Origin of the sequence: Micromonospora sp. NPDC000207, from assembly GCF_040300925.1 — a bacterium.
Taxonomy (GTDB): domain Bacteria; phylum Actinomycetota; class Actinomycetes; order Mycobacteriales; family Micromonosporaceae; genus Micromonospora.
In genome coordinates this window covers 1-49,651 of the sequence record NZ_JBEPEQ010000035.1, presented here as the reverse complement: position 1 = coordinate 49,651, position 49,651 = coordinate 1, and the positions used below count along the sequence as shown (strand labels likewise).

Annotated in this window: 53 protein-coding genes and 4 tRNA genes; 55 read left to right on the top strand and 2 right to left on the bottom strand. The window is 68.7% G+C overall.

Annotated elements, in window-relative coordinates; genetic code table 11:
* The first annotated feature begins 30 nt into the window (after positions 1-30).
* The 7 genes from ABT336_RS11505 (at position 31) to ABT336_RS11475 (ending at position 8,268) form a co-directional block, all read left to right on the top strand.
* Complete coding sequence (locus ABT336_RS11505) at positions 31-549, top strand: NADH-quinone oxidoreductase subunit J family protein (protein ID WP_350896450.1); 519 nt, start codon at positions 31-33, stop codon at positions 547-549.
* Positions 546-935, top strand: coding sequence for an NADH-quinone oxidoreductase subunit NuoK (nuoK, locus tag ABT336_RS11500; RefSeq protein WP_350896447.1), 390 nt, complete (start codon positions 546-548; stop codon positions 933-935). The genes ABT336_RS11505 and nuoK overlap by 4 nt, the downstream gene beginning before the upstream one ends.
* Entirely contained in the window at positions 932-2,851 is a 1,920-nt protein-coding gene (locus ABT336_RS11495; protein ID WP_350896446.1) for an NADH-quinone oxidoreductase subunit 5 family protein, read from the top strand. Before nuoK ends, ABT336_RS11495 begins: the two co-directional genes overlap by 4 nt.
* The gene (locus ABT336_RS11490) at positions 2,848-4,383 is read left to right on the top strand and encodes a complex I subunit 4 family protein (protein WP_350896445.1); all 1,536 of its coding nucleotides are present in this window, start codon (positions 2,848-2,850) and stop codon (positions 4,381-4,383) included. Before ABT336_RS11495 ends, ABT336_RS11490 begins: the two co-directional genes overlap by 4 nt.
* Positions 4,380-5,873 (top strand): NADH-quinone oxidoreductase subunit N, encoded by a 1,494-nt coding sequence (locus ABT336_RS11485; protein WP_350896444.1) that lies wholly within the window; start codon positions 4,380-4,382, stop codon positions 5,871-5,873. The genes ABT336_RS11490 and ABT336_RS11485 overlap by 4 nt, the downstream gene beginning before the upstream one ends.
* 90 nt (positions 5,874-5,963) lie before the next feature.
* Entirely contained in the window at positions 5,964-6,839 is an 876-nt protein-coding gene (htpX, locus tag ABT336_RS11480) for a zinc metalloprotease HtpX (protein WP_350896443.1), read from the top strand.
* 154 nt (positions 6,840-6,993) lie between these two features.
* Positions 6,994-8,268, top strand: a complete 1,275-nt coding sequence (locus tag ABT336_RS11475; RefSeq protein ID WP_350896442.1) for an MFS transporter — start codon at positions 6,994-6,996, stop codon at positions 8,266-8,268.
* Positions 8,269-8,413: 145 nt separating this feature from the next.
* Here the strand turns inward: ABT336_RS11475 and ABT336_RS11470 are convergent, their stop codons facing one another.
* Complete coding sequence (locus tag ABT336_RS11470; RefSeq protein WP_350896441.1) at positions 8,414-8,908, bottom strand: YajQ family cyclic di-GMP-binding protein; 495 nt, start codon at positions 8,906-8,908, stop codon at positions 8,414-8,416.
* Between the two features lie 149 nt (positions 8,909-9,057).
* Between ABT336_RS11470 and ABT336_RS11465 the strand changes: the two genes are divergently transcribed.
* A tRNA-Tyr gene (locus ABT336_RS11465) sits at positions 9,058-9,141 on the top strand.
* 516 nt (positions 9,142-9,657) lie between these two features.
* The gene (locus ABT336_RS11460) at positions 9,658-10,797 is read left to right on the top strand and encodes a Fic family protein (protein WP_350896440.1); all 1,140 of its coding nucleotides are present in this window, start codon (positions 9,658-9,660) and stop codon (positions 10,795-10,797) included.
* 199 nt (positions 10,798-10,996) lie between these two features.
* Here ABT336_RS11460 and ABT336_RS11455 read toward each other — a convergent pair whose 3' ends face one another.
* On the bottom strand, positions 10,997-12,016 hold the full coding sequence (locus ABT336_RS11455) for a hypothetical protein (protein WP_350896439.1): 1,020 nt from the start codon (positions 12,014-12,016) through the stop codon (positions 10,997-10,999).
* A gap of 929 nt (positions 12,017-12,945) precedes the next feature.
* On the opposite strand from ABT336_RS11455, the gene ABT336_RS11450 reads away from it, so the two are divergent.
* The 46 genes from ABT336_RS11450 (at position 12,946) to map (ending at position 49,406) form a co-directional block, all read left to right on the top strand.
* Complete coding sequence (locus ABT336_RS11450; RefSeq protein ID WP_350896438.1) at positions 12,946-13,122, top strand: hypothetical protein; 177 nt, start codon at positions 12,946-12,948, stop codon at positions 13,120-13,122.
* A 58-nt stretch (positions 13,123-13,180) separates the two neighbouring features.
* Positions 13,181-15,709, top strand: a complete 2,529-nt coding sequence (locus tag ABT336_RS11445) for a putative bifunctional diguanylate cyclase/phosphodiesterase (RefSeq protein WP_350896437.1) — start codon at positions 13,181-13,183, stop codon at positions 15,707-15,709.
* 129 nt (positions 15,710-15,838) lie between these two features.
* Positions 15,839-15,911, top strand: a tRNA-Thr gene (locus ABT336_RS11440).
* Positions 15,912-15,938: 27 nt separating this feature from the next.
* A tRNA-Met gene (locus tag ABT336_RS11435) sits at positions 15,939-16,011 on the top strand.
* Between the two features lie 128 nt (positions 16,012-16,139).
* Entirely contained in the window at positions 16,140-16,307 is a 168-nt protein-coding gene (rpmG, locus tag ABT336_RS11430; RefSeq protein ID WP_203860687.1) for a 50S ribosomal protein L33, read from the top strand.
* 149 nt (positions 16,308-16,456) lie between these two features.
* The gene (locus ABT336_RS11425) at positions 16,457-16,903 is read left to right on the top strand and encodes an FAS1-like dehydratase domain-containing protein (RefSeq protein ID WP_350896436.1); all 447 of its coding nucleotides are present in this window, start codon (positions 16,457-16,459) and stop codon (positions 16,901-16,903) included.
* Position 16,904: 1 nt separating this feature from the next.
* The gene (locus ABT336_RS11420) at positions 16,905-17,297 is read left to right on the top strand and encodes a MaoC family dehydratase (RefSeq protein WP_350896435.1); all 393 of its coding nucleotides are present in this window, start codon (positions 16,905-16,907) and stop codon (positions 17,295-17,297) included.
* Between the two features lie 127 nt (positions 17,298-17,424).
* A tRNA-Trp gene (locus ABT336_RS11415) sits at positions 17,425-17,497 on the top strand.
* A gap of 212 nt (positions 17,498-17,709) precedes the next feature.
* Positions 17,710-18,120 carry a preprotein translocase subunit SecE gene (secE, locus tag ABT336_RS11410; protein ID WP_350896449.1) on the top strand — a complete coding sequence of 137 codons (411 nt, stop codon included), beginning with the start codon at positions 17,710-17,712 and terminating at the stop codon, positions 18,118-18,120.
* A gap of 39 nt (positions 18,121-18,159) precedes the next feature.
* Positions 18,160-18,882 carry a transcription termination/antitermination protein NusG gene (nusG, locus tag ABT336_RS11405; protein WP_350896434.1) on the top strand — a complete coding sequence of 241 codons (723 nt, stop codon included), beginning with the start codon at positions 18,160-18,162 and terminating at the stop codon, positions 18,880-18,882.
* Positions 18,883-19,080: 198 nt separating this feature from the next.
* On the top strand, positions 19,081-19,512 hold the full coding sequence (gene rplK / locus ABT336_RS11400) for a 50S ribosomal protein L11 (protein ID WP_350896433.1): 432 nt from the start codon (positions 19,081-19,083) through the stop codon (positions 19,510-19,512).
* Between the two features lie 77 nt (positions 19,513-19,589).
* Positions 19,590-20,306 (top strand): 50S ribosomal protein L1, encoded by a 717-nt coding sequence (rplA, locus tag ABT336_RS11395; protein ID WP_350896432.1) that lies wholly within the window; start codon positions 19,590-19,592, stop codon positions 20,304-20,306.
* Between the two features lie 509 nt (positions 20,307-20,815).
* Positions 20,816-21,361 (top strand): 50S ribosomal protein L10, encoded by a 546-nt coding sequence (rplJ, locus tag ABT336_RS11390; RefSeq protein WP_350896431.1) that lies wholly within the window; start codon positions 20,816-20,818, stop codon positions 21,359-21,361.
* Positions 21,362-21,415: 54 nt separating this feature from the next.
* Positions 21,416-21,802 carry a 50S ribosomal protein L7/L12 gene (rplL, locus tag ABT336_RS11385; protein ID WP_350896430.1) on the top strand — a complete coding sequence of 129 codons (387 nt, stop codon included), beginning with the start codon at positions 21,416-21,418 and terminating at the stop codon, positions 21,800-21,802.
* A 577-nt stretch (positions 21,803-22,379) separates the two neighbouring features.
* Positions 22,380-25,820, top strand: coding sequence for a DNA-directed RNA polymerase subunit beta (rpoB, locus tag ABT336_RS11380; protein WP_350896429.1), 3,441 nt, complete (start codon positions 22,380-22,382; stop codon positions 25,818-25,820).
* Positions 25,821-25,907: 87 nt separating this feature from the next.
* Complete coding sequence (locus tag ABT336_RS11375; RefSeq protein ID WP_350896428.1) at positions 25,908-29,795, top strand: DNA-directed RNA polymerase subunit beta'; 3,888 nt, start codon at positions 25,908-25,910, stop codon at positions 29,793-29,795.
* 139 nt (positions 29,796-29,934) lie between these two features.
* Entirely contained in the window at positions 29,935-30,303 is a 369-nt protein-coding gene (locus ABT336_RS11370) for a hypothetical protein (RefSeq protein WP_350896427.1), read from the top strand.
* Between the two features lie 447 nt (positions 30,304-30,750).
* Positions 30,751-31,122: a hypothetical protein gene (locus ABT336_RS11365; protein WP_350896426.1), complete on the top strand. Its 372-nt coding sequence runs from the start codon at positions 30,751-30,753 to the stop codon at positions 31,120-31,122.
* 629 nt (positions 31,123-31,751) lie between these two features.
* On the top strand, positions 31,752-32,126 hold the full coding sequence (rpsL, locus tag ABT336_RS11360; protein WP_007465318.1) for a 30S ribosomal protein S12: 375 nt from the start codon (positions 31,752-31,754) through the stop codon (positions 32,124-32,126).
* 1 nt (position 32,127) lies between these two features.
* Positions 32,128-32,598: a 30S ribosomal protein S7 gene (gene rpsG, locus ABT336_RS11355; RefSeq protein WP_350896425.1), complete on the top strand. Its 471-nt coding sequence runs from the start codon at positions 32,128-32,130 to the stop codon at positions 32,596-32,598.
* Positions 32,599-32,673: 75 nt separating this feature from the next.
* A complete protein-coding gene (fusA, locus tag ABT336_RS11350; protein ID WP_350896424.1) occupies positions 32,674-34,770 on the top strand; it encodes an elongation factor G in 2,097 nt (698 codons plus the stop codon).
* Between the two features lie 224 nt (positions 34,771-34,994).
* Positions 34,995-36,188: an elongation factor Tu gene (tuf, locus tag ABT336_RS11345; RefSeq protein ID WP_350896423.1), complete on the top strand. Its 1,194-nt coding sequence runs from the start codon at positions 34,995-34,997 to the stop codon at positions 36,186-36,188.
* Positions 36,189-36,538: 350 nt separating this feature from the next.
* Positions 36,539-36,847, top strand: coding sequence for a 30S ribosomal protein S10 (gene rpsJ / locus ABT336_RS11340; protein ID WP_007073037.1), 309 nt, complete (start codon positions 36,539-36,541; stop codon positions 36,845-36,847).
* 11 nt (positions 36,848-36,858) lie between these two features.
* Entirely contained in the window at positions 36,859-37,524 is a 666-nt protein-coding gene (gene rplC / locus ABT336_RS11335; RefSeq protein ID WP_350896422.1) for a 50S ribosomal protein L3, read from the top strand.
* On the top strand, positions 37,521-38,171 hold the full coding sequence (rplD, locus tag ABT336_RS11330) for a 50S ribosomal protein L4 (protein ID WP_350896421.1): 651 nt from the start codon (positions 37,521-37,523) through the stop codon (positions 38,169-38,171). The genes rplC and rplD overlap by 4 nt, the downstream gene beginning before the upstream one ends.
* Positions 38,168-38,470, top strand: a complete 303-nt coding sequence (gene rplW / locus ABT336_RS11325) for a 50S ribosomal protein L23 (RefSeq protein WP_350896420.1) — start codon at positions 38,168-38,170, stop codon at positions 38,468-38,470. Before rplD ends, rplW begins: the two co-directional genes overlap by 4 nt.
* A gap of 12 nt (positions 38,471-38,482) precedes the next feature.
* Positions 38,483-39,322 (top strand): 50S ribosomal protein L2, encoded by an 840-nt coding sequence (gene rplB, locus ABT336_RS11320; RefSeq protein WP_350896419.1) that lies wholly within the window; start codon positions 38,483-38,485, stop codon positions 39,320-39,322.
* Positions 39,323-39,334: 12 nt separating this feature from the next.
* On the top strand, positions 39,335-39,616 hold the full coding sequence (rpsS, locus tag ABT336_RS11315; protein WP_350896418.1) for a 30S ribosomal protein S19: 282 nt from the start codon (positions 39,335-39,337) through the stop codon (positions 39,614-39,616).
* Positions 39,617-39,656: 40 nt separating this feature from the next.
* Positions 39,657-40,115 carry a 50S ribosomal protein L22 gene (rplV, locus tag ABT336_RS11310; protein WP_350896417.1) on the top strand — a complete coding sequence of 153 codons (459 nt, stop codon included), beginning with the start codon at positions 39,657-39,659 and terminating at the stop codon, positions 40,113-40,115.
* The gene (rpsC, locus tag ABT336_RS11305) at positions 40,115-40,981 is read left to right on the top strand and encodes a 30S ribosomal protein S3 (protein ID WP_350896416.1); all 867 of its coding nucleotides are present in this window, start codon (positions 40,115-40,117) and stop codon (positions 40,979-40,981) included. The genes rplV and rpsC overlap by 1 nt, the downstream gene beginning before the upstream one ends.
* Positions 40,982-40,984: 3 nt before the next feature.
* The gene (gene rplP / locus ABT336_RS11300) at positions 40,985-41,410 is read left to right on the top strand and encodes a 50S ribosomal protein L16 (protein ID WP_350896415.1); all 426 of its coding nucleotides are present in this window, start codon (positions 40,985-40,987) and stop codon (positions 41,408-41,410) included.
* Positions 41,410-41,646 carry a 50S ribosomal protein L29 gene (gene rpmC, locus ABT336_RS11295; protein ID WP_350896414.1) on the top strand — a complete coding sequence of 79 codons (237 nt, stop codon included), beginning with the start codon at positions 41,410-41,412 and terminating at the stop codon, positions 41,644-41,646. The genes rplP and rpmC overlap by 1 nt, the downstream gene beginning before the upstream one ends.
* Positions 41,643-41,927, top strand: a complete 285-nt coding sequence (rpsQ, locus tag ABT336_RS11290) for a 30S ribosomal protein S17 (RefSeq protein WP_350896413.1) — start codon at positions 41,643-41,645, stop codon at positions 41,925-41,927. The genes rpmC and rpsQ overlap by 4 nt, the downstream gene beginning before the upstream one ends.
* Before the next feature lie 97 nt (positions 41,928-42,024).
* Positions 42,025-42,393: a 50S ribosomal protein L14 gene (gene rplN, locus ABT336_RS11285; RefSeq protein ID WP_007465279.1), complete on the top strand. Its 369-nt coding sequence runs from the start codon at positions 42,025-42,027 to the stop codon at positions 42,391-42,393.
* On the top strand, positions 42,390-42,710 hold the full coding sequence (gene rplX, locus ABT336_RS11280) for a 50S ribosomal protein L24 (RefSeq protein ID WP_350896412.1): 321 nt from the start codon (positions 42,390-42,392) through the stop codon (positions 42,708-42,710). Before rplN ends, rplX begins: the two co-directional genes overlap by 4 nt.
* Positions 42,710-43,279 (top strand): 50S ribosomal protein L5, encoded by a 570-nt coding sequence (gene rplE, locus ABT336_RS11275; RefSeq protein ID WP_350896411.1) that lies wholly within the window; start codon positions 42,710-42,712, stop codon positions 43,277-43,279. Before rplX ends, rplE begins: the two co-directional genes overlap by 1 nt.
* Position 43,280: 1 nt before the next feature.
* Entirely contained in the window at positions 43,281-43,466 is a 186-nt protein-coding gene (locus ABT336_RS11270; RefSeq protein WP_007073023.1) for a type Z 30S ribosomal protein S14, read from the top strand.
* Between the two features lie 115 nt (positions 43,467-43,581).
* Complete coding sequence (rpsH, locus tag ABT336_RS11265) at positions 43,582-43,989, top strand: 30S ribosomal protein S8 (RefSeq protein WP_350896410.1); 408 nt, start codon at positions 43,582-43,584, stop codon at positions 43,987-43,989.
* A 16-nt stretch (positions 43,990-44,005) separates the two neighbouring features.
* Positions 44,006-44,548 (top strand): 50S ribosomal protein L6, encoded by a 543-nt coding sequence (gene rplF / locus ABT336_RS11260; protein ID WP_350896409.1) that lies wholly within the window; start codon positions 44,006-44,008, stop codon positions 44,546-44,548.
* A complete protein-coding gene (gene rplR, locus ABT336_RS11255) occupies positions 44,545-44,934 on the top strand; it encodes a 50S ribosomal protein L18 (protein WP_502891156.1) in 390 nt (129 codons plus the stop codon). Before rplF ends, rplR begins: the two co-directional genes overlap by 4 nt.
* Positions 44,935-44,968: 34 nt before the next feature.
* Positions 44,969-45,583 (top strand): 30S ribosomal protein S5, encoded by a 615-nt coding sequence (gene rpsE / locus ABT336_RS11250; protein WP_067359624.1) that lies wholly within the window; start codon positions 44,969-44,971, stop codon positions 45,581-45,583.
* Positions 45,583-45,765 (top strand): 50S ribosomal protein L30, encoded by a 183-nt coding sequence (gene rpmD / locus ABT336_RS11245; protein ID WP_326551337.1) that lies wholly within the window; start codon positions 45,583-45,585, stop codon positions 45,763-45,765. Before rpsE ends, rpmD begins: the two co-directional genes overlap by 1 nt.
* Entirely contained in the window at positions 45,765-46,208 is a 444-nt protein-coding gene (gene rplO, locus ABT336_RS11240; RefSeq protein WP_350896408.1) for a 50S ribosomal protein L15, read from the top strand. Before rpmD ends, rplO begins: the two co-directional genes overlap by 1 nt.
* A 235-nt stretch (positions 46,209-46,443) precedes the next feature.
* Complete coding sequence (gene secY / locus ABT336_RS11235; protein WP_350896407.1) at positions 46,444-47,772, top strand: preprotein translocase subunit SecY; 1,329 nt, start codon at positions 46,444-46,446, stop codon at positions 47,770-47,772.
* Positions 47,773-48,426, top strand: a complete 654-nt coding sequence (locus ABT336_RS11230; protein WP_350896406.1) for an adenylate kinase — start codon at positions 47,773-47,775, stop codon at positions 48,424-48,426.
* Between the two features lie 128 nt (positions 48,427-48,554).
* On the top strand, positions 48,555-49,406 hold the full coding sequence (gene map, locus ABT336_RS11225; protein WP_350896405.1) for a type I methionyl aminopeptidase: 852 nt from the start codon (positions 48,555-48,557) through the stop codon (positions 49,404-49,406).
* The last annotated feature ends 245 nt before the right edge of the window (positions 49,407-49,651 follow it).

The window sequence follows — 49,651 nt, the reverse complement described above, 5'->3', positions numbered from 1 at the left end:
CGCCGGGAACCCGTCCGACGGGTCGGCCTCGTGACCGGGGTGGACCTGCTGTTGCTCGCGCTCGGCGCGGTGGCGGTCGGGTCCGGTGCGTTGGTGGTGGGCACCCGGCACCTGGTCCGGGCCGGGCTCTACCTGGTGGTCTGTCTCGGGGCGGTGGCCGGGATGTACCTGGTCCTCGCCGCCGAACTGGTGGCCTGGGTGCAGGTGCTGATCTACGTCGGCGCGGTGGTGGTCCTCCTCCTGTTCGCGGTGATGTTGACCCGGGCCCCGATCGGGGTCTCCACCGACCTGGACCGACCGGGGTGGCCGGCCGCCCTGATCGGTGGGGGCAGCGGTCTCGGTCTCGCGGTCCTGATGGTCGACGCGTTCCGTTGGTCCACAGTGGATCTTCCTGAGCCGGGCACCGCCGAACGCCTCGGTGAACAGATCTTCGCCCACTGGGTGCTGCCCTTCGAGGTGCTCTCGGTGCTCCTGCTCTCGGCGCTGATCGGGGCGATAGTCCTCTCCCGCCCCGAGATCGGTCGACAGGGATCGGAGCGGCGACGGTGAGACCCGTCATTCCGTACGTCGTCGCCGCCCTCCTGTTCGGCCTCGGCGTCTACGGGGTGTTGCGCCGCCGCAACGTGGTCCTGGTGTTGATGGCGGTGGAGTTGATGCTGAACGCGGTCACCCTGATCCTGATCACCGCCGACACCACGGCGAAGGCGGTGCTGCCGCACGGCGGTCAGGTCTTCGCGCTCTTCGTGATCGTGCTGGCCGCCGCCGAGATCGGTGTCGGGTTGGCCATCGTGCTCCAGCTCTACCGGATGCGCTCCACGGTCTCGGTGGACGACGTGCAGCTGACCGAGCCGTCGACAGCGAGTCCCGCGTCGGCCGGATCCGCCGGGCCGACGTCGGCCGGGTCGGTCGCCGTCGACCGGGAGGGGGACCGGTGAACGCCCTGCTCGGCGCGCTGCTGCCGGCCGTACCGCTGGTCGCCGGGCTTGTCGGTCTCCTCCTGCCCCCCGCCTCCCGGGAAGCGACCCCCGGACGGCTGTCGGCCCGCCGGGCGGCGGTGGCCCTCGGGGTGACCGGCGCGGCCGGTGCCCTGGCCGTCGCGGTGGCGCTCCTGGCCCGGGTCGACACACTCACCGAGGCGAGCACCACCTGGTTGGACCTGGCCGGGCTGCGGATCACCCTCGGGGTACGCCTCGACCCCGCCGCCGCCCTGGTAGCGGTGGCCGTCGCCGCCGTCGCCCTGCTCGTCCAGGTGTACTCGGTCGGCTACCTGCGACCGGAGCACCCCGACGACGACAGGTACCCGCCCTACGCCGCCCAGATCAGCCTCTTCACCGCCGCGATGCTGACAGTCGTCGTCGCCGGGGACCTGATCATGCTCCTGGTCGGTTGGGAGGTGATGGGCATCTGCTCGTACCTGCTCATCGCCCACGACCGGCGGCTGCCGCAGGCCCCGGCCGCCGCGACGAAGGCGTTCCTGGTCACCCGGGTCGGTGACGTCGGGTTCCTGCTCGGCATCGCCCTGCTCGGCGTCTCGGCGGGAAGTTCCCGGATCGCCGACGTGCTCGCCCACGACCACGCCCCGGGTCTGCTCACCGCCGCCTGCCTCCTCCTGCTCGCCGGGGTGGCAGGCAAGAGCGCCCAGTTCCCCCTGCACACCTGGCTGCCGGACGCGATGGCCGGTCCCACTCCGATCTCCGCGCTGATCCACGCCGCCACCATGGTCGCGGCCGGGGTCTACGCGGTGACCCGGCTGTTCGACCTCTTCGCCGCCACGTCGGTGGTGCCGGCGGTGCTCGGGGTGACGGCGTCGGTGACGCTCCTTCTCGGTGCGCTCGCCGCCACCGCCCAGGACGACCTGAAACGGGTCCTGGCCTGGTCCACGGTGTCCCAGATCGGGTACATGACCGGTGCCCTCGCCGTCGGTGCCCCGGGTGCCGCCCTGTTCCACCTGCTCACCCACGCCGCGTTCAAGGCCCTGCTCTTCCTCGCCGCCGGGTCGGTGATCCACGCCGTCGGCACCGCCCTGATGTCCCGGATGGGCGGGCTGCGCCGGGGCATGCCGGTGACCTTCTGGTGCACGTTGGTCGGTCTCGGGGCCCTCGCCGGGGTGCCTCCGCTGTCCGGGTTCTGGAGCAAGGACGGCGTGTTGGCCGCCGCCCAGGCCGCCGCGCTCGACGGGACCGGACCGGCCCCGACCTGGGTGGCCTGGTCGTTCTGGATCGCCGGGCTGGTCGGCGTGGTGCTGACCGCCTGGTACGCGACCCGGGTCCTGATGCTGACCTTCCTCGGCCGGGCCCGGGAGCCGCTGCCGAACCCGCACGACCCGTCGGCGCTGCTGCGCTGGCCGGTGCTGGTGCTCGCCGTGCCGGCCACGCTCCTCGGGCTGGCCGGGCTCTCCCCGGCGTTCGCCGCCCGCCTCGCCCCGGCCGCCCCCGACACGGCCACCACCCCGGAACTGGTCCACGTGGGGCCGGGGCTGCTCCTGCCGCTGGTGCTGCTCCTGGTCGGGGTGGGAACCGCGGTCGTCGGACGGCGTCGGAGCCCGACCGAGGATCCGGCCCGGGTCCTGGGTCCGCTGCGTCAGCTGTTCGTCGCCGGGTTCCGCCTCGACGAGGTGCAACACACCCTCGTCGTACGCCCGGTCCGGGCGTTGGCCCGGGTCGCCCGTACCGGTGACGAGGTGGTCGTCGACGGGGTGGTGGAGGGCACCGGCCGGGCGGCCCGGAGCCTCGGCGGCGGGCTGGCCACCCTGCACCGGGCGGCGCTGCCCCGGGCGGCGGCCGGGGTGCTGGCCGGGGCGTTGTTGATCGGCCTGGCCGCCGTCCTTCTCGCTGGGTGGTCCTCGTCATGACAGTCGGACAGTTCCTTCTGGTCGCGGTCCTGGCGGTGCCGGCGCTCGGTGCGGTGGCCGTCGCCGCCGTGCCCCGGGACCGGGCCGCCCGGCTCGTCGGGACGATCGCCGCCGCGCTCACAGTGCCCCTGGCGGCGCTGCTGGCCACCGGCGACCGGACCTGGACCTCCTACACCGCCACCGAACCGGCGATCCGCCCCTGGCACCGACTCGACCTGCAGTGGGTGCCCGGCCTGGACCTGCGCCTGCACCTCGGGGTCGACGGGATCTCCTGGCCGTTGGTGGTGTTGACCGCCCTGCTCACCGCCCTGTGCTGCGGGTACACCCTGTGGCGGGTGCCGCCCGGCGGCAGCGGCCGTGCCCTGGTCGCGCTGCTGCTCGTGGTCGAGGTGGGCATCCTCGGCACCTTCCTCGCCCTGGACCTGGTCCTGTTCTTCCTCTTCTTCGAGGTCGTCCTCCTGCCGATGTACGCGATCATCGTCGGGTGGGGCGGCAGCACCGGACGGGACGGTCGCCCCGCCCGGGACGCCGCCCGGGCGGCGGCCCGCAAGTTCGCCCTCTACACGCTGTTCGGCTCGGTCCTCCTGCTGGTCGGGGTGTACGTCGTGGTCTCCGCCGCCGGCACCGCCGACCTGATCGTCCTGACCGGGGGCGGTGAGCTGCCCCGGAGCACCCAACTCGCCGCGTTCGTCCTGCTCGGACTGGCGTTCGCGGTGAAGAGCCCACTGTGGCCCCTGCACTCCTGGCTGCCCGACGCGCACACCCAGGCCCCCACGGTCGGCAGCGTGGTCCTCGCCGGGGTCCTGCTCAAGATGGGGACGTACGGGCTGATCCGGGTGGCCGTCGGCGTGGCCCCCGAGGGTGCCCGGTGGGCGGCCCCGGTGCTCGGTGCGCTGGCGGTGGCGGCGATCCTGGTCGGCTCCCTGGTCTGCCTGGCCCAGACCGAGCTGAAACGGCTCATCGCCTACTCCAGCGTCGGGCACATGGGCTTCGTCCTGCTCGGCGTCGCCACCCTCACCGCCACCGGGATCCAGGGGGCACTCATCGGCAACATCGCCCACGGGGTGATCACCGGACTGCTCTTCTTCCTGGCCGGGGCGATCAAGGACCGGACCGGCACGGGATCCCTCGCCGAGCTGTCCGGGCTGCGGGAGACCGCACCCCGGCTCGCCGGTCTGCTCGCCTTCGCCGCTGTCGCCTCGCTGGGGCTGCCCGGCCTCGCCGGGTTCTGGGGAGAGGCGCTGGCGGTGATCGCCGCCGTCCAGGTGGGCGGGGCGTACTGGACGACCCTGGCGGTGCTGGCCGCCGTCGGCGGGGCGCTCACCGCCGCGTACCTGCTGCGGTTGTTGCGTCGGGTGACCCACGGCCGACCCGGCCCGGCGGTCGGCTCGGTCACCCCTGTGCTGTCCGGGGCCGAACTGACCGCGTGGGCGCCCCTGGTCGTGCTGACCCTCGCCATCGGACTCGCACCCACACTGGTCCTGGGGGTGGCCGGGGAGCCGGTCGCCGCCCTGGTGGAGGTGCTGCGATGACCGGGAGCCTGGTGCAGAGCATCGACCACGTGGCGCTGACCCCCGCCTACCTGGCGGCCGGGACGGCAGTCCTGGTCCTGCTCGCCGACGTCCTGCTGGGCCGGGGGCGGGTGACGCTGGCAGTGGCCGCCGTCGGGGCCGCCGCCACCGCCGTCGGGGCGGCAGTGGTCGGGGCCGGGCCGACCCGTCGGACCTTCTGCGTCGGCGCCGACTGCTCGTACGTCGCCGACAGCCGGTCCGCCCTGGTGGCAGTGGTCTTCGCCCTGCTCGCCCTCGGGGTGTTGGGGTTGTCGGTGCCCCTGTTGCGCACCGGATCCGTCCCGACGGGGGAGTACGCCTTCCTGCTGGCCTGCTCGATGACCGGCGGCGTGGTCCTCGGCGCGGCAGGGGACCTGATCACCCTGATCGTGGCGGTGGAGACCTTGACCCTGCCGATCTACGTCCTGGTCGGGCTGCGCCGGGGCAGCCTGGCCGGGGCCGAGGCGGCTGTCACCTTCTTCGTGGTCAGCGTGGTGGCGACCACCCTGACCCTGCTCGGTGCGGCGCTGGTCTACGCGGCCACCGGCGGCCTGCACCTGGACCGGCTCGGTGCGATCTTCGCCGACCGGCCGGAGTTGACGGACCTCCCGCTGGCCACCGCCGCCGTCGCCCTGGTGGTCCTCGGGCTGGCGTTCAAGGTGGCGGCGGTGCCGATGCACGCCTGGGCGCCCGCCACCTACGACGGTGCGCCGGTGCCTGTCGCCGCGTACCTCTCCACCGCGTCGAAGTTCGGTGGCGTGGTGGCCCTCCTCGCCGTCGTCGGGTACGCGCTGCCGGAGACGGTCACCGGTCCGATCCTCGCCCTGCTCGCGGTGCTGACGATGACTGTCGGGAACCTGGTGGCGCTGCGTCAGCGACGTACCGTCCGGCTCCTCGCCTGGTCGTCGGTGGCCCAGGCCGGTTACGTCCTGGCCCCGCTGGGCGTCCTGGCCCTGGCCGCCGGGCGCACCGAGCAGGCCATGACTGCGGCGTACGCGGCGGCGCTGGCGTACGCCGTCTTCTTCGTGCTCCTGGAGCTGGGGGCGTTCGCGGCGCTGGTGGCGTTGCGTCCGGCGGGCGCGGACGGGGGCACGGTGGAGGAGTTGCGCGGCGTGGCACGACGGCACCCCTGGACGGCGGCGGCCTTCGGGCTGGCCCTGGTCGGCCTGGCCGGCCTCCCCCCGGGGCTGGCCGGTCTCTTCGCCAAGGTCACGGTGGTCAGGTCGCTGCTGACCGGCGGCGCTGGTTGGCTCGCCCTGGTGGTGGCGCTGAACGCCGTCGTCGGCCTGGCCTACTACCTGCGCCTGGCCGCCGTCCTCTGGGCTCCCCCCACCGCCTCGGGCGGGTCGGCCCAGGCCGGTGCGGGCCGTCCGGCGCTGGTGGTCCTGGTGGTGCTGGCGGTGGCGACGGCGGTAGCGGTCATCGTCGGGTTCGCCCCTCAGATCGTGCTGGACGTCACCGCTCCCAGGTAACTCACAGTCATTAGACGGACTGTTGCGGGGTACCGGCTTGTTGAACCGGTCAGCGGATCCGGTCCTGATCCGTGCACCGAAGGAGTCAACGTGCACCACAACCGTCTGAAGACCGCCGCGCTGCTCGGCCTGCTCACCTCGCTGATCCTGGCGGTGGGCTACTGGTTCGGCGGCAGTGGCGGACTGGTCGTCGCCGTCGTCGTCTCGTTGGTGATGAACGGCGTGAGCTACTTCTTCTCCGACAAGATCGCGCTGCGGTCGATGGGGGCGCAGCCGGTCAGCGAGGCGCAGTTCCCGGAGCTGTACCGGATGGTCAGGGAGCTGGCCCAGCAGGCCGACCAGCCGATGCCCCGCCTGTACGTGAGCCCCACCGCCCAGCCGAACGCGTTCGCCACCGGCCGGAACCCGCAGAACGCGGCGGTCTGCGTCACGCAGGGGATCACCCAGATCCTCGACTACCGAGAGTTGCGGGGCGTCATCGGGCACGAGCTGTCACACGTGTACAACCGGGACATCCTGATCTCCAGCGTCGCCGCCGGCCTGGCCGGCATCATCACCATGCTGGCGAACCTGGCCCTGTTCATCCCCCTCGGGGGTCGCAACGACAACGGCCCCAACCCGCTGGTCCTGCTGGTCACCATCATTCTCGGGCCGATCGCCGCGACAGTCATCCAGCTGGCCATCAGCCGGAGCCGGGAGTTCCAGGCGGACGCCTCCGGGGCCGAGCTGACCGGCGACCCGATGGCCCTGGCCAGCGCCCTCCGCAAGATCCACGCGGGGACCCAGGCGCGCCCCCTGCCCGCCCAGGGGCAGCTGACCAGCACCGCCCACCTGATGATCGACAACCCGTTCAAGAAGGGCGGTGGGATCTCGGCCATGTTCGCCACCCACCCCCCGATGGAGGAGCGGGTACGCCGCCTCGAACAGCTCGCGGCGAACAGCGGACCCGTACGGTTCCAGCGCTGACGGTCCCCACCCGAGACACCCCCGCCCGCGCCCGGCCCCACCGGACGCGGGCGGGACGCGTGTGAGCCAGGAAACCCTGTCCCCGCCAAACCGGCGGCGTTAGGGTCGTACGGTCTTTCACTCATTACCCGTACGAAACGCTGGAGGGTTCGCCGTGGCCGCAGTCGGTCGCTACGCAGGGGTGTGGCGGATCCCCGGAGCCCCGGTACTCCTGATCACCGGGGTCCTCGGTCGACTCGGGATCGGAATGACCCCGCTGGCCCTCCTCCTCGTCGTGGAGCAGGTGACCGGGCGGTACTCCCTCGCCGCCGTCGCCGGTGGCCTCTACGCCCTCTCCGGGGCCGCGCTCAGCCCGGTCGCCGGACGGCTCGCCGACCGGCTCGGCCCCACCCCGGTCCTGCTGGTCCCCGCCGTGGCCCACCCGGTGGCCCTGATCGCCCTCCTCCTCACCAGCAACTCCGGGCGACCCACCCTGGGGTGGATCTTCCTGGCCGCCGCAGGGGCCGGGGCGACGTACCCGCCGCTGACCGCCGCGATCCGGGGAGCCTGGAACGACCTCACCGCCCCCACCACCGGCCGCTACCACCTGCGCAACACCGCCCTCGCGGCCGAGACCACCCTCTTCGAGGTGGTCTTCGTCCTCGGCCCGCTGCTGGTCGCGGGCTTCGTCCTCTTCGCCGACGCCGCCGCCGCGCTCGTCGGTGCGGCGGTGGTGACCCTGATCGGTACGACAGTCGTGGCGCTCGGCCGGGTGATGCGCGGATGGCGTCCCCACGGACGGGAGCACCACGCCCGAGGACTCGGCCCGCTCGCCGTCGCCGGGTTCCCGGCCCTCCTGGTCTGCGTCGGCGGCCTCGGGATCGCCTTCGGCGCCGCCGGGGTGACGGTCCCCGCCTACGCCTCCGGCCACGCCGGCAGCGGAGAGGCCGAAGGGCTGGCCGGTGTGCTGCTCGCAGTCTGGGGTGTCGGCAGCGCCGCCGGCGGCCTCTGGTTCGGCACCCGGGCCCCGGCCCGCAACATGACCCGCCTCTTCGCCCAACTCCTCGCCGGAGTGGCCGCCTCGTTCGCCGTGTTCGCGGTGATGCCGGGGCCGATCGCGCTCGGCGTGGCCCTGGTCGTCGGCGGCGCGCTGATCGCCCCCGCGCTGACCCTGGAGAACACCCTGGTCGGCCGGATCACTCCGAACGGCATGCTCAACGAGGCGTACACCTGGGTGGTGACAGTGTCGGTGGGAGCCAGCGCTGCCGGGGGCGCGATCGCCGGGCTGCTCGTCGACCACGGCGGGGGAGTCCCCGGCGCGTTCCTCTTCGCCGGTGCGGCGGTCGCCGTCGGTGCCCTGGTCGCCGCGCTACCCACCGGCCCGGTCGCCCGCGCCGAGACCCGCACCGCCCGCGACTCCGACGGCCTCCTCACCCCCGAACCGGCCTGACCCGACGCCTTTCGTCCCCGGACCGGCCCGACCCCGGCCCGCACACCGATCGGTTCCGGCGGCACCTTCTCGTGGGGTCTGCGGGTACGGCGCGGGCCGGCAGCCGGACGGGAGACGTCCCGTCGACCACCGGCCCGGGCGTGCCCTACCTGTAGTTCGTGAACTGCAGGGCGATCCCGAAGTCCTCGCCCTTGAGCAGGGTGATGATCGACTGGAGGTCGTCCTTCTTCTTGCCGGTGACCCGCAGCTGGTCGCCCTGGATCTGCGCCTGTACGCCCTTGGGGCCCTCGTCCCGGATCTTCTTGCTGATCGCCTTGGCCTTGTCGGACTCGATGCCCTGGACCACCTTGCAGTCGATCTTGAAAATCTTGCCCGACGGCTTCGGGTCCCCCGCGTCCAGCGACTTCAGCGAGATGTTCCGCTTGACCAACTTCTCCTTGAAGACGTCCAACGCCGCCCGGACCCGCTCCTCGGTCTCGGCCTGCAGCCCGATCGTCTCCTCACCGGACCAGTCGATCTCGGCACCGGTGCCCCGGAAGTCGAACCGCGTGGAGAGCTCCCGCTGCGCCTGACGAAGGGCGTTGTCGACCTCCTGCCGGTCGACCTTGCTCACGATGTCGAACGACGGGTTCGCTGCCATGTTCATGCTCCTGCTGTCCGGCGGTCTTCGTCACGTACTGTCGCCCACCGACCAGGCGGTGGGCACCCTGACCGTACCCGGTTGCGGCGGTGCCGGGGCGAACCGCTATCCTTGCTTCCGCCGCCGCGCACAGCGTGGTGGTACGCCCTGGCGGGTTGCCCGAGCGGCCAATGGGAGCGGACTGTAAATCCGTCGCGAAAGCTTCAGAGGTTCGAATCCTCTACCCGCCACCAGGTGCGAGCACGGCCCCCGATCAGCAGAGATGCCGATCGGGGGCCGTTCTCGTTGGGCTCTCCGGCTGAGTCCAGCCGATCACGACTGGTTGGCACCGCCCCGGACGGCCGGTTCTTCCGGGGCCTGCACGGGGTGGACCGCTCTCCAGGTCGGTGTACGACCGACGGCGGAAGCTCGCCGGCCACGGCGTCGCCGTCCTCCTCTGCATCTACGCCAACTGCATCGATGGAGGAGACGACACCGTGAATGACAAGATCAGCCATGCGCTCGGATCACTCGAAACTAACCTTCGCCTGGGCTAAACACGGAGAGTAGTGAACTCTGTGGTTGTGGCGGCTCCAAGCTAACGCTCCGTAGTTACGAACCTGGGTTCCAAATGTAAGTTTGAAGCTAGATGCTTTAGATCTGCCTCGGACGTTGGGGCTAGACTTTGAATTAAAGGGCTGAAATTAAAGTTCTCAGAGAATGGCTTGCAATCCGTGGATCTTCAGGCGTTTGCTTCGTCCCCTGTTGGGGTGCTTGTGCCCATCAGCGGCCATGACACTCGGTATGACGAGCCATACGATCACAAGGCGTTCCTGCCGAACCCCTTGCCAGGCCAGGTCGACCTTGCGCAGGAGACGTTCCGGGATCTGACTGCGGCGACGGCCGCGGTCGCGCGGCTTGACCAGGCGGCGATTCGGCTTCCCAACCCCATGCTCTTGGCAAGGCCGGCGATCCGGCGGGAGGCTGTCAGCACCTCAGCTCTTGAGGGTACGTACGCAGCCTTGGACGACGTTCTGGAGGCTGACTTCCTGGAGGCGGGTGCGGTCTCTGCGTCAGTCGCCGAGGTCGTCAACTACGTGCGCGCTGCTGAGATGGCGTATGAGTGGATCAAGGAACGACCGATCACCATCGGCATGCTTCGGCAGCTTCAGAAGGTTCTCATGAAGGGGACCCGGGCTGACACCGCTGACGCGGGAGATGTCAGGAGTATCCAGGTCTTCATCGGACTCAACGCAGGCCGAGTTACGGAAGCCCGCTTCGTGCCTCCACCGCCAGGAGACCAGTTGAGGGCGGGTTTTGAGGCGTGGGAAACCTGGATCAACACCAAGGATGACCTTCCGCTGATCGCCAAGATGGCGTTGGGTCACTACCAGTTTGAGACGCTACATCCTTTTAATGATGGAAACGGACGCCTTGGGCGTCTGGTCTGCGTGCTTCAGCTGGCGGCGGAAGGCGAGTTGCGAGTGCCTGTCCTGAATCTCTCGCCTTGGCTTGAGATGCGAAGGCGGGAGTACCAGGACCACCTCCTTCAGGTCAGCATGACGGGCAGGTTCGATCAATGGATCAGATTCTTCTCGGAGGCTGTCCGAGCGCAGGCTGTCCTGGCAGTGGAGCGCATCGATGCTCTACTCGACTGGAAGGAGCATGCGCTCGACCGACTTCAAGAGGCTAAAGTACGCGGGGTGGCTACCCGGATCGTGGAGGATCTCATCGGTTACCCGATGATCACACCCACGGCTGCATCCCAGATGTACAGCGTCTCCTATCCAGCTGTAAACACTGCCATCCGTCGACTGGAGGGCCTAGGCATCCTCCAGGAGCGGACAGGGCGGCGCTATGCTCGCGTCTTCGCTGCAAAGGACGTACTTCGCATCATTGATACGCGATAGCCCGGCGGCTTCAGTAAGTGGGCGTGGACAGAGGGTGGGCGGCTGTCCCTGACGCCCTGTAAATCCGTCGCGCAAGCTTCAGAGGTTCGAATCCTCCACCCGCCACCAGGTGCGAGCACGGCCCCCGATCAGCAGAGATGCCGATCGGGGGCCGCTCTCGCCGAACCGTTCGGCTACCGGAACCCGTGCACGGTGTCGGTCAGGACCAGAACAGGGGTTGGCCCGGGTTGTCGACCTCGAACTGCTGCCGTACGGGGGTGCTCGCCCCGTCGAGGGTGGTGGTGTACCAGCCGGTCGAGTCCTGGATGGCGATCATCTTGCCGTCGGGGGAGAGGACCAGGTGCTGGATCCTCGACTTGTTCGGCGGGGCCAGCTTCTTCATGGTGACGGTGTTGGCGGCGCGGTCCACGGTGACCAGGGCGATGCTGCCGAAGTGCTGGCGGTCCTCGTCGGTCCTGGCGCTGCACAGGAGCCGGTCGGCGTCGACGGGGACCCCGCAGTGGTACTCGAATCCGTCGAGGACGCCGGCACCGGGGGCGGCACCGTTGACCAGGACGTGCTCGATGTCGTCACCGAAGGCGTACACCCGGGTGTCCGAGGTGGTCAGCCCGTCGATCTTGTAGACCTTCTCGCTGCGGGGGTCGGCGACGCCCTCGTCCTTCGGGTCGGCGTCGGGGGTGGCCGGGTCCACCGAGACGACCCGTCCGGCCTTGCCGCCGGGGGCCTGACGCTGTCCCTCCCCGAGGACGGCGTGGATCCGGCCGTTCTCGGCAAAGTGGGCCTTCTGGTAGCACTGCTCGCCTGCGCCGTACACCTGGGGCGCCGTCCAGGTTCCACTGTCGGTGAAGACGCCATCGGTGAGGGTGGCGACGCGCAGTTCGCAGTCCTTGACGTACGTCAGGCGGTTCATCGTCGTGTCGAAGGTCGTCCGCTTCGCGTTCCCGGCCGGGTAGGGGACGACCACGGGGGACCCGACGGGGTTGCCGGTGGCGACGTCCCGGACGATGAGCGTCTTCGTCGGCGCGAGGCCCACTCCCTGGGCGAACACGATGCCGGAGGAGAGACCCGGCGGCGGGGCCTGCGGTGTCGACTCGGGGGTGGGGGCACCCTCGTCGACGGTCTCACCCGAAGGGGCGGCCTCGGGTGTGGAGTCGTCCACCCTGCCGCACCCGCCGAGCAGGAGCAGCACCGCTGCCGACACTGTGATGATCCGCCGCATGTACCGACCTCCAGGGTTCGCGGTTCCGATGTGGTTCCGCACCAAGATCCTAGAGAGGGCCGCAGGAGCCTCGATCGACGGCAGGATCTTCGTGATGCACTTCTCGGGGGCCGTATCTTCCTGTCGTCTCCCGATTCGGCCATCCCCCGTTCGGTTTCGGTGTCCGGGCTTTGGTCGGCGACGGGCCGCCTGTGATGGTCGGTGTCGGGTGATCCGGCTCGGTAAGACCGAAGAGCGGTCGGTGGTTCTGCGGTGACTTCCGGACCATTTGCGGCTTCGTTGCGGAAATTCTCGGGAGCGGTCGGTAACGGCCGGGTCGGTGTCAATCAGGTGGCGATTCGGCGCAAGCTCGAATGGGCGTACCCGATGCTTCGCTGGGCGGCGTCACCGGTGGTGTCGGGGAGGCGGGCGTGGGGCGTCGGGGTGCCACCGGCGGGGCGGCGGGCGGGTGGCCGGATCGGCGGTCGGGTTCAGGCGTCGGGCGGGGCGGGGCGCGGGGGAGCGGCGACGGGGGTCGGGTTCACCGGGCGGCGCGTCGGTCCGTCCAGGGTGGAGACCGACCCGACCAATGAATGTGGCGAATGCGGCAAATCGGTCTTTAGTCGGTGGGGCGTTGTCGGCATTGGTTCCGGTGGAATCGGCGTACGGGTCGATGCAGGTGCATCTGCAGATGCGACCGCAAGTGCAGGAACCGGGAGACTGGTGATCCGCACGGTAAGCGGGTGAGGTCGCAATTTGCAGGTTCTGTAGCGGAGTGCGGACCTGTGGTGGTGGCGATCTGGTCCAGAGAGGTGATCCGAAGCGTCGAACGGATGAATTACCCGGTCATGGTGCCGACCCACGGCGCTCTCCGCTTTTACCCCCGCTGGCCGTGTGGCACCATCGTGGAACCTTTACTCACTCTGACTAACTCGTGACAGGGAGCGAACATGCTTGCTCGAAGGGTGGGCCGGGTCTTCGGTTCGCTGCTCGCCGCCGCCGCGTTGGTTGTGCTCACGAGCAACGTGATCGTCGACCGTCAGGACGGCTTCGACTGGCAGGTGCGGAGCGTGCAGGCGGACGGCTTCGACTGGCAGATGCCGGCCCTGCAGGCGGTCGTCCGCTAGACGTCAATCACGTCGGCCCGGTTGACCCCGGGCCGACGTGCTCGTTGGAGGGGACGGCATGGTCGAGCACCGGCCGAGGTCACGCCGATCGACCGAGAATGCCTGGCTCGTCAGCGGCCCGATCGCCCTGATCGCGGTCCTCTGCTCGACAGTGCTGGCGCTTGCCGAACGTCCGTCGGTCGGGCAGTGGCCGGCAACGCTTGTCATGACCGCGGTGATGGTCGCCGCCGCACTGCCGGTCATCAACATCGTGGTACGCCGCCAGGCGCTCGGCGTGCTCCTCACCGAGATCCCCCTGGTGGTCGCCTTCTACCTGCTGCCACCGCTGTCTGTGGTGTTCGCGTACACGCTGGCGACCCTGATCGTGCAGATCCGGCGCCGCCTCGCGCCGGTCAAGTTCTGGTTCAACGTGGCGCTCGCCGCGGCGGCCACCGCGCTGGCCGAGATGACCCTGCTGGCGCTCCCCGAACCGGTCGGGGTCGGCCCACAGACCTGGGCGATCCTCTTCCTGGCCACCAGCGTGCACACCCTGGTGACCCTGACCGCCGTGGCTGTCGTCATCGGGGTGGTCCAGGGCTGGCAGGCCGGATGGCAGCTGATCCGCACCTCACCACCGGCGTTGCTGGCCGGGGTGATCCAGGTGGCCGCCGGTCTGCTCATCCTGATCACCCTGGTCACCAACAGGTGGGCGGTCGTCCTGCTCGCGGCGATCGCCCTCGCCCTCATGCTGGTGTACAGGTCGTACACCCAGTTCCTGCGCCAACACCGGACCCTCGCCGACCTGTACGAGCTGACCGGTGCGATCACCGAGAGCGGCCACGACGGCACCCTCGTCGACGCGCTCCTGGGCCGGGTCCGGACCCTGATGCAGGCCGAGTACGCCACCCTCTGGCTGCCCGCCCAGGGGCGTCACCCCGAGGTCCTGCTGACCGCGCGGGAGGACAACAGCGGGCTGCTGGACATCGCCGTCACCCCTGCTGACCTGCGTGAACAGGCAGTACGAACGGCGCAGACCGTCACCGTCGGCCCCCGTTTCCGGGACGAGGCCGGTCAGCGGGCCACAGTCCGCGTCGAGCGGGTCAAGGACGCGATAGTCCTGCCGCTGCGGGTCGGCTCGGTGGCGATGGGCACGCTGGAGGTCGTCAACCGGCTGGGCGACGCCAACAACTTCACCCCCGAGGACGTGCCGGTCCTGGAGACCGTGGCCGCGCACGCCGCCGTGGCGTTGGAGAACTCCCGCCTCGTCGACCGGTTGCGGCACGACGCGTACCACGACGCGCTGACCAAGCTGCCCAACCGGCGGCGGATCACCGCCGCCCTGGACGAGTCGGTCAAGATCAGGGCACCCGGCGAGGTGGTGGCGGTGCTGCTGTTCGACGTGGACGGGCTGCGGCAGGTCAACGAGACGCTCGGACACGCCGCCGGGGACAAGGTCCTCGCCGAGGTCGCCGGCCGGCTCCGGTCCTGCGCGCCGTCGGCCGCCCTGGTGGGCCGGGCCGGCGGGGACGAGTTCCTGGTCACCCTCCGGCTGGCCAACGTCGACGAGGCGGTCGAGCTGGCCGCCTCCCTGCGCGAGCAGATCCGCGACGAGATGGTCTTCGACCTGCTGACTCTCGACGTCGACACGGCCGTCGGGATCGTCGTGCACCCCGAACACGGCAGCGACGCGGCGACCCTGCTGCAACGGGTCGACCTCGCCGCGACGGCGGCCAAGTCCGTACCCGGCAGCGTCCAGGTCTTCAACCCGGCCCTGGAGAGCGGAACGCTGCACCGGCTCGGTCTCGCCGAGGACCTGCGGCGGGCACTGGACGAGGGGCAGGTGCAGGTCTACTTCCAGCCCAAGGTCACGCTGCGGGACCGGCGTCTGGTCGGGGTCGAGTGCCTGGCCCGGTGGGAGCACCACGCGCACGGCCAGGTGGCCCCGGCGGACTTCGTCGCCGTGGCCGAGCACACCGGCCAGATCGGCCGGCTCACCGAGGTGGTGCTCCGGGAGGGGCTGCGACGCAGTCGGGACTGGGTCTACTCCGAGCAGCCACTCGCCGTCTCGGTCAACATCTCCGCCCGTACGCTCACCGACAGGGACTTCCCCGACCGGGTCCGCGAACTGCTCACCGAGTACGGCGTACCCCCGCACCGGCTCACCTTCGAGATCCGCGAGTCCGGGGTCCTCGACGGCACCGACCGGCCGATCCCGACCCTGCGTCGGCTCCGGGAGCTGGGCGTACGGCTCGCCCTCGACGACTTCGGCACCGGGGCCACCTCGCTGGCGTACCTGCGTCGCCTGCCGGTGCACGAGGTGAAGGTCGACAGCTCGTTCGTCCAGGGGATGGCGACCGATCCGGGGGATCTGGCAATCGTGAACGCCGTGGTGACCCTCTCCCAGCAGTTCGGCCTCACCGTGGTGGCCGAGGGGGTGGAGAGCGAGCTGACCCTGGAGCTGTTGCAGGACATCGGCTGCGAGATCGGGCAGGGGTTCCTCTTCAGCCGTCCGTTGCCGTACGAGCGCCTGGCCGCCTGGTTCAGCGCCCAGGCCGAGCCGGACCCGGCCGGGAACGTGGACCTGCCCCGGTTGCGGGCGGTGCCCTGACGGCAGGTCGGGATGCCTCCCGACCTGCGCGGAAGCGTCGGGTGGCGGCGGGTGGGGGATCCGATTTCACCTCGCCGGGCGGGCCGTGTACTCTTACCTCTGCGCGGCCCCCACGGGGAGATCGCGCAGGCCCCCTTAGCTCAGTCGGCAGAGCGTCTCCATGGTAAGGAGAAGGTCTACGGTTCGATTCCGTAAGGGGGCTCAGAGGGTCCGGCTGGACCCCACCTGCAGCGGTGTAGCTCAGATGGTAGAGCAAGCGGCTCATAATCGCTGTGTCGCCGGTTCAAGTCCGGCCACCGCTACTTTCGGGATCCAGTTGTCCGGGGTTTCGATGGGTTGGGCGCCGTTGGCGCCCACTTTGCATGTCCGCGCAGTTAGCGCGTAGGCTGATGCGCTGTAGTTGTTCCGTTAGCGAGGAAGGCACTCCGCCGTGGCGAAGGCGACCGATGTTCGGCCGAAGATCACTTTGGCGTGTGTGGAGTGCAAGGAGCGCAACTACATCACGCGCAAGAACCGCCGTAACGACCCGGACCGCATCGAGATGAAGAAGTTCTGCCCCCGGGACGGGAAGCACACCCTCCACCGCGAGACCCGCTGAGTCGTCGCCGGCGCGAGCCGGCACACCAGAGCACCGATCGCCGATCCGAGCAGGATGCGCGGCACCGCCGCCCGTCCTCTTCCGGGTCGGCTTTCGTGCGTCGGTGCCCTGACCGGGGCGGACGTTCGTCCCGTTGTAGGTTTCTCGGCATGCCCATGGACCCGTCCTTCGTCGGCCGGAGTTATCCGCCGACCGCCCCCTACCAGGTGGGCCGAGAAAAGATCCGCGAGTTCGCCACGGCGATCGGGGCCACCGACCCGGCCCACCACGATCCCGACGCCGCCCGGGCGCTCGGCCACTCCGACGTGGTGGCCCCGCCGACCTTCCCCGTTGTGGTCTCCGAGCGCGCCAGTCAGCAGGTCTTCACCGACCCGCAGCTGGGCGTCGACTTCGCCCGGGTGGTCCACGGGGACCAGCGGTTCGCCTACACCCGCCCGGTGGTCGCCGGGGACGAGCTGGTCTGCCGGACCACCATCGAGGAGATCACCCAGCGGGGTGGACACGACTTCCTCACCACCCGGATCGAGGTCGTGACGACCACCGGCGACCCGGTGGTCACCATGTGGTCCAAGATGGTCGTACGTGGGGAGGGCTGAGATGGAGCTGCCGGTCAGGACGTACCGGGTGACGCGCGCGGACCTGGTCCGATACGCCGGAGCCTCGGGGGACTTCAACCCGATCCACTGGAACGACCGGGTCGCCACCACCGTCGGCCTACCCGGGGTGATCGCCCACGGCATGTTCACCATGGCGCTGGTCGGCCGGGCGGTCGCCGAGTGGGCAGGCGCCCCGGACGCCGTCGTCGAGTACGGTGTCCGCTTCGCCCGGCCGGTGGTGGTTCCCGACGACGAGGAGGGCACCGAGATCGAGGTGTCGGCGAAGGTCCGCGAGGTCACCGAGGCGGGCCTGACCAGGCTCGACGTGACCGCTGTGTGCCGGGGGGAGAAGGTCCTGTCGCAGGCCCGTGCCACGGTGCGCGTCCGCGACTGAGGCCGCTCGCCACGCGTGTGGGGGAGACCGGTTGGGAAACTGGTGCCGGTACCCGTACACTGGTCCGCCGTGGGGTAAGTGGCCCTTTCTCGTCGTGTTCGGCGGGGTGGGGTGAGCTTTTCCGCACAGGGGTGTAGCTCAATTGGCAGAGCAGCGGTCTCCAAAACCGCAGGCTGCAGGTTCAAGTCCTGTCACCCCTGCGCCTCAGGCCTGACCGTTCCCGTGGGTCGCGCCGCCACCTGGTGGCGTCCGGCCCGTGGTGGTGGTACCGGCGGGGTGGTCCCGAGGCATCGGGTCCTCTCGGCCGGTCTGCCGGCCGCGGCCCGTCGCGGGACGGTTCGGTCCGGTCGGCGTGACCAACGCCGCGTACGCCTCCCGGCGTACGACCCTGATTCCCGCGACGGAGGGCGAAGTGGCCGAGAACAAGCGGCGCGGCGAGGACGCCGGCGACGACCGTCAGCACGACGACGACGTCGTCGACGAGACCGCCGGCGACGATGTGACCGATGCCAACGCTACCGACGCGGACGAGCCGGTTTCGCGCGGTGGCACCACGACCCGGTCCAAGGCTCGGGCCGAGTCGGCGGACAGCAAGCCGAAGACCAAGGCCGACGACGGCCGGGTCGGCGTGTTCGGCCGCGTGGCGCGGTTCTTCCGCGAGGTCGTGGCCGAATTGCGTAAGGTCATCTGGCCGACCCGCAAGGAGCTGCTGACCTACACCGCCGTGGTGGTCGTGTTCGTCGCGGTCATGCTGACGATCGTGGCCGGGCTCGACTTCGCCTTCGCGAAGGGCGTGCTGTGGGTCTTCGGTAACCCCAGCTGACCGGCTGACCGAGCCGATAAGTGACGGAAGTGAGCAAGCGTGCCTGAGTACGACGAGACCGCCGGACCCACGGACGAGCAGTCCACGGTGGCGACGGCGGCGAGTGACGAGTCGGTCGAGGCCGCCAGCGAGCCGGAGTTCCCGACCACCGAGCCGGAGCCGGCCGAGGACTACGACCCGGTCGCCGAGCTGCGCCAGAAGCTGCGGTACGCCCCCGGCGACTGGTACGTGGTCCACTCGTACGCCGGTTACGAGAACAAGGTCAAGACCAACCTCGAGACCCGGATCACGTCCCTCGACATGGAGGACTACATCTACCAGGTCGAGGTGCCGACCCGGGAAGAGGTCGAGGTCAAGAACGGCAAGCGTTCCCAGGTCCAGGCCAAGGTCTTCCCCGGCTACATCCTGGTCCGGATGGAGCTGACCGCGGAGTCGTACTCCTGCGTCCGCAACACCCCCGGTGTGACCGGCTTCGTCGGGGCGACCGACCGGGCCGACCGCCCGGCGCCGCTCTCCCTCGACGAGGTCCTCAAGTGGCTCGCCCCGGCGGTCGAGACCGAGCAGAAGAAGGCGAAGCCGGAGGTCAAGGTCCTCGACTTCGAGGTCGGCGACTCGGTCACGGTCACCGACGGCGCGTTCGCCTCGCTGCCGGCCACGATCAGTGAGATCAACGCCGACCAGCAGAAGCTGAAGGTCCTGGTTTCGATCTTCGGCCGGGAGACCCCGGTCGAGCTGAACTTCAACCAGGTGACCAAGATCTGAGCGGTGACCGGCGGCGGGCCTCGGCTCGCCGCCGGCGCGTCCGTTCCGGCCGTGGTCGGTCGTCGACGGTCTCCTGCGGCACCTCCGGCAGGAGACCGTCGATGACTGCGCTACCCTAGAACGTCGTCGTTGTCGCAGCGCGCTGACCGTGCGTGCCGAGGCCGGCGCCTTTTCCCGATCCACGTCCCAGGAAGAGACATGCCTCCGAAGAAGAAGCTCGTCAAGACGTTCACGCTTCAGCTGCCGGCGGGCCAGGCCACCCCGGCGCCGCCGGTCGGCCCCGCGCTCGGTCAGCACGGCGTGAACATCATGGAATTCTGCAAGTCCTACAACGCGCAGACCGAGTCGCAGCGGGGGGACGTCGTTCCCGCCGAGATCAGCGTGTACGAGGACCGTTCCTTCACCTTCGTGCTGAAGACCCCGCCCGCCGCCCGGCTGCTGATCAAGGCCGCCGGTGTGCAGAAGGGCTCGGGCGTCCCGCACAAGGAGAAGGTCGGCTCGGTGTCCCGGGCCCAGGTGCGCGAGATCGCCGAGAAGAAGATGGCTGACCTCAACGCCAACGACCTCGACCAGGCCGAGAAGATCATCGCGGGCACCGCCCGGTCGATGGGCCTGAACGTCACCGACTGATCCGAACCCCATACGGCCCGATCGTGGGAGGGCGCGCGAAGGCGCGACCCGCCAGACACCACAGGAGTCAGACAGACATGCAGCGCAGCAAGAGCTACCGCAAGGCGGCCGAGGTCATCGACCGCTCGAAGTTCTACACCCCGGCTGAGGCGATCAAGCTCGCCAAGGACACCACCAACACCAAGTTCGACGCCACGGTCGAGGTCGCGATGCGCCTCGGCGTCGACCCCCGTAAGGCGGACCAGATGGTCCGGGGGACGGTCAACCTGCCGCACGGCACCGGTAAGACCGCCCGCGTGATCGTTTTCGCCGCCGGCGCGAAGGCCGAAGAGGCCGTCGCGGCGGGTGCGGACGAGGTGGGTACCGACGAGCTGGTCGCCCGGATCCAGGGTGGCTGGTTGGACTTCGACGCCGCCATCGCCACTCCGGACCAGATGGCCAAGATCGGCCGGATCGCGCGGATCCTGGGCCCGCGCGGTCTCATGCCGAACCCGAAGACCGGCACGGTGACCATGGACGTCACCAAGGCGGTCGCGGACATCAAGGGCGGAAAGATCGCCTTCCGGGTGGACAAGCACTCCAACCTCCACCTGATCATCGGCAAGGCGTCCTTCTCGGCCGCTCAGCTGGTGGACAACTACGCCGCGGTCCTGGACGAGGTCCTGCGGGCCAAGCCCTCCGCGTCCAAGGGCAAGTACCTGAAGAAGGTCACCCTGACGACGACCATGGGCCCGGGTGTCCCGATCGACCCGAACGTGGTGAAGAACCTGCAGGACGGCCTCGCCGAGGGCTGAGCACCGCTGGTCCGACGAGGGCCCTGCCACCGACGGTGGCAGGGCCCTCGCCCGTTCCCGAATGGACCGATTCGCCGGCTACGTCCGAAGTCCCCGGCCCGCCGAAGTCCCCGGCCCGCCGAAGTCCCCGGCCCGCCGAAGTCCCCGGCCCGCCGTAGTCGGCGGTGCCTCCCGCAGTCGTCGGGCCCGCCGGGGCGGCCCGGGTGCCGGTGAGCCGGGACACGTGGACGGGCCACGGGTGCGGGGCGATTTGGTTTCCGGGCGGCGCGTCGCGTAACCTGACCGAGTTCCACCCAGAGACCGCTGGTCACCATGCTCCGGCATGGTCGAAGGTCCGCGATGACGGGCGACCCGCGCAGGGCGGTAAGCGACACTTCGGTTTTCGAGCCGATCCTCGCCCCGTGCGCCCTGCGCCGGGGCTTTTCGTTTGTCGTGATGCCTACGGTGCCGTCACGGGCGATCCCGCCCCTTCGACGGCGACCAGCTCCGAGCAACGAGAGAGGAGGGACATGGCGGACAAGTCGATCCGGGCCGACAAGGCCTCGGCCGTCGCCGAGCTGACCGAGAGCTTCCGCACTGCGGGTGCGACCGTGCTGACCGAGTACCGCGGTCTGACGGTTTCCCAGCTCACCCAGCTGCGGCGCTCGCTCGGCAAGGAGACCACCTACACCGTCGCGAAGAACACGCTGGCGAAGCGTGCCGCGACCGATGCGGGCATCTCCGGCCTCGACGAGCTGTTCTCCGGTCCTACCGCGCTGACTTTCGTTTCGGGCGACGTCGTCGAGGCGGCGAAGGGCCTTCGTGACTTCGCGAAGGCCAACCCGAAGCTCGTCATCAAGGGCGGTGTCTTCGAGGGCAGGGCCATCACCGCGGCCGAGGTCACGAAGCTCGCCGACCTGGAGTCCCGTGAGGTGCTGCTGGCCAAGCTGGCTGGCGCGATGAAGGGCAACCTGAGCAAGGCCGCGGCCCTGTTCCAGGCTCCGCTCTCCAAGACCGCCCAGCTGGCGGCCGCCCTGCAGGACAAGCGCGAGAAGGAGGGCGCCGAGGCGGCCTGAGGCCGCGCGGCGCACCCACGTTCTTAGTCAACCATTCAGGAAAGGACGCCAGACATGGCGAAGCTCAGCACCGAAGAGCTGCTCGACGCGTTCAAGGAGATGACGCTGATCGAGCTCTCGGAGTTCGTGAAGCAGTTCGAGGAGACCTTCGAGGTCACCGCCGCCGCGCCGGTCGCCCTGGCCGCCGCTCCGGGTGGCCCGGGTGGGGCTGCGCCGGCCGAGGAGGAGAAGGACGAGTTCGACGTCATCCTCGAGGCCGACGGTGGCAAGAAGATCCAGGTCATCAAGGTCGTGCGTGAGCTGACCGGCCTGGGCCTCAAGGAGGCCAAGGACGCGGTCGAGTCCGCGCCGAAGGCGATCCTGGAGAAGGTCAACAAGGAGACCGCCGAGAAGGCGAAGACCAAGCTCGAGGGTGAGGGCGCCAAGGTCACCCTCAAGTGACTTCGGCATCACCTGTGGTGTGCCGCCTCACGTGAGGCGGCACACACCTTGTCGCGACGGGCGGCGATCCGGAAACGGGTCGTCGCCCGTCGCGTTTGTGGACTCCCGGGGGAGACGAGGTGACCAGGGAGTCCGGTGTGGGCGTCGGGTAGCCTGTCGGCTTCGAGGTTCGCCCGGCGGGTGCAAAGAAGTTCTCACCCGTGGGTCCGGGCCTTGACGCGGTACCGACCGGACAGGCACGCTGGCACACAGCAAGACCTTCCGCGCTTGCAACGGCCATCTCTCGGGTAATGGCAGTGGCGGTGACAGCCGCCCCGTCATCACCGGAGCGGTCCGGTAGGAACGACGCGTTCCGAGCGGCCCGGTAGACCCCGGTTTCCAGGGGGTCCCGAGGCACGTTCCGCGCCGACCTGCCGGTCGGCTGGACAGCGGTTAGCCTTTCGGCTACACTGCTAGTTTGCGCTGCCTTCCGACTTGACCCCTGCTCGGAATGTCCGATTCTGGATAATTCTGGTGGGGTCATTGGAGTGCACGCATACCAGCCGTTCTGCAGCACCGGTCCTCGGAAGGACGCATCTTGGCAGCTTCCCGCCCTGCGAAGACCAGTCGTACGTCGAGCGCTTTCGCACCCCGCCGAGTCTCTTTCGGCAGGATCACCGAACACCTCGAGGTCCCCAACCTCCTCGCCATCCAGAACGAGTCCTTCGACTGGCTCGTCGGCAACGAGGCTTGGCAGGGCCGGTCGGCGGACGACCCGCACGCACGCTCGGGTCTCGCGGAAATCCTCGACGAGATCAGTCCCATTGAGGACTTCTCCGGCACCATGTCACTCTCCTTCTCGGCACCGCGCTTCGACGAGGTCAAGGCCTCGATCGAGGAGTGCAAGGAGAAGGACCTGACCTACTGCGCTCCGCTCTTCGTCACCGCGGAGTTCACCAACAACACCACCGGCGAGATCAAGAGCCAGACGGTGTTCATGGGTGACTTCCCGATGATGACGCCGAAGGGCACCTTCATCATCAACGGGACCGAGCGGGTAGTGGTCAGCCAGCTCGTCCGCTCCCCGGGTGTGTACTTCTCCAAGGAGCCGGACAAGACCTCCGACCGCGACCTGTCCAGCGTCAAGGTCATCCCGAGCCGGGGTGCCTGGCTGGAGTTCGACATCGACAAGCGCGACACCGTCGGCGTCCGGATCGACCGTAAGCGCCGTCAGGCCGTCACCGTGCTGCTCAAGGCCGTCGGATGGTCGGCGGAGCAGATCCGCGAGAAGTTCGGCTGGTCCGAGCTGCTGATGACCACGCTCGAGAAGGACCACATCGGCGGGCAGGACGAGGCGCTACTCGACATCTACCGGAAGCTGCGCCCTGGCGAGCCGCCGACGCGGGAGAACGCCCAGACCCTGCTCGACAACCTCTTCTTCAACCCGAAGCGGTACGACGTCGCCAAGGTCGGTCGGTACAAGTTCAACAAGAAGCTCGAAGTCGCCGTGCCGATCACCACCGGCACGCTGACCGAGGACGACATCGTCGCCACCGTGGAGTACCTCTGCCGGCTGCACGCCGGTGAGGAGGGCTACGAGGCCGACGACATCGACCACTTCGGCAACCGCCGTCTCCGGACGGTGGGCGAGCTGATCCAGAACCAGGTTCGGGTCGGCCTGTCGCGGATGGAGCGGGTCGTCCGGGAGCGGATGACCACCCAGGACGTCGAGGCGATCACGCCGCAGACCCTGATCAACATCCGACCGGTGGTGGCGGCGATCCGGGAGTTCTTCGGTACCTCCCAGCTGTCCCAGTTCATGGACCAGACCAACCCGCTGGCGGGCCTGACCCACCGGCGCCGGCTGAGCGCGCTCGGCCCTGGTGGTCTGTCCCGGGAGCGGGCCGGCTTCGAGGTCCGTGACGTGCACCCGTCGCACTACGGCCGGATGTGCCCGATCGAGACGCCGGAAGGCCCGAACATCGGTCTGATCGGCGCGCTCTCCACCTTCGCCCGGGTCAACCCGTTCGGCTTCATCGAGACGCCGTACCGGAAGGTCGTCGAGGGTCGGGTCACCGACCAGATCGACTACCTGACCGCGGACGAAGAGGACCGGTTCGTCAAGGCGCAGGCCAACGCCCCGCTGCGGGCCGACGGCACGTTCGCCGAGGACCGGGTCCTGGTCCGTCGTAAGGGCGGCGAGACCGAGGACGTCGCGCCGGGTGCCGTGGACTACATGGACGTGTCGCCGCGGCAGATGACCTCGGTCGCCACCGCGATGATCCCGTTCCTCGAGCACGACGACGCCAACCGCGCACTGATGGGCGCGAACATGCAGCGCCAGGCGGTGCCGCTGGTCAAGGCCGAGTCGCCGCTCGTCGGTACGGGCATGGAGTACCGGGCCGCCGTCGACGCCGGTGACGTGGTCGTCGCCGAGGTCGGTGGTGTGATCGAGGACCTCTGCGCGGACTACATCACGATCCACCAGGACGACGGTCACCGCCGGACGTACCTGCTGCACAAGTTCCGTCGCTCGAACGCCGGCTCCTGCGTCAACCAGAAGCCCGTGGTCTTCGAGGGCGACCGGGTCGAGGCCGGCCAGGTCATCGCCGACGGACCGTGCACCGACGAGGGTGAGATGGCACTCGGGCGTAACCTGCTCGTGGCCTTCATGACCTGGGAGGGGCACAACTACGAGGACGCGATCATCCTGTCGCAGCGCCTCGTGCAGCAGGACGTGCTCACCTCGATCCACATCGAGGAGCACGAGGTCGACGCCCGGGACACCAAGCTGGGTCCGGAGGAGATCACCCGCGACATCCCGAACGTCAGCGAGGAGATGCTCGCCGACCTCGACGAGCGCGGCATCATCCGGATCGGCGCAGAGGTCGTCCCCGGCGACATCCTGGTCGGCAAGGTCACCCCGAAGGGTGAGACCGAGCTGACCCCGGAGGAGCGGCTGCTCCGCGCGATCTTCGGTGAGAAGGCGCGGGAGGTCCGGGACACCTCGCTGAAGGTTCCGCACGGTGAGACCGGCACGGTCATCGGCGTGCGTACCTTCTCCCGGGAGGACGGCGACGAGCTGCCTCCGGGCGTCAACGAGCTGGTCCGGGTCTACGTCGCGCAGAAGCGGAAGATCCAGGACGGTGACAAGCTCGCCGGCCGGCACGGCAACAAGGGCGTCATCTCCAAGATCCTGCCGATCGAGGACATGCCCTTCCTGGAGGACGGCACCCCCGTCGACATCGTGCTGAACCCGCTCGGTGTGCCCTCCCGGATGAACATCGGGCAGGTCCTGGAGACCCACCTCGGGTGGGTGGCCAAGACCGGCTGGAGCGTGGACGGCGACGACGCCGAGTGGAAGCGGCAGCTGCGCTCGATCGAGGCGCACGAGTCCGAGCCGGACACCAACGTGGCCACCCCGGTCTTCGACGGTGCCCGTGAGGAGGAGATCTCCGGTCTGCTCGCGTCGACCCTGCCCAACCGGGACGGCAAGCAGCTGATCGGCTCCACCGGCAAGGCCCGGCTCTTCGACGGGCGCTCGGGCGAGCCGCTGCCGGACCCGATCGCTGTCGGGTACATCTACATCCTGAAGCTCAACCACCTGGTCGACGACAAGATCCACGCTCGGTCGACCGGGCCGTACTCGATGATCACGCAGCAGCCGTTGGGTGGTAAGGCACAGTTCGGTGGTCAGCGCTTCGGTGAGATGGAGTGCTGGGCCATGCAGGCCTACGGTGCCGCCTACGCCCTGCAGGAACTGCTGACCATCAAGTCCGACGACGTCCTCGGTCGGGTGAAGGTTTACGAGGCCATCGTCAAGGGCGAGAACATTCCGGAGCCCGGCATCCCGGAGTCGTTCAAGGTGTTGCTCAAGGAGCTCCAGTCGCTCTGCCTCAACGTCGAAGTGCTCTCCAGCGACGGTGTCGCCCTGGAGATGCGCGAGACCGACGACGAGGTGTTCCGGGCGGCGGAGGAACTCGGCATCGACCTCTCCCGCCGCCCCAACGAGGGTGTGAGCAGCGTCGACGAAGTCTGATCGGGCCGGGTGCGGCGACGGCCACCGTCGCCGCACCCGATCCACCGAACCACTCAACCGAGCTGACTTGATGTGAGGGATAACCAAGTGCTCGACGTCAACTTCTTCGACGAGCTCCGGATCGGGCTCGCCACCGCCGACGACATCCGTCAGTGGTCGCACGGCGAGGTCAAGAAGCCCGAGACGATCAACTACCGCACCCTCAAGCCGGAAAAGGACGGACTCTTCTGCGAGAAGATCTTCGGTCCTCAGCGGGACTGGGAGTGCTACTGCGGAAAGTACAAGCGGGTCCGGTTCAAGGGCATCATCTGTGAGCGTTGCGGCGTCGAGGTGACCCGCTCCAAGGTCCGCCGTGAGCGGATGGGGCACATCGAGCTGGCCGCGCCGGTCACCCACATCTGGTACTTCAAGGGGGTCCCGAGTCGGCTCGGTTACCTGCTCGACCTGGCTCCCAAGGATCTCGAAAAGATCATCTACTTCGCATCGTACGTGGTCACGAGCGTCGACGCCGAGGCGCGTCACCGTGACCTCTCGACGATCGAGAACGAGATCCTGGCCGAGAAGCGGCAGTCGGAGAACAGCCGCGACTCCGAGATCGAGAAGCGGGCCGCCAAGCTGGAGGGCGACCTGGCCGAGCTGGAGGCCGAGGGCGCGAAGGCGGACGTCCGGCGCAAGGTCAAGGAGGGCGGAGAGCGCGAGATGCGCCAGATCCGCGACCGGGCCCAGCGCGAGATCGACCGTCTCGACGAGGTCCTGGACACCTTCCGCAAGCTGGACTCGAAGCAGCTGGTCACCGACGAGCTGCTCTACCGGGAGCTGCGCGACCGCTTCGGTGAGTACTTCACCGGCGCGATGGGCGCCGAGGCGATCAAGGCGCTGGTCCAGAACATGGACCTCATCGCCGAGGCGGAGAACCTGCGGGAGACCATCCGCAGCGGCAAGGGGCAGCGGAAGATCCGCGCGCTCAAGCGCCTCAAGGTCGTGGCCGCGTTCCTGAACACCCGCAACTCTCCGCTGGGCATGGTGCTGGACTGCGTTCCGGTCATCCCGCCGGACCTGCGTCCGATGGTGCAGCTCGACGGTGGCCGGTTCGCCACCTCCGACCTGAACGACCTGTACCGCCGCGTGATCAACCGGAACAACCGGCTCAAGCGGCTGATCGACCTCGGCGCGCCCGAGATCATCGTCAACAACGAGAAGCGGATGCTCCAGGAGGCCGTCGACGCGCTGTTCGACAACGGCCGTCGGGGTCGTCCGGTCACCGGCCCGGGTAACCGGCCGCTGAAGTCGCTGTCGGACATGCTCAAGGGCAAGCAGGGCCGGTTCCGGCAGAACCTGCTCGGCAAGCGCGTCGACTACTCCGGCCGTTCAGTCATCGTGGTCGGCCCGAAGCTGAAGCTGCACCAGTGCGGTCTGCCCAAGCAGATGGCGCTGGAGCTGTTCAAGCCGTTCGTGATGAAGCGGCTCGTCGACCTCAACCACGCCCAGAACATCAAGTCCGCCAAGCGGATGGTCGAGCGGCAGCGGCCGGTCGTGTGGGACGTGCTGGAAGAGGTCATCGGCGAGCACCCGGTGCTGCTGAACCGCGCGCCGACCCTGCACCGACTGGGCATCCAGGCCTTCGAGCCGCAGCTGGTCGAGGGCAAGGCGATCCAGATCCACCCGCTGGTCTGCACCGCGTTCAACGCCGACTTCGACGGTGACCAGATGGCGGTGCACGTACCGCTGTCGGCCGAGGCCCAGGCCGAGGCGCGGATCCTGATGCTGTCGTCGAACAACATCCTCAAGCCGGCCGACGGCAAGCCGGTCACCATGCCCACCCAGGACATGGTCATCGGTCTCTACCACCTCACCCACCTGACCGCCGGTGAGAAGGGCGAAGGGCGGGCGTTCAGCTCGGACGCCGAGGCCCGGATGGCGTTCGACAACGGCGAGCTGCACCTGCAGACGCCGGTGAAGATCCGCCTGCACGGGCTGATCGGTGTCGACAACGGCGCCGGTGCCGAGCAGTGGGTCGCCCCGGAGGGCTGGACCGAGGGTGAGCCGCTCACCGTCGAGACCACCCTGGGCCGGGTGCTGTTCAACGAGACGCTGCCGCAGGGCTACCGCTTCGTGAACTACGAGATCCGCAAGGGACAGCTCTCGGCGATCGTCAACGACCTCGCCGAGCGGTTCCCGAAGGTGGCGCTGGCCGCCACCCTGGACGGGCTCAAGGAGGCCGGTTTCCACTGGGCCACCTGGTCCGGCGTCACCATCGGCATGGAGGACGTCATCGCTCCGCCGCGCAAGCGGGAGATCCTGGAGCGGTACGAGAAGGAAGCCGACCGGATCGACAAGCAGTACCAGCGTGGTCTGATGACCGCCGAGGAGCGTCGCGGCGAACTCATCGAGATCTGGACCAAGGCGACGAACGAGGTCGCCAAGGAGATGGACACCGCGCTGCCGCAGGAGAACCCGCTGTGGAAGATGATCCACTCGGGTGCTCGCGGTAACCTGCTCCAGCTCCGGCAGATCGCTGCGATCCGTGGCCTGGTGGCCAACCCCAAGGGTGAGATCATCCCGCGTCCGATCAAGGCGTCGTACCGGGAGGGCCTCTCCGTCCTGGAGTACTTCATCTCCACCCACGGTGCCCGTAAGGGTCTGGCGGACACGGCGCTGCGGACCGCCGACTCGGGTTACCTGACCCGGCGTCTGGTGGACGTGTCGCAGGACGTCATCATCCGTGAGGAGGACTGCGGCACCGACCGGGCGATCCCGATGCAGGTGGGTCAGCGCCTCGACGGGAAGCTGGTGGTCCACGAGCACGCGGAGACCAGCGTGCACGCCCGTACCCTGGCCGACGACATCAAGGGGCCGGACGGCACCGTCGTCGCCGAGCGGGGCGTGGACATCAACTCGATCGTTGTCGAGCGGATCGTCGCCGCCGGCGCGGAGACGATCCGGGTCCGCAGCGTCCTGACCTGCGAGTCGAAGCTCGGTGTCTGCGGTGCCTGCTACGGGCGTTCGCTGCCCACCGGCAAGACCGTGGACGTCGGCGAGGCGGTCGGCATCATCGCCGCCCAGTCGATCGGTGAGCCGGGTACGCAGCTGACGATGCGGACCTTCCACACCGGTGGTGTGGCCGGTGAGGACATCACCCAGGGTCTGCCGCGTGTCCAGGAGATCTTCGAGGCCCGGATCCCGAAGGGCAAGGCGCCCATCGCCGACACCCCGGGTCGGGTCCGGATCGAGGACGCCGAGCGGTCGCGGAAGATCATCGTGGTGCCGGACGACGGCAGCGACGAGATCGTCTACGACAAGATCTCCAAGCGGGTCCGGCTGCGGACCCACGACGGGGACCACGTCGAGGTCGGCGAGAAGCTCACCGAGGGCACCATCGACCCGCACGAGCTGCTGCGCATCCTCGGCCCGCGCGCGGTCCAGGTCCACCTGACCCAGGAGGTCCAGGAGGTCTACCGCTCGCAGGGTGTGCTCATCCACGACAAGCACATCGAGATCATCATCCGGCAGATGCTGAAGCGGGTGACGGTCATCGACTCCGGCTCGACCGAGTTCCTGCCGGGCGTGCTCGTCGACCGGGCGCTGTTCGAGTCGGAGAACCGCCGGCTCGTCGGTGAGGGTGGCGAGCCCGCTGCCGGTCGTCCGGTCCTGATGGGTATCACCAAGGCCTCGTTGGCCACCGACTCCTGGCTGTCGGCGGCCTCCTTCCAGGAGACCACCCGGGTGCTGACGGACGCGGCGATCCACGCCCGCAGCGACTCGCTGATCGGCCTGAAGGAGAACGTGATCATCGGTAAGCTCATCCCGGCCGGTACGGGCATCAGCAAGTACCGCAACGTCCGGGTCGAGCCGACCGAGGAGGCGAAGGCCAAGGTCTACTCGATGACCGGGTACCCGGAGACCGACTACGGCTTCGGACCGGCCAGCGGGCAGGCAGTGCCGCTGGACGACTTCGACTTCGGGTCGTACCGCTAGATCTGCTGAACCGAAGAGGCCCCCGGCGACCGTCGGGGGCCTCTTCGTCGTCGCCGGGCCCCGAGGGGTCGGTGGGCGTCCCGGTCCCCGCCGGTACGGTTCGGAGCGCCGGTGCCGACCGGCGGGGCATGATGGGGACATGACGATCGCAGCCGGGCAGGTGCCCATCGGGTACCAACCGCCGCGTCACCCGCTCGACCCGGAGCCGGTCCGCTCGACGAAGGCCCGGGCGGTCTTCGCCCTGGGTCTGGTGGCGGCGTGCACCGGGTTGTTCGTCGGTGGCGTGGTACCGGCCACCGTGGCGCTGCTGCTCGCCCGGCAGGCCCGCCGGGAGGCGTACGCCTCGGGGGGTTTCCTGACCGGCGCGGCCTGGCTACGCCGGGGAGAGCGGCTGGCCTGGACCGGTCTGGTGCTCTTCGCGGCCTGCCTGGTGCTGCTCCTGATCGCCGGCGTGGTGGGGCTGGCCCAGGCGCCTGTCGGCCAGGACTTCGACTCGAACGTCGACTGACCACCGGGACGGGGGAGCCGACCGGCGGGTGACCATCACCCGCCGGGGCCGGACGTCCGCCCCTGCGGCGGTAGCCTGACCGGGTGACCGCCGGTGGGCGGGGGCACTCTGCGACAGGAGGACCGCGTGACGGAACCGGCGTGGCCGTCGGAGGCCGGACGGGGAGGACCGTCTCAGGGGGCACCCGAGATGCCGTCGGCTCATCCGACGACGGGTCCGCCACCGCCGCCGTCCCCAGCTTCCGGTGGTGGGTGGTCACCACCGGCGAACCAGTCGCCTGAGGGCGGGTGGTCGCCGCCGCCGTCCCAGTCGCCCGGGGGCGGGTGGTCGCCGTACCCGGTGGCGCCGGTCTCCCACCCGGGGTGGGGGCCGGGACCTGCTTGGGGAGCACCGCCTGTTCCCCCACCTCCAGCGGACGCGCTCAGCCGCCCGGCCCGGGTGGACGCGGTGCCGGGTACCCCCTTCGGCGTGGTGCACCTCGACGTCGCGCCGGTCACCTCCGGTCTGGCTATCGGTTCGCTCGTCGCCGGGGTCGCCTCGATCCTGGTGTCGATGCTGGTCGGCTGCCTGGGGATCGCTGCGGGCGAACTCTCCGGGGCCTGGGCGGCCGGGGCCTTCACCGCGCTGGGGGTGCTGACCGGAGCGGGTGCGATCGTCGCCGGTCTGTTCGCCCTCCGCCAGATCCGCCGGCCGTCGACCCCGCCCGCAGTGCGGTTCACCGGTCGCGGGCTGGCCATCGCCGGGATCAGTTGCGGCGGGGTTGGCGCGGTGTGCACCCTCCTGGGGCTGGCTCTCGGACTCCTGGTGACCTACGTCTGACGGCCTCGGCGGTACGTTCGAGGCAGGGTGCCGCCGTAGCGACGACGGCTGGTCCGAGGCCGGGTGCCTCCGTAGCCGGCGACTGCCGGTCCGAGGCGGGGTGCGGCCGACGACGACGGCCCGGTCCGGGGCTCCGGGGGTACGGACCCGGCGGCTCTCGGGGGCGTTGAGTCGTTTCCGGTTCGAGCGGCTACACTTGCGTTCATAGGTGCCCATCGCGGGTGGGCAGGCGAGACGGTTGGTCGACGATCGGATCGAGCCCTTGGCCGGGTGCGGCCGGGGGGCCGGTTCCGTTTTGACCTGTGCGCCTGTGGTAGGTACTCTTTCCCCTTGTGCCCGGGCCTGCCCGGGCAACTCGTGCGTGCGCTGAACCGGTGACTCGGTGATCGTGTAGCGACACGGCAAGCCACATATCCGGCTGGTGGCGGTTGCGTCCCGGTCGACAGGACGAACCGGTGCGCGGCGGAAGCGGCGTCACCGGAACCGCGGGAAGGTCGACACGCCCGACCGCGGGTGCCGGGACCCCCGACAAGGGGACCTGGTCGGAAGGTAGGAGAGCTGTCCAGCAGGGCGGCTAACGAGCAGACGGCGCGGCCGCGACAGGCGGCCGAAGGGAGCGGAGAAACCCGGTGCCCACCATTCAGCAGCTGGTCCGTAAGGGCCGCCAGGCCAAGACGACCAAGACCAAGACGCCCGCACTGAAGGGAAGCCCGCAGCGGCGAGGCGTCTGCACGCGGGTCTACACCACCACCCCGAAGAAGCCGAACTCGGCGCTCCGCAAGGTCGCTCGTGTCAAGCTCAGCAGCCAGATCGAGGTGACCGCCTACATCCCCGGCGTCGGTCACAACCTGCAGGAGCACTCGATCGTGCTCGTGCGTGGTGGCCGGGTGAAGGACCTCCCCGGCGTGCGGTACAAGATCGTCCGCGGTTCGCTCGACACCCAGGGTGTCCGTAACCGCAAGCAGGCGCGCAGCCGTTACGGCGCGAAGAAGGAGAAGAGCTGACATGCCGCGTAAGGGACCCGCTCCGCGGAAGCCGCTGGTCGCTGACCCGGTGTACAACTCGCCGCTGGTCACCCAGCTGGTGAACAAGATCCTGATGCGCGGTAAGCGTCAGCTCGCCGAGCGCATCGTGTACGCCGCCCTGGAGGGTTGCCGCGAGAAGTCCGGCACCGACCCGGTCGTCACCCTGAAGCGGGCGATGGACAACGTCAAGCCGACCCTCGAGGTGCGCAGCCGCCGGGTCGGTGGCGCCACCTACCAGGTGCCGGTCGAGGTCCGCCCCGCCCGGGCGACCACCCTGGGCCTGCGTTGGCTGGTCAGCTACAGCCGGGCCCGTCGGGAGAAGACGATCGTCGAGCGGCTCATGAACGAGCTGCTGGACGCCAGCAACGGTCTGGGCGCTGCGGTCAAGCGGCGCGAGGACACTCACAAGATGGCGGAGTCCAACAAGGCCTTCGCGCACTACCGCTGGTAACACATTGGTTCCGGCGCCCACCCGGCGCCGGAACCGCAGCCAGTTGTGTCGGGACGACGATAAGTAGGGATTGAAGTGGCCGCCGCAGACGCGCTCGCCAACGTACGCAACATCGGCATCATGGCGCACATCGATGCCGGTAAGACCACGACCACTGAGCGGATCCTGTTCTACACCGGCATCACGTACAAGATCGGTGAGGTCCACGAGGGCGCCGCCGTCATGGACTGGATGGAGCAGGAGCAGGAGCGGGGGATCACGATCACCTCCGCCGCCACCAAGTGTGAGTGGAAGGGCCACACGATCCAGATCATCGACACGCCCGGCCACGTCGACTTCACGGTCGAGGTCGAGCGGTCGCTGCGGGTCCTCGACGGTGCTGTCGCCGTCTACGACGGGGTCGCCGGTGTCGAGCCCCAGACGGAGAACGTCTGGCGTCAGGCTGACAAGTACGACGTTCCGCGGATGTGCTTCGTCAACAAGCTCGACCGCACCGGTGCCGACTTCTTCCGCTGCGTGCAGATGATGATCGACCGGCTCAACGCGACCCCGCTGGTCCTCCAGATCCCGATCGGGCTCGAGGGCGACCACATCGGCGTCGTCGACCTGATCGGAATGCGTGCCCTCACCTGGCGTGGCGAGACCCAGAAGGGCGAGGACTACGCGGTCGAGGAGATCCCGGCCGAGCTGGCCGACTCCGCCGCCGAGTGGCGCGAGAAGCTGATGGAGACCCTGGCCGACGTCGACGACGCGGTCATGGAGAAGTACCTGGAGGGCGAGGAGATCTCCGCCGAGGAGATCAAGGCCGCCATCCGGCGGGCCACCATCGCCAGCAAGGCCAACCCGGTGCTCTGCGGCTCGGCGTTCAAGAACAAGGGCGTCCAGCCCATGCTCGACGCCGTCATCGACTTCCTGCCGTCGCCGCTGGACATCCCGGCGATCGAGGGTACGGCGACCGACGGCGAGACGCCGCTGCTGCGTAAGCCCTCGCCCTCGGAGCCCTTCTCCGGCCTGGCGTTCAAGATCCAGACCGACAAGCACCTCGGCAAGCTCACCTACGTCCGGGTCTACTCCGGCGTGGTCGAGACCGGGTCCCAGGTGGTCAACTCCACCAAGGACCGCAAGGAGCGGGTCGGCAAGATCTACCAGATGCACGCCAACAAGCGTGAGGAGCGTGGCTCCGCCAAGGCCGGCGACATCATCGCGGTGCAGGGTCTGAAGCAGACCACCACCGGTGACACCCTCTGCGACTCGGCGAACCCGGTCATCCTGGAGTCGATGACCTTCCCGGAGCCGGTCATCGAGGTTGCGATCGAGCCCAAGACCAAGGCCGACCAGGAGAAGCTCAGCACCGCCATCCAGCGGCTCGCCGAGGAGGACCCGACCTTCCGCGTGAAGCTGGACGACCAGACCGGTCAGACGGTCATCTCCGGCATGGGCGAGCTGCACCTGGACATCCTGGTCGACCGGATGCGCCGCGAGTTCAACGTCGAGGCGAACATCGGTAAGCCGCAGGTGGCGTACCGCGAGACCATCCGCCGCAAGGTGGAGAAGGTCGAGTACACCCACAAGAAGCAGACCGGTGGTTCCGGCCAGTACGCCCGGGTGATCATCAGCCTGGAGCCGCTGCCGCTGGGCAACGACGCGCCGACCTACGAGTTCGCCAACGCCGTCACCGGTGGCCGTATCCCCCGGGAGTTCATCCCGTCGGTGGACGCCGGTGCGCAGGACGCCATGCAGTACGGCATCCTGGCCGGCTTCCCGCTGGTGGGAGTGAAGCTGACCCTTCTCGACGGTCAGTACCACGAGGTCGACTCGTCCGAGATGGCATTCAAGATCGCCGGCTCGATGGTGATGAAGGACGCGGCCCGCAAGGCCGATCCCGCGCTGCTCGAGCCGATGATGGCCGTTGAGGTCACCACTCCCGAGGAGAACATGGGTGACGTCATCGGTGACCTGAACTCCCGCCGTGGCATCATCCAGGCGATGGAGGAGCGCAGCGGCGCCCGTGTCGTCCGGGCCCTGGTGCCGTTGTCGGAGATGTTCGGCTACGTCGGCGACCTGCGGTCGAAGACCCAGGGCCGGGCTAGCTACAGCATGCAGTTCGACTCCTACGCGGAGGTTCCGCAGAGCGTCGCGAAGGAGATCATCGCCAAGGCCACGGGTGAGTGACGCTCAACCGGGCATGATCTGATGAGCCGTCGGTGGTCGTGGGTGGTTACCCGCGTCCGCGACCACCGCGGTCGGGTTGCGTGAGACCGGGCCTGTAGGCTTCATCGCCGCAGAACCCACCAAAGCTCTCCGGTCACCAAGGCCGGAAAGGCTGTCGACAGAGTCCTGAAACGCCATACGGCGGGCCGGGCGTACGAACCAAGAAAGTCCACAGGAGGACACCAGTGGCGAAGGCGAAGTTCGAGCGGACTAAGCCGCACGTCAACATCGGCACCATTGGTCACATCGACCACGGTAAGACGACGCTGACGGCGGCCATCACCAAGGTCCTGCACGACCAGTACCCCGACCTCAACCCGTACACGCCGTTCGACGAGATCGACAAGGCGCCGGAGGAGAAGGCCCGGGGCATCACGATCTCGATCGCGCACGTCGAGTACCAGACCGAGGCGCGGCACTACGCGCACGTCGACTGCCCCGGGCACGCCGACTACATCAAGAACATGATCACCGGTGCCGCGCAGATGGACGGCGCGATCCTGGTGGTGGCGGCGACCGACGGCCCGATGCCGCAGACCCGCGAGCACGTGCTGCTGGCCCGTCAGGTCGGTGTGCCGTACATCGTCGTGGCGCTCAACAAGAGCGACATGGTCGACGACGAGGAGCTCCTGGAGCTCGTCGAGCTCGAGGTCCGTGAGCTGCTCTCGGCTCAGGAGTACCCGGGTGACGACCTGCCGGTCGTCCAGGTCTCCGCGCTGAAGGCCCTCGAGGGCGACCCGGTCTGGACCGAGAAGCTGCTCGAGCTGATGAGCGCGGTCGACACCGCGATCCCGCAGCCGGAGCGCGAGACCGAGAAGCCGTTCCTCATGCCCGTCGAGGACGTCTTCACCATCACCGGTCGTGGCACCGTGGTCACCGGTCGCGTCGAGCGTGGCGTGCTGCTCCCGAACGAGGACGTCGAGGTCGTCGGCATCCGCGAGAAGGGCTTCAAGACCAAGGTCACCGCGATCGAGATGTTCCGGAAGACCCTGGACGACGCCCGCGCAGGCGAGAACGTCGGTCTGCTGCTGCGCGGTACCAAGCGCGAGGACGTCGAGCGCGGCATGGTGGTCGTCAAGCCGGGCACCACGACCCCGCACACGGAGTTCGAGGCGACCGTCTACATCCTCTCCAAGGAGGAGGGTGGACGGCACACCCCGTTCTTCCAGAACTACCGTCCGCAGTTCTACTTCCGCACCACTGACGTCACCGGCGTCGTCACGCTGCCCGAGGGCACCGAGATGGTCATGCCGGGTGACAACACCACCATGGCGGTGAAGCTGATCCAGCCCATCGCCATGGAGGAGAACCTCAAGTTCGCGATCCGCGAGGGTGGCCGCACCGTCGGCGCCGGGTTCGTCACCAAGATCGTCAAGTGAGCTAGGTAACCCCGATTAGCGTTGCCGTCGAGCGTGCGGCATACTAGTCAGGTTGCGTAACGACGGTTCGCCGTTCGAGTTCGGTTTGTGTTGAATCGCCGGACGGAAGAACAGTCGGGCGTAGGGTGGTTGACGGCCTTGTCGTCAACCACCCTCGCACGGCGTTCAGGTCGCGGTAGTGCGATCGGCGCCTTGACCCATACGCGGGTCGGGATCGCTCCGGAGCCTCGGGGCGGAGCCTGGTCACCGGGCGCGACACGCCCGACCGCGGGGGTCGGCGAAGAGGGTTCGTGCCAGCCGGCACGGGCACCCGCGACACAGCGGCATCGAGAGAAGGAACAGAAGCCACCATGGCGGGACAGAAGATCCGCATCCGGCTCAAGGCCTATGACCACGAGGTCGTCGACTCCTCGGCTCGGAAGATCGTCGAGACGGTGACGCGTACCGGGGCGCAGGTCGCTGGCCCGGTGCCGCTGCCCACGGAAATCAACCGTTTCTGCGTCATCCGCTCGCCGCACAAGTACAAGGACTCGCGCGAGCACTTCGAGATGCGTACGCACAAGCGGCTGATCGACATCATCGACCCGACCCCGAAGACGGTCGACTCGCTCATGCGCCTCGACCTGCCGGCTGGCGTCGACATCGAGATCAAGCTGTAGGGACCGGACAAATGGACAGGGAAGTTAAGGGGATCCTGGGCGCAAAGCTCGGCATGACCCAGGTCTGGGACAACAACCGAGTTGTCCCGGTGACCGTGGTTCAGGCCGGTCCCTGCGTCATCAGCCAGATCCGTGACGCCGACAAGGACGGTTACTCCGCGGTCCAGCTGGCGTACGGAGCGATCGACCCGCGCAAGGTCAAGAAGCCGGTCAGCGGGCACTACGCCAAGGCGGACGTCGCGCCGCGTCGGCACATCGTCGAGCTGCGCACCAGCACCGCCGCCGACTACTCGCTCGGCCAGGAGGTCACGGTCGAGGAGTTCCCGGCCGGCCTCTCGATCGACGTCACCGGCCGGACCAAGGGCAAGGGCTACGCCGGACCGATGAAGCGTCACGGCTTCCACGGTCTGCGGGCCAGCCACGGTGTCCAGCGCAAGCACCGCTCGCCGGGCTCCATCGGCGCGTGTGCCACGCCGGGCCGGGTCTTCAAGGGCACCCGGATGGCAGGTCGGATGGGTGGAGTTCGTTTCACCGTCCAGAACCTGACCGTCCAGGCTGTCGACACCGAGAACAACCTCCTGCTCGTCCGCGGTGCCATCCCGGGCCCGAAGGGCGCGCTGGTGCTGGTCCGTACCGCGGCCAAGACCAAGGCGAAGAAGGGTGGTGCTGGCAAGTGACCACCGTCGACGTCCTGACCGTCGAGGGCGGCAAGAGCGGCTCCGTCGAGCTGCCGGCCGACATCTTCGACGTCCAGGCGAACGTCGCGCTGATGCACCAGGTAGTGGTGGGTCAGCTCGCGGCGGCACGCCAGGGCACGCACAAGACCAAGACCCGCGGCGAGGTCGCCGGTGGCGGCAAGAAGCCGTACAAGCAGAAGGGCACCGGTCGTGCCCGGCAGGGCTCGATCCGCGCGCCGCAGTTCGCCGGCGGTGGCGTGGTCCACGGCCCGGTGCCGCGCGACTACAGTCAGCGGACCCCGAAGAAGATGAAGGCCGCCGCGCTGCGCGGTGCCCTCTCCGACCGGGCCCGCGCCGGACAGGTGCACGTCGTGGAGGCCTTCCTCTCCGGCGACAAGCCTTCGACCAAGGCGGCACTGGCCACCCTGGAGAAGCTGACCACGGCCAAGCGCGTACTGGTCGTGCTGCCCAGCACCGACGAGTTGAACTGGCTGTCCCTGCGCAACGTGTCGCGGGTGCACCTCATCGAGGCCGGTCAGCTCAACACGTACGACGTGCTGGTGGCTGACGACGTGGTCTTCACCAAGGACGCCCTGGACGAGTTCCTCGGGGTGCCCGCCGAGACCACCGAGGAGGGTGGCAAGTGAGCACGATCGCCGACCCGCGCGACATCATCGTGGCGCCGGTCGTCTCGGAGAAGAGCTACAGCGAGCTGAACCGCAACTGGTACACCTTCCTGGTGCACCCGGACGCCAACAAGACCGCGATCAAGATCGCTATCCAGCAGATCTTCAACGTCCGCGTCCTGACGGTCAACACGCTCAACCGCGAGGGCAAGCGCAAGCGGACCCGTACGGGTTTCGGCCAGCGCAAGGCCACCAAGCGGGCGATCGTGAAGCTGGCTGACGGTGACCGTATCGAGGCCTTCGGCGGCCCGGTCAGCTGAGGGGTGTAGACAATGGCTATCCGTAAGTACAAGCCGACGACGCCGGGCCGTCGTGGCTCCAGCGTCGCCGACTTCGCCGAGATCACCCGGTCCACGCCGGAGAAGTCGCTGCTGGTTCCGCTGCCGAAGAAGGGTGGACGTAACGTCCACGGCCGGATCACGGCGCGGCACCAGGGTGGTGGCCACAAGCGCCAGTACCGTCTGATCGACTTCAAGCGGGTCGACAAGGACGGCGTGCCGGCGAAGGTCGCCCACATCGAGTACGACCCGAACCGCACCTCGCGGATCGCGCTGCTGCACTACGCCGACGGCGAGAAGCGGTACATTCTCGCGCCGAAGGACCTCAAGCAGGGCGACACCGTCGAGTCGGGCCCGGGCGCGGACATCAAGCCGGGCAACAACCTGGCGCTGCGCAACATCCCGGTCGGTAGCACCGTGCACGCGGTGGAGCTGCGCCCCGGCGGTGGGGCGAAGCTGGCCCGTTCGGCCGGTACCGGCATCCAGCTGCTCGGCCGTGAGGGCGCGTACGCGACCCTGCGGATGCCCTCCGGTGAGATCCGGCGGGTCGACGTGCGCTGCCGGGCCAGCATCGGCGAGATCGGCAACGCCGACCAGTCGAACATCAACTGGGGCAAGGCCGGCCGGATGCGGTGGAAGGGCAAGCGCCCGACCGTCCGTGGTGTCGCCATGAACCCGGTCGACCACCCGCACGGTGGTGGTGAGGGTAAGACCTCCGGTGGTCGCCACCCGGTGAACCCGCAGGGTAAGCCCGAGGGCCGCACCCGTCGCAAGGGCCAGCCGAGTGACCGGCTGATCGTCCGCCGCCGCTACGCCACGCGTAAGCGCGGCTGAGGGAGATAGAAGATGCCTCGCAGCCTGAAGAAGGGCCCGTTCGTCGACGACCACCTGTACAAGAAGGTGGTGGTGCAGAACGAAAAGGGCACGAAGAACGTGATCAAGACCTGGTCGCGGCGCTCGATGATCATCCCGGACATGCTCGGGCACACGATCGCGGTGCACGACGGTCGCAAGCACGTGCCGGTGTTCGTGACCGAGGCGATGGTCGGGCACAAGCTCGGCGAGTTCGCGCTGACCCGTACGTTCAAGGGTCACGAGAAGGACGACCGGAAGAGCCGTCGGCGCTGAAGCCGCGGGCATACGGATAGAGGATCAAGGGGTTACAGCGATGCCAGGAAAGGGCGACGCTCCGGTGCTTCCGGGCGCGCGGGCGGTTGCGCGGTACGTGCGCATCTCGCCGATGAAGGCGCGCCGGGTGGTCAACCTCGTCCGCGGCCTGCCCGCGAAGGAGGCGCTCACGGTGCTGCAGTTCGCGCCGCAGGCTGCGAGCGAGCAGGTGTACAAGGTGCTCGCGAGCGCGATCGCCAACGCGGAGAACAACGAGCGGCTGGACCCCGATGCGCTGCTCGTGAGCGAGGCTTTCGTCGACGAGGGCCCGACCATGAAGCGGTTCCAGCCTCGGGCGCAGGGCCGGGCGTACCGGATCCGGAAGCGGACCTGTCACATCACCGTGGCGGTCGAGGCGGTCGCACCGGCCGCTCCGAAGAAGTCCGCGGCGAAGAAGGCCGCTCCGGCGCAGCCGGCCGAGGCCGCCGAGACGGAGAGCAAGACGGAGGGCGCCGAGTAATGGGTCAGAAGGTTCACCCGCACGGGTTCCGGCTCGGCATCTCGACCGACTGGAAGTCCCGCTGGTTCGCGGACAAGCTCTACAAGGACTACATCGGCGAGGACGTGAAGATCCGCCGGATGATGTCCAGTGGGCTGGAGCGGGCCGGCATCTCCAAGGTCGACATCGAGCGGACCCGGGACCGGGTCCGGGTCGACATCCACACCGCCCGGCCGGGCATCGTCATCGGCCGTAAGGGTGCGGAGGCCGACAAGATCCGCGGCAAGCTGGAGAAGCTCACCGGCAAGCAGGTGCAGCTGAACATCATCGAGGTGAAGAACCCCGAGTCGGATGCGCAGCTGGTCGCCCAGGGCGTCGCCGAGCAGCTCTCCAGCCGGGTCAGCTTCCGTCGCGCGATGCGTAAGGCCATGCAGTCGGCCATGAAGAACCCGGTCTGCAAGGGCATCCGGGTGCAGGTCTCGGGTCGACTCGGCGGTGCCGAGATGAGCCGTACCGAGTTCTACCGCGAGGGTCGGGTTCCGCTGCACACGCTGCGGGCCAACATCGAGTACGGCTTCTTCGAGGCCCGTACCACCTTCGGCCGGATCGGTGTGAAGGTCTGGATCTACAAGGGTGACGCGGTGCCGGGTCGGGAGACTCCGGCCGAGGCTCCGTCGCGCCCGCGCCGTGACCGCGGTGACCGCCCCGAGCGGCCGCGTCGTGGTCGTTCCGGCTCCTCCGGTACGACCCCCGGCGGCACCGACGCCGGCCGGGCTGCCGCGACCACCGTCGCGCAGCAGGCCGAGACGCCGAGCGGCGAGCCGGTCGACAGCGCTGCTGTCGCCTCGGCCGTTTCGACTCCGGCAGAAACGCAGCAGGAGGGCTGACAGATGCTGATGCCGCGCAAGCCCCCGAAGGGCTTCCGCAAGCCGCACCACCCGGACCGCAGTGGAATGTCCAAGGGTGGTAACCGGGTGGTGTTCGGCGAGTTCGGGATCCAGGCTCTCGAGCCGGCGTACGTGACCAACCGTCAGATCGAGTCGGCGCGTATCGCGATGACCCGTCACATCAAGCGTGGCGGCAAGGTCTGGATCTCGGTCTTCCCGGACCAGGCCCTCACCAAGAAGCCTGCCGAGACCCGGATGGGTTCCGGTAAGGGTTCGCCGGAGTGGTGGGTCGCGAACGTGAAGCCGGGGCGGATCCTGTTCGAGATGTCCTTCCCCAACGAGCAGGTGGCCCGCGAGGCGATGCGTCGCGCGATCCACAAGCTCCCGATGAAGTGCCGGATTGTGACGCGCGAAGTGGGTGAATCCTGATGGCAGCGGGCGTTAAGGCCTCCGAGCTGCGTGAGCTCTCCGAGGAGGAGCTGGTCACGAAGCTGCGGGAGGCCAAGGCGGAGCTGTTCAACCTCCGCGTGCAGGCCGCAACCGGGCAGCTGGACAACAACCGGCGGCTGCAGGTCATCCGTCGGGAGATCGCCCGGATCTACACGATCATGCGTGAGCGTGAGCTGGGGCTCTCGGCTGCGCCGAGTGAGGTGACTGCATCATGAGCGAGACCGAGAACACCGCCACGGCGCCCGTGCGGGCCCGCCGTAAGGTCCGTGAGGGCCTGGTGGTCAGCGACAAGATGGACAAGACCGTCGTCGTCGAGGTCGAGGACCGGGTCAAGCACGCGCTGTACGGCAAGATCATGCGCCGGACCAGCAAGCTGAAGGTGCACGACGAGCAGAACAGCGCCGGCATCGGTGACCGGGTTCTGATCATGGAGACCCGGCCGCTGTCCGCCACCAAGCGTTGGCGGATCGTGGAGATCCTGGAAAAGGCCAAGTAGCGAAGGCTCGATCTCGCCCGGCGTCGGCCGGGCGCAGGTTCCGCCAGGCTCCGGCCGCGGGTGCGGCTGCGAGAACCGGCAGACATAGGAGATAGACGTGATTCAGCAGGAGTCGCGACTGCGCGTCGCCGACAACACGGGTGCCCGGGAGATCCTGTGCATCCGGGTTCTCGGTGGCTCCGGTCGGCGCTACGCGAGCATCGGCGACGTCATCGTGGCCACCGTGAAGGACGCGATCCCGGGCGCCGGTGTGAAGAAGGGCGACGTGGTCAAGGCCGTCGTCGTCCGCACCGCGAAGGAGAGGCGGCGGCCGGACGGCTCGTACATCCGCTTCGACGAGAACGCCGCCGTCATCATCAAGGACGGTGGTGACCCGCGCGGTACCCGTATCTTCGGCCCGGTCGGTCGGGAGCTGCGGGACAAGCGGTTCATGAAGATCATTTCCCTCGCGCCGGAGGTGTTGTGACCGTGAAGGTCAAGAAGGGCGACACGGTCGTCGTCATCGCCGGCAAGGACAAGGGTGCCAAGGGCAAGGTCATCGTGGCCTACCCGCGGCAGGACAAGGTCCTGGTCGAGGGCGTGAACCGGGTCAAGAAGCACACCCGCGTCAGCACCACCCAGCGCGGCGCGAAGACCGGTGGCATCGTCACCCAGGAGGCTCCGATCCACATCTCCAACGTGATGGTGCTGGACTCCGACGGTAAGCCGACCCGGGTCGGTTACCGGATCGACGACAACGGCCAGAAGGTCCGCATCGCGCGTAGCACCGGTAAGGACCTGTGATGACCACGGCGACCGAAACGAAGACCATGCCGCGCCTCAAGGAGCGGTACCGCAACGAGATCGCGGCGCAGCTGCAGGAGCAGCACAACTTCGGCAACCCCATGCAGGTGCCGCGGTTGGTCAAGATCGTCGTCAACATGGGTGTGGGCGAGGCAGCCCGGGACGCCAAGTTGATCGACGGCGCGGTGCGTGACCTGACCACGATCACCGGTCAGAAGCCGCAGGTGCGGCGGGCGACGAAGTCCATCGCGCAGTTCAAGCTCCGTGAGGGCATGCCGATCGGTGCGAAGGTGACCCTTCGCGGCGACCGGATGTGGGAGTTCCTGGACCGGCTGCTCTCGATCGCCCTGCCGCGTATCCGCGACTTCCGCGGTCTCGACGGGCGCAAGCTCGACGGGCACGGCAACTACACGTTCGGCCTGACCGAGCAGTCGGTGTTCCACGAGATCGACCAGGACCGGATCGATCGGCAGCGGGGCATGGACATCACGGTGGTCACCACCGCCAAGACCGACGACGAGGGCCGGGCGCTGCTCAAGCTCCTGGGCTTCCCGTTCAAGGAGAACTGAGATGGCCAAGAAGGCGCTGATCCTCAAGGCGGCCGCGAAGCCGAAGTTCTCGGTTCGCGCGTACACCCGCTGCCAGCGGTGCGGGCGCCCGAAGGCGGTCTACCGTAAGTTCGGTCTCTGCCGGGTGTGCATCCGGGAGATGGCCCACCGCGGTGAGCTGCCGGGCGTGTCCAAGGCTTCCTGGTAAGGGCGACGGTGCTCCGGCTCGTGCCGGGGCCCCCGCACCGATCATGTATTGCTCTTCGCCGTAGGCCCGGGGCGGACCGCCCCGGGAACCCCGGCGAGAAAGGCTGACGAAATCCATGACGATGACCGACCCGATCGCAGACATGCTCACGCGTCTGCGTAACGCCAACCAGGCGTACCACGACCGGGTGACGATGCCGTACTCCAAGATCAAGGCGAACATCGCCGAGGTCCTGAAGGCCGAGGGCTACATCGCCACCTGGTCGGTCGAGGAGCCCGAGGAGGGCGCCGTCGGCAAGCGACTGGTCGTCGAGCTGAAGTACGGCCAGAACCGGGAGCGGAGCCTGGCCGGCATCAAGCGCGTCTCCAAGCCCGGTCTGCGGGTGTACGCCAAGACCGACGGGCTCCCGCGGGTGCTCGGCGGCCTGGGCGTGGCGATCATTTCGACGTCCCAGGGACTGCTGACCGACCGGCAGGCCCGCAAGCGGAGCGTTGGCGGGGAAGTCCTCGCCTTCGTCTGGTAACGGGAGACAGGTAGAAATGTCGCGTATTGGACGTAAGTCGATCCCGGTACCCGCCGGCGTCGACGTCACCATCGACGGGCAGACCGTCAGGGTCAAGGGCCCGAAGGGCGAGCTGAGCCACACCGTCGTCGAGCCGATCACTGTCGAGCGGGGCGAGGACGGCGAGCTGGTCGTCAAGCGGCCCAACGACGAGCGCAAGGCCAAGGAGCGGCACGGCCTCAGCCGTACCCTGCTCTTCAACCTGATCGAGGGCTCGACCAAGGGCTACCGCAAGAGCCTGGAGATCGCCGGTACCGGTTACCGGGTCACCGCCAAGGGCAAGGACCTCGAGTTCGCGCTCGGGTTCTCGCACCCGGTGCTGGTGCGGGCCCCCGAGGGCATCACCTTCACGGTGGAGAAGCCGACGCTGTTCCACGTGGACGGCATCGACAAGCAGTTGGTCGGCGAGGTCGCCGCCAACATCCGGAAGATCCGCCCCCCGGAGCCGTACAAGGGCAAGGGTGTGAAGTACCAGGGCGAGGTCATCCGCCGCAAGGCCGGAAAGGCAGGTAAGAAGTGAGCGCCACGCTGCTCAAGCGCCGCCGCGGCGTCGCCGCCAAGCGCGCCGTCGGCCGGGCGCGCCGGCACTTCCGGGTCCGCAAGAACATCAGCGGCACCGCCGAGCGTCCCCGCCTGGTGGTCACCCGGTCGCTGCGCCACATCGTGGCCCAGATCGTGGACGACACCAAGGGTCACACCCTGGCGTCTGCCTCGACCCTGGACGCCTCGGTGCGTGGCGCCGAGGGCGACAAGAGCGCTCTGGCCGGCAAGGTCGGTGCGCTGCTCGCCGAGCGGGCGAAGGCCGCCGGCGTCTCGAAGGTCGTCTTCGACCGCGGTGGCAGTCGGTACGCGGGGCGGGTAGCTGCTCTGGCCGACGCCGCTCGCGAAGCCGGGCTCGAGTTCTAAGAAACCCCGTCACGAGAGAGAAGGAAGGCTGCTGATGCCAGGTCAACAGCGCCGTGGCGGCGGGTCCGGTGGCAACGAGGGTGGTCGCCGCGACAACCGCCGTGAGGGCGGCCGCGGAAACGCGCCCGTCGAGAAGACCCCGCACCTCGAGCGGGTCGTCGCGATCAACCGCGTCGCCAAGGTCGTGAAGGGTGGTCGTCGCTTCAGCTTCACCGCCCTGGTGATCGTGGGCGACGGCGACGGCACCGTCGGCGTGGGTTACGGAAAGGCCAAGGAGGTGCCCGCGGCGATCGCCAAGGGCGTCGAGGAGGCCAAGAAGCACTTCTTCAAGGTGCCCCGGATCGGTGCCTCGATCCCGCACCCGGTGCAGGGCGAGGACGCCGCCGGTGTGGTGCTGCTCAAGCCGGCCTCGGCCGGTACGGGCGTCATCGCCGGTGGCCCGGTGCGCGCGGTGCTGGAGTGCGCGGGCATCCACGACGTGCTCTCCAAGAGCCTCGGCTCGTCGAACCCGATCAACATCGTGCACGCCACGGTGGCGGCGCTGAAGGGGCTCGAGTCCCCTGAGGCCGTCGCGGCCCGTCGTGGCCTGCCGGTCGAGGACGTCGCGCCGGCGGCCATGCTCGCGTCGCGGGCGGGGGTGGCGTCCTGATGGCGCGCCTGAAGGTCACCCAGGTGCGGTCCGGGATCGGGACCAAGCACAACCAGCGTGAGTCGCTGCGTTCGCTCGGTCTCAAGCGGATCAACGACGTGGTGGTCAAGGAGGACCGGCCGGAGATCCGCGGCATGATCTTCACGGTCAACCACCTCGTGAAGGTCGAGGAGGTCGAGTAATGACGATCAAGGTCCACCACCTGCGCCCGGCGCCGGGGTCCAAGACCGCCAAGACCCGGGTGGGTCGTGGTGAGGGCTCCAAGGGCAAGACCGCCGGTCGCGGTACCAAGGGTTCCAAGGCCCGCAAGAACATCTCGGCGGCGTTCGAGGGTGGGCAGATGCCCATCCACATGCGCCTGCCGAAGATGAAGGGCTTCAAGAACAAGTTCAAGGTGGTCTTCCAGGTGATCAACCTGGACCGGCTCGCCGAACTGTTCCCCAACGGCGGCGAGGTCGGCCCGGTCGAGCTGATCGAGTCCGGCGCCGTCCGCAAGGGTCACCCGGTCAAGGTGCTCGGCACCGGTGACCTCGGTGGGGTGGCGCTCCAGGTGTCGGCGCACGCGTTCAGCGCGTCGGCCAAGGAGAAGATCACCGCCGCCGGTGGCACCGTCACCGAGCTGTAGGACATATCAACACCATGGCGCCCGCCCGGTTGGTTTCAACTGGCGGGCGCCATGGTGCACCCGGGAGATGTGTGCCAGGTAACATCGGAATTGATTTATGTAGCCAGGCACACCTGCCCACAAGCGGACAGGACTGTTAGAGTCCTGTCCCAGCTACGGATATCGGGCGTGTGCCCGGCACCCACCCCGCCCCGCCAGGGTTCACCGGCGGCCCGCCTCGCGCAGGAGGAAGAAGTTGCTGTCCGCCTTTCTCAGTGCGTTCCGTACGCCTGACCTGCGCAAGAAGCTGCTGTTCACAGTAGGCATCATCGCGGTCTACCGTCTCGGTGCCACTTTGCCCAGCCCCGGCGTCTCGTACGGCAACGTGCAGCGCTGCCTGGACGCGTTGGAGGGCGGTTCGGCCGGTGTGCTGAACCTGCTCAACCTCTTCTCCGGCGGCGCGTTGTTGCAGCTCTCGGTCTTCGCGCTGGGCATCATGCCCTACATCACCGCGTCGATCATCCTGCAACTCCTGACCGTGGTGATCCCCCGGCTCGAGCAGCTCCGCAAGGAGGGGCAGGCCGGCCAGGCGAAGATCACCCAGTACACCCGGTACCTCACCCTCGGCCTGGGCGTGCTCCAGGCCTCGGCGTTCGTGGCGCTGGCCCGCTCCGGGCAGCTCTTCAACAACCAGTGCGACCAGTGGCCCATCATTCCGCGGGACACCGGCATCCCGGACTGGCTGACCCTGACGATCCTGGTCATGACGATGACCGCCGGTACCGGCGTGGTCATGTGGCTGGGCGAGCTGATCACCGACCGGGGCGTCGGCAACGGCATGTCCGTGCTGATCTTCACCTCGATCGCGGCCCGCCTCCCCAGCGAGGGTTGGCAGATCAAGCAGTCCAAGGGCTGGGGGATGTTCTTCCTGGTGATCGCCCTGGTTCTGGTGGTCATCTGCGCCGTCACCTTCATCGAGCAGGCGCAGCGCCGGATCCCGGTGCAGTACGCCAAGCGGATGATCGGCCGGCGGATGTACGGCGGCACCTCGACCTACATCCCGTTGAAGGTCAACCAGGCGGGTGTCATCCCGGTCATCTTCGGCTCCTCGCTGCTGTACCTCCCGCAGCTGGGCCTGCAGTTCTTCGACCAGAACGACCCGGGCAAGACCCAGGCGTGGATCCAGAACAACCTGGTCAACCCGACCAGCCCGATCTACATCGCGGTCTTCTTCCTGCTGATCATCTTCTTCACGTACTTCTACGTCTCGATCACGTTCAACCCGACCGAGGTCGCAGACAACATGAAGAAGTACGGCGGCTTCGTGCCGGGGATCCGTCCCGGCAAGCCGACCGCCGACTACCTCGATTTCATCCTCAGCCGGATCACCCTGCCGGGCTCTCTCTACCTGGCGGTCATCTCGATCCTGCCGAGCTTCTTCTTCATCTGGTTGGACAGCGAGCAGTACGTCAACTTCCCGTTCGGCGGTACCGCTGTGCTCATCATGGTCGGCGTCGGTCTGGAGACCGTGAAGCAGATCGAGAGCCAACTGATGCAGCGGAACTACGAAGGGTTCCTGCGGTAGATGCGACTCGTTCTGGTTGGCCCGCCGGGCGCGGGCAAAGGCACACAGGCAGAGTTCATCGCCGCGCACCTCTCGGTGCCGAAGATCTCCACCGGGGACATCTTCCGGGCCAACGTCACCCAGGGCACGCCCCTGGGGGTCGAGGCCAAGCGGTACATGGACGCGGGCAAGCTGGTTCCGGACGAGGTGACCATCAACATGGTCCGGGACCGGCTCGCCGAGGCGGACGCCGCCGAGGGCTTCCTCCTCGACGGCTTCCCCCGGACCACCCCGCAGGCCGCCGCCCTGGACAAGCTCCTCGCCGACCTCGGCACCGCCCTGGACCTGGTCCTTGAGTTGGTGGTCGACGACGACGAGGTGATCCGACGGCTCTCCGGTCGGCGGACCTGCCGGGGCTGCGGCAAGATCTGGCACGTCGAGTTCGACGCCACGCTCCGGGACGGCATCTGCGACAGGTGCGGCGCCGAGCTGTTCCAGCGTGACGACGACAAGCCGGAGACCATCGCCGCCCGACTGCGGGAGTACGCCGAGAAGACCGCCCCGTTGGTGGACTACTACGGCGCTCAGGGCAAGCTGGTGGGGATCGACGCCACCGGCCCGGTCGAGGACGTCACGGTCCGGGCGATCGACGCCCTGCGCTCGTACGGCGGCTGATTCACCGCCCGGGTGCTCCGGCTGCCGGTGACTGCCGGCGTGGTTAGAGTGCGAGGCACGGGTACGCGTTCGCGTACCCGTGCCCTGCGGTGTGTGCACCCCAATCGCCGACGGAAGGTGAGTGCGTCATGCGTCGTCCCCAGCTGGACATCCAGCTGAAGACCCCCGAGCAGGTCGAGAAGATGCGGGCCGCCGGACTGGTGGTCGCCGAGGCCCTGCGCCGGATGCGGGAGGCGGTGGCCCCCGGGGTCAGCACCGCCGACCTGGACGCGATCGCGGAGTCCACCATCCGTGAGGCGGGCGGCCAGCCCTCGTTCAAGGGCTACCACGGCTTCCCGGGCTCGATCTGCTCCTCGGTCAACGAGCAGATCGTGCACGCCATCCCCTCCCCGAAGCAGGTGCTCGCCGAGGGAGACCTGATCTCCATCGACTGCGGTGCGGTTCTCGACGGTTGGCACGGTGACGCGGCCATCACCGTGGGGGTCGGCGAGGTGGACCCGGCGCTGCTGCGGATGGCCGAGGTGGCCGAGGACGCCATGTGGGCCGGGATCGCCGCCGCCGCGCGGGGCGCGGCCAGCGGCAAGGGACGCCTCACCGACATCTCCCACGCCGTGGAGAAGGCCGTCCGTAAGGGCGGGCGGTACGGCATCGTCGACGGGTACGGCGGCCACGGCATCGGTACCGAGATGCACCAGGACCCGCACGTGCTCAACCACGGGCGGCCGGGCAAGGGTCCTCGTCTGGTGCCCGGGATGGCGCTGGCCATCGAACCGATGATCACCATGGGGTCGCCCAGGACGGCGGAGCTGGCCGACGGGTGGACGGTGGTGACCCGGGACCGGTCCTTCGCCGCCCACGTCGAGCACTCGATGGCGTTGCTGCCCGACGGGGTCTGGGTGCTGACGGCCTTCGACGGCGGCCGGGCCCGACTCGGCGACCTGGTGACCGAGCGGCAGTCCGCCGACTCCCCGGCCACCTGACGCCGAGTCCGGTGGCCGAGCGGCCCCCGGCTGACCCTCCGGGGACCTGACCCCGGGTTGGGTGGCCGAGCGGCAGCGCGTCGGCCCTGCGGCCACCTGACGCCGTCAGGCTGCCCCGGCTGACGGGCCCCTGGAGGACGTACCCGCACCCCTCGGCTGCCCGTCGACCACCCAGCCGGGCGGCACCGGCAGGGTGGTCGTCGGGCCCGGGGGCCCGGCGCGACGTCGCGAGCGCGGGGTGGCGG

Bases quoted from the DNA above. Each gene is read 5' to 3' on its own strand.
- ABT336_RS11490 (WP_350896445.1), top strand. From the start codon at position 2,848: ATGACAGTCGGACAGTTCCTTCTGGTCGCGGTCCTGGCGGTGCCGGCG.
- ABT336_RS11485 (WP_350896444.1), top strand. From the start codon at position 4,380: ATGACCGGGAGCCTGGTGCAGAGCATCGACCACGTGGCGCTGACCCCC.
- ABT336_RS11470 (WP_350896441.1), bottom strand. From the start codon at position 8,908: ATGGCAGCGAACCCGTCGTTCGACATCGTGAGCAAGGTCGACCGGCAG.
- ABT336_RS11455 (WP_350896439.1), bottom strand. From the start codon at position 12,016: ATGCGGCGGATCATCACAGTGTCGGCAGCGGTGCTGCTCCTGCTCGGC.
- ABT336_RS11450 (WP_350896438.1), top strand. From the start codon at position 12,946: ATGCTTGCTCGAAGGGTGGGCCGGGTCTTCGGTTCGCTGCTCGCCGCC.
- ABT336_RS11445 (WP_350896437.1), top strand. From the start codon at position 13,181: ATGGTCGAGCACCGGCCGAGGTCACGCCGATCGACCGAGAATGCCTGG.
- ABT336_RS11425 (WP_350896436.1), top strand. From the start codon at position 16,457: ATGCCCATGGACCCGTCCTTCGTCGGCCGGAGTTATCCGCCGACCGCC.
- ABT336_RS11420 (WP_350896435.1), top strand. From the start codon at position 16,905: ATGGAGCTGCCGGTCAGGACGTACCGGGTGACGCGCGCGGACCTGGTC.
- rplK (WP_350896433.1), top strand. From the start codon at position 19,081: ATGCCTCCGAAGAAGAAGCTCGTCAAGACGTTCACGCTTCAGCTGCCG.
- rplA (WP_350896432.1), top strand. From the start codon at position 19,590: ATGCAGCGCAGCAAGAGCTACCGCAAGGCGGCCGAGGTCATCGACCGC.
- rplJ (WP_350896431.1), top strand. From the start codon at position 20,816: ATGGCGGACAAGTCGATCCGGGCCGACAAGGCCTCGGCCGTCGCCGAG.
- rplL (WP_350896430.1), top strand. From the start codon at position 21,416: ATGGCGAAGCTCAGCACCGAAGAGCTGCTCGACGCGTTCAAGGAGATG.
- ABT336_RS11370 (WP_350896427.1), top strand. From the start codon at position 29,935: ATGACGATCGCAGCCGGGCAGGTGCCCATCGGGTACCAACCGCCGCGT.
- rpsG (WP_350896425.1), top strand. From the start codon at position 32,128: ATGCCGCGTAAGGGACCCGCTCCGCGGAAGCCGCTGGTCGCTGACCCG.
- rpsJ (WP_007073037.1), top strand. From the start codon at position 36,539: ATGGCGGGACAGAAGATCCGCATCCGGCTCAAGGCCTATGACCACGAG.
- rplC (WP_350896422.1), top strand. From the start codon at position 36,859: ATGGACAGGGAAGTTAAGGGGATCCTGGGCGCAAAGCTCGGCATGACC.
- rplB (WP_350896419.1), top strand. From the start codon at position 38,483: ATGGCTATCCGTAAGTACAAGCCGACGACGCCGGGCCGTCGTGGCTCC.
- rpsS (WP_350896418.1), top strand. From the start codon at position 39,335: ATGCCTCGCAGCCTGAAGAAGGGCCCGTTCGTCGACGACCACCTGTAC.
- rplV (WP_350896417.1), top strand. From the start codon at position 39,657: ATGCCAGGAAAGGGCGACGCTCCGGTGCTTCCGGGCGCGCGGGCGGTT.
- rpsC (WP_350896416.1), top strand. From the start codon at position 40,115: ATGGGTCAGAAGGTTCACCCGCACGGGTTCCGGCTCGGCATCTCGACC.
- rplP (WP_350896415.1), top strand. From the start codon at position 40,985: ATGCTGATGCCGCGCAAGCCCCCGAAGGGCTTCCGCAAGCCGCACCAC.
- rpmC (WP_350896414.1), top strand. From the start codon at position 41,410: ATGGCAGCGGGCGTTAAGGCCTCCGAGCTGCGTGAGCTCTCCGAGGAG.
- rpsQ (WP_350896413.1), top strand. From the start codon at position 41,643: ATGAGCGAGACCGAGAACACCGCCACGGCGCCCGTGCGGGCCCGCCGT.
- rplE (WP_350896411.1), top strand. From the start codon at position 42,710: ATGACCACGGCGACCGAAACGAAGACCATGCCGCGCCTCAAGGAGCGG.
- ABT336_RS11270 (WP_007073023.1), top strand. From the start codon at position 43,281: ATGGCCAAGAAGGCGCTGATCCTCAAGGCGGCCGCGAAGCCGAAGTTC.
- rpsH (WP_350896410.1), top strand. From the start codon at position 43,582: ATGACGATGACCGACCCGATCGCAGACATGCTCACGCGTCTGCGTAAC.
- rplF (WP_350896409.1), top strand. From the start codon at position 44,006: ATGTCGCGTATTGGACGTAAGTCGATCCCGGTACCCGCCGGCGTCGAC.
- rpsE (WP_067359624.1), top strand. From the start codon at position 44,969: ATGCCAGGTCAACAGCGCCGTGGCGGCGGGTCCGGTGGCAACGAGGGT.
- rpmD (WP_326551337.1), top strand. From the start codon at position 45,583: ATGGCGCGCCTGAAGGTCACCCAGGTGCGGTCCGGGATCGGGACCAAG.
- rplO (WP_350896408.1), top strand. From the start codon at position 45,765: ATGACGATCAAGGTCCACCACCTGCGCCCGGCGCCGGGGTCCAAGACC.
- ABT336_RS11230 (WP_350896406.1), top strand. From the start codon at position 47,773: ATGCGACTCGTTCTGGTTGGCCCGCCGGGCGCGGGCAAAGGCACACAG.
- map (WP_350896405.1), top strand. From the start codon at position 48,555: ATGCGTCGTCCCCAGCTGGACATCCAGCTGAAGACCCCCGAGCAGGTC.